We start from the raw sequence: 57,671 nt of genomic DNA on the forward strand, positions 1-57,671 counted from the left end.
TTTCCTATCAGCTTGCCTTTGAGAATTTCGTAGGGTTTTAGGCCAAGTCCGCGGTCGTTTACGACCTCGAAGATCATAGCCACATTGTCTTGTCTTTCGATACGGATCTCGACGATCGAAACGCGATCAAGTACGTAGGTGATGTAGTAGGTCAGCTTGGCGAGATCGTAGCCGCTTGAGTCGGACTCTAAGCGGAAGAACGAATCGAAATAAGAACTGATGGTCACGAAGTTTTCTTTCAACCGCTTCTGGGTCTCGTCCACTGGAATGAACGCGGTGCCCTCCACCAGAGATCGCAGCTGTGCTTCGCGATTCAAGTTATATATTTTAAAGCGCTTCGCTTCACCAAAGTCCCCTTCCTCAAAGATGAGCGTCTTGAGAGCACCCGGCATGAAGGTCTTGCCCGCAGTTCCCGTGATGGCATCCACCTGATTGAGTATTTGATAGAGCTTGATCAAGACCAGCAAGAGCGTGGTGAGCCGTTGCTGGCCATCGACAATGGTTGTAGAGGTGGGCGAGGTGTGAGTCAGGTAGGTATTCAAGAAATACGGATCGAAGTTCTCCAGTACGTCTTGCTGGATCTTCTGCGGTGATGTCTGCTTTCGTTTACCCAGCTCGAAACGCACTTCGAGGTCATTGAGCAGAGTCTTCACCTGCTCGTGCGTCCACTTATATTCGCGCTGATAGATGTCGATGTAGTACGAGCGCTGCGCATTGAACACCGCGCGAATAAACTGGTCGTGAGGCGTTATCAGCTTTTGGATCGTTGCCTGCGAAGTGATGCTCTCTGGCATGAAGTCTCTTTCTATGAGAATAGTGTTGGAGCAACTTGAGTATTGCCCTTCGTAGATTTCCGAGTATTCTTTACTTTCAACATTGATGAGGCTTCGAGGACCGCTGCGGTTGCGGCTTCTTCCTCGGCGTGGCGCTCGTGGTTTAGGGCAAGCAGAAGATCCAGGACCTTGCGGCAGGCGATTTCGCTAATGGTGAAACGTGTGCCGTGCTTTGTTTCGTGGAATCCGTGGCCTAAGTCCAGGCCGCTCCAGCCGTAGGCAGCGATAACGGCCTCATCCAATAAAACATGGATCTTGCGCAGATTGGCAATGTCTAGGCTTGTATCCTCAGAATCGTGGAACCGGTTGTATAACGCAGTAAGACCTAGCTCTTGTTTCGACATTATGCTAGGACGAAGCCTCAATAACTCGTCGGCGATCTCGTTGATCCTTTCAAACTCTTTGGGAAATGGGTAAGTCTCAAAGCAATCTGTGACCGTATATCTGACACGAGTCTCAAGAGAAGAACCGTATTTCCTAACCCATGTCTCATAGATAAAACTATGGAGTGCTCCAACCGCGGAGCGGTCAATGATCGGGAAAACGTTCAAAGCCACATCAAAAACCTGATTTGCAGGCACAGGCGAATGACAGACATACTTAGTGTGTCGACACGAGGCAAGGACGGTTTTATGATCCGCAACTGTTGCATATAGTTCCGTAGATCTTCTCGCGAACTGCCACCAAAGGCGTGCATAACCTTTCGCAGAACTATCACTTTTCTTCGCCAACAGTGTGCGCTCGGGCCGCACCCGATCTTCGATGATCTTCAAGCAAACTGGATATTCTCTCACTCGATCGAGCGGCCAGTCAAAGAAGTTGATTACTTGACGGCTAGGTGACTGGTCGAATCGAGAATTGAGATCTTCACCATTTAAGTAGGGGTAGATTACTTCCCGACTTCGACTGTCCGCTTCTAATAAGGAAGTCGCTTCGTCATTGGATAGAACAAAGCCTTTTCCTAAAATCACGGTCCCCTGAAAGCCCCTGCCTTTGTTCTGGTAGAGTCGATAAGGCAGGCCGACGACTCCACCGTCCTCGGCAAGAAATGAAGTTATGCCAATCGCAGGTAATCCACCTAGAATAAATTTGCCGTTCCACTGACCCCTATAACCCCAAAGATGCGCGACCTCAAGATTGGCGATGCCGGGCCACTTCGAGCTCTTTACCGCCCTAACTAACGTTATCCCCATACTGTGAAGTCGGTCGAGCGCAACTTCCCGAGTGTCACCTTCGGCAATGGAATTTGTGGCAAGAAGTCCAAATAGGCCTTGGGTTTTCAACAACGAAACTATCCTCAGGAGGAAGTATGCGCATAGGTCCGCATGTCCCTTCGCATTGCCGGCTAATATCAAGACCAAGTACTCCCGAAAGTCCTTGCCGTATATTCCGGAGATTAACTTGCCTCCTCGAAAAGGTGGATTCCCGATGAATGCATCGAACCCACCGCGTTCAATTATTTCCGGGAACTCCAGAGGCCAATGAAAGGTCTTGCGGCAACTCAATTGACTACTTGCAAAACTCACAAGCTCATTTGTCCCTCTCGCCCAACGAATCATCATTCGGTCTGCGGATTCTTCGAGTGCTTTCTCGTATATTTTTCCTCTGAGTCCTTTCAGCTCCGTGGCTACTAGAACATCTCCGGCAGCTAAGAGTTTGACTACAGATTCCTCGGCCTCAGCATGCAGAGCAGATTTTGAAGCGATCTGTTCGGGAGTATCGGACGGCAGCGCCTCCAGCAATTCGCGCTTTCGCTTGGCCTCCTCGACGTGGCGCCAAAGGTTGACTGTACTGAAAGCTACCTGCTTGACTCCCCCGGGCCGTAGACTGAAATCTTCCAATTGTTTGAGACTGCTCAATCCGAGTAGGGAATCCCCACATTTGAAAGCGTGATCGAGAAATGTGAACGGCCGTTTGGAGTCGAGCGTAGTGAGCCACAGCGAGAGTTTCGCCATCTCTACAGCCATGGGATTAATGTCGATGCCGTAGAGGCAGCGATCAGCGACAATGCGCCGTGCAATGGCGAGGCGCTCAGCGGCGTCCTGAGGTACTAGCCGCTCACTTGGCGCTCCTCGAGAAAAGTCTCCTTCTGGAGTAATCAATACTTCGCCCGGATGCTTCTTCTCTTCGTTCTCCCAAGCTTCTGTCAGGCGTTCGGCCAAATAACGACAGGTTTGTACCAGGAACGCCCCTGATCCCATCGCCATGTCACAAACCTTGAGATCAAGAATCTGCTTCGGCAGTTTTAGCAGCCATCGGTCACGCGGCCAGCCCTCCGCGGGTCCTTGATACACGAGCGGTTCCAACGTGTACTGAACGATCGGTTGCGTGAGAGATGGGGGAGTGTAGTGCGTACCGGTACTGCGCCGCGTAGTACCGGCGGTGACATAGACACATCCTGGGAGCACTACCAACGGACGCTCGAAGGAGTCTTCTCGGATCACGCCAGCAAAGGGACGAATTCGCTGAAGTAATTCCTCGTCGTGAGCACAAGCCATGACCAGCTTGTGCTCATCGACCGGATTATCGAGGTCTAGTGCCCGTTTGATGGCAGAGCCGGAACGGCCAGTTTCGTCCTTCAGTAATTCAATCAGCTCGTCTTGACCTTGCGCCAGCTTTGCTTCCAGCGTGGTCAAGGGGATCTCCGCTTCTTTCTTTCGCGTACCCTCAATACCTAGCACAGTTTCGTGAGCGCGCTCCGCAACATGGTCCAGCAAACCCTCGTATACGTGGCCAATTTGTTCAACGCCAAGTGCAAGGAATGAAATCCGCCGGGTTTCAGATGGTCCACCTCCCGGCATCTTGATACGCAATCTCTGAAGCGAAGTAAGGAGGTGCAACGCCACCCGATTGTTGACTGCGAGAGGTTCCGCCTGCGTAGAGACCCAGTTTGTGCCTAGGCTCCGACCTTCGAGGAATGGAAAGCGATCAGGATCGAATAGAGAGCCGCCATAAGCTGGTATCAGCAAATCCTGGTGATGCACGCCAGAATGCACTGCACGAAACGTCGCCAGGAGACGTGCCCAGGCATCACAGCGCCGTTCGAGCACCTGCGGTCCATGAAGGTCGGCAACTTCTTGCAACTGTTCGAGCAGAGTTGAAACGGCGTAGTTGTCGTCGTAAAGCGGTTTGCCAAGAAGCAGCAGACCGCGCTCTTCGGCGGAGAACAGGAAGACTAGCCGCATCATCACGGTCAGTGCGGACTCGTAAATTGCAGTATCCGAAACGCCTTTGAGGAGCGTTCGATTGGCATCCTGGTCCAAAGTGTCGAATGCTTGCACCAACACTTCGACCGCCTCACGCACCTGATAGCCGAGCTGGTCGGTTACTTCCTCCTGATCTTGGGAGCTCTCCTTCAGCATCCCCAGCAACGTGTCGTCAGAGGCAACCCCGAAGAAGCGGCGCACACCGAGCAGAGAGTGGAAGGCACGTAGGGTGATCGGCTCGTCAAGCCACAATGCTCCATACCAGGAGGCGTAACCAGTAGTCTCGCCCCGCGGAGCGAAGACCAGCATCCAATGTTCGCCGTTGGTGACGAGACCGAGTGCCACTCCGCTGGTGTGCAGCAGTTCCATCATTCGCGTTCCAGGGTTAGCCTTCCAGTGCTTACCGATCACGGGGCGGTCGAGAGCCTGTTCAGCGGGGTAGCTGCTTATCAGCAACTGGGCTTGACCAGCCGCTTCACTCCCGGCGGGAGAGACAAGCGCGAAGTCTGGCCGCAGGTTTTCCCCCATCTCCGCCATGTTCGCCTCCAGCCCGGCTGGGAGCGCCTGGTTTTCGACGATCAGTGCCGAGGGGTAGCCGAGTAGAGCGGTGAGCACGTGCAGAACCCAGGCGCGCTGGCGACCAGGGGCAGTGGGCTTTTCCTGCCAGTCCTCGTAGGCAGCCCGCAGGGCCTTCGCTTGCGCCGGATCACGGGGATCGAGACCTTGGGGGAATACCCTAAGAAGCACCGGCAACGAGACGAACGGGCCGGAGACTTCGATGAGGGAGAGCCAGTCGGCGTGGTGTCGCGAGGTGCTGATGCCGCTCATGCTCGACCTCCGATGATTTCGAGTACTGCCCTCCGCGGGATAAGCCAAGTTACCGCCACTGGGAACAGCCTGGCACTCGGGTCGCGGAATCGGGAACGAATGTGCGCGGATTCGCGTTCGATCTCATCCGGAATCTCCATGAACCGACGCCTCAACGCAGACAGATCGCGTTCGCGCTGCTGCTTACCAAGTTCATCGCCACCCAGATCAAGCATGAGCTGAGGATTGTCCTTACTTTCCAGCTCCCCCTGAATGGCGCGTTGTAATTCGGTCATTACGATCTTGAGCTTGTTCCCTTCTTTCTCGGCTAGTTCTTCGAGATTCTTCTCCAAATTCTTAGTGCGTTCGGCGCGGCGAGCTTCGAGAGATGCCAGGAGAGCATCGTGTTGCTTGGGCCACAGTGCCTGAAAACGGGCTTCGATGGCGGCAGGTACGGGTGTATCAGTGGCAGCAGCTAGCGCAGCCTTGGTCTCACTGACATTAAGCCGGCTGAAACGGCCTTCGATCAGCGCTCCTCCGGCGGCAATGATCTCTTCATGCAATCGATGGTTGTCACCGCCAAGAACGACGATGCGGCCGTGTGCGATCACGACTGGGTGACTGAGTGCGGAGTCGTCAACCACGCAGGCGGAGACGCGGGACAGGTGTTTGGCTTGCGTACCAAGGGACCATATCTCCGCCCGTAGCAACCGTAGGCACATCTGCACTAGACGGTGATTAAGATGGGCAAGAACAACATCATCGCGGCCCGCGGCCAGCGCGGGGTCGAAGACGATCGGGCGGATGGACTTTGTGTGCGGATGTGCCAAGCCTTCGGCACACTGAGCCCAGGTGCCGGAGAGTGCAGGCAGACGGAAAACCGGGCAGGATTTGCGCACACCGGTGGGGTCGGGCCAGATACTCTTCATTTCGACGGGGATCAATGCGGCTTGCTCGGCCAATTCCATGCCGACACGCACGACGTTCTCGATGTGTTCGGGGGTAAGGTTCAACTCATGTTGGGTCTCGTGCAGCTGCGAAGCCAGCCTTTCCAGTTGCTCGCGCAACTGGCGATCAAACTTGAGCATGCGACGAACTGGTTCGGCTTCCAGCTCGGCACGGGTCGTATCTAGTCGGTTGCGTCGGCCCAACATTGCTTCTTCGACCTGGATGGCGATGACCGGACCGACTTTACCCAAATCTTCTCGTATTGTTTCTAGCTTGAGCGCAGCGCGCATGAGGAATTCCAGATCGCCTTCCAGATCGCCGACCTTGCCCGTTGTGCTGGCCGAACCGAAGCCGCAGCCTACGAAATGGTGGATGTGCACTTCATTCGACTTCTGGCCGTGGCGGTCCACGCGTCCGTTGCGCTGTTCCATACGATTGGGGTTCCAGGGAATCTCGATGTGGATGAGCCTCGAGCAGTAGTTTTGGAGGTTCACTCCCTCAGATGCTGCATCGGTAGCTAGCAGGATGCGCACTGTCGACTGTTTGGGGTGTGTCTGGAAGGCAGCCTTAATGCGCTCACGCTGATCCTTAACCATCCCGCCGTAGATCATTTCCAGCCGACCTTCTTTCGCGAATCCCTCACGAGCCAGCAGGTCGTAGAGCCATTTCTGGGTAGCACGGTATTCGGTAAACAGGATCACTCGCTCTTCGTTCCACCTACCGCCGGGCTTGAGGGTCTGCTTCAGCCAATCAATCAGCGTTCGCGCCTTGCAATCAGCTCTTAGACTGGTCTTGGCAGCGTAATCACTGAGCTGCTTGAGTAGACCTCGTTCTTCGGCAGAGACCGGCGAAAGTGCTTGGCTCGCCGATCCCATCACTTCACCCATCTGGGCTTCATATTCCTCGTCGTCGTCGTAATCGTCGCCGTAATCAGCAATGTCCCGTGCATAACTAGCGGCGACGGTCCTGGCGCCAACCGTATTGATGTGTTTTTCCAGCGTGATGCCAAAGGCGGCCGGAGACGAGAAGAGGCGCTTCTTGAGTAACTTGAGGACAAACTCCGCAGCAAGCCGCTCACCTTCGGAAGCGGCGCTCTTAAGGCGCAATTCAGAATACCGTTGCAGGTTGGAATGGGCTAGGCGTTCCTCGTCTGTGTACGGCACCTCCAAGTGCTTCACGACTCGCTCAGCAAATCGCCGACTGCCGTCCCAACGCAGCTTGAGTTCAGACTTCATGCGGCGGACCATCACCGCATCAAGCTGGGAGCGGTCGGGCGTTACGGCACGGGCAAAACGCTGCCTGTCGAGCAGCTCAAGCAAGGCGGCAAAGCTCTCCCTATAACCGTTGTGCGGGGTGGCGGAGAGGAACAGTTTGTGCTCGAAATGGGGTGCCAGCGACCGAATGGCGTCGGTACGCATGGAGTCCGTCGCATATTTGCCTCGTCCAGACGGTGCTACGTTGTGGGCTTCATCGACGATCATCATGTCGTAAGCCCGTGGATATGCGGGCTGATCGCCGGCCGGCAAGGTCTCCCGGAAAGTGCGCAGTTGCCTTTCGCGCTTGAGGAAGTCAATGGAGGTGACGAGCCGCGGAAAGTGGGACCAGGGATTTACATGGATGCCGCGTTTGCGTCGCAATTGGCTGATACTTTCGCTGTCAATGATGCGGAACTCAAGGCCGAACTTATCTCGCATCTCTTCTTTCCATTGGAGTTGCAAGGAAGATGGGCAGATGATCAACACAGAGCGCACCCGGTGTCGCAGGATCATCTCCTGCACCACTAGGCCAGCTTCGATGGTCTTACCCAGACCAACATCGTCGGCGATCAGCAGATTGACTCGTGGCATTGAGAGCGCGCGCACGACCGGGTCAAGTTGATACTCGTCAACTTCAATACCACTGCGGAACGGGGATTGAAGGGCGCGATCATCAGCCTGAGAAACGGCCCCCCAACGCACCGCATCAAGAAATGCCTGCAACCGCAAGGGAGAGTCGAATGACACCGGCTCGGGCAATGCGGACTTCTCACGTACCGCAGTCCCCGGTTCGATCTCCCACAGGACCTGAAGTTCCTCACCCAGACCATCGTCCTCGACCGATGAAAGCTTGATTAAATGTGAGGGACCCTTAGAGCCTGGGGTGAGGCCCATGGCCGAAGGGATGATTTCGGTGACGACAAAGGGACGTTTTCGAACTACAACTAACTGGCCAATTTCCGGACGAAACTTCATTATTAGAGATCCCACTCGTAGCTCTTTATTGCCGGAGGCAGCTACCCAGAGTCTCAAGCATCTTTAGGGTCGGCAGCGCTCGGCAAGGGATTCAGCTGATCTGTCGATACCTTCTGTGTTCTGTTCGACACCGACATCGCGTAGTGTAACAGTCGTTCCTTTGATGTTTCGAAACATGGGTGTTTAAAGCTGGGTCCATAAACCATTCCCGAGACCAAGGTAGCGCCGTTGCCGGCAACCAGGGCCCAAAACCGTCCAGTCAGCGCCTACGAGGCCCTGGGGCCCGAGATCGCTTTTACGCACTTCTGAGCGTCGGGCACTTGGACTACGAAGATCTATGCACTCAGAACGAGCTGGCCTTTTCATGACCTGAGCCGCGGCCCGGAACTCCAACGGCTACTGAACTCGGTCCGCAGAGAACTAACAGCTTCCGCCAGCGCCACCCCTGCGGGCACATACACCATAAGAATCCACGCCACCGAAATCAACCGCGTCCTGTAACAAAAGCCACTACGCCAAAGCCCAATAAGCTGGCTGAAGTCCACTAGCTCAACATGCGTCAAGCAGTCTCACGAGTTCCCCCTGTCTTTTGGTTCCCGTTTTGTGAAAGAGACTCTTCACCTGGGTTCGCACCGTCTCCCACCCAATCTCAAGCAAATCCGCGGCTTCGCGGAGGGACTTACCTTCCAGCAATAGAATGGCAAGTCGCGTCTCGGCGTGAGATAAGCGGTACATCTCCCTGAGAACGGAAGGAGCCGCGCCGTCGTGGCAGTCCGGATCCGAAATGAAGATGGTAGCAACAGCCTCTTGCGGTACGTCTGCGTCGCGAGATATAAGCGGTACTACCGAGATCTGCAAAGGTCGCCCCCTATTGCGGGAGATGACAAGGCCCGCAACGGAGGGGTGTGTTTTCTCTGTGACCGCCCGGATGGCTAGTAAAATGGCTGCTCGCAAGCGTGAGTTTTCTGAGGGCTTTTGGGCCGCAACTTCAGAATGGCTTAGAACCAGCCCGTCCCGTTTGTCACAGATAGCACGCGCAGCTGCATTCACGAGAACCGGCCTGCCCTTCAAATTTACGAGCACCAGCGCTGTCGGCAATCGATCGAATGCCGACTCAAGGTCACAAGCTCTGCGTTGCAGCGCCTGCAACTTATGTTTGGTTGCGAGAGCGGTTCGGAGGTGAGGGGCAACGATTCGCAACATGGCCAACTGTTCGCGATCAATCGGACCTTCATTTGGTCCGCGATAGATACTCAGTACTTCGAATGCTTTTGTAGAGGCAATCGCCGAAACACATGCCACCTCGCAAATACCCTGTTTAGACAAAAACTCGTTGTAGAAGACGCTCGTCCGCATCTCCTCTTCTGCCCAAAGCTCTTGACCTTGGATGACGATTCGCCCAGACGAGGCCAATCTGGGAAATCGTTTCGTCCATTCATCGACTGGTAGTAATGTGTCTCGTAGGACTCCGCACCTTCAACCATGCACTCGCCAACATTGGCCAGAATACGGTGACCTTCATTATCACGTAAGTGAGATATCAAAGCGGCTTTACTGATTCCGCTCATGTTCGTCAATTGGGATACGAATTTGCTCCAGCACTCTGGATAGAGAGGCGCAGAGTAAAGTGCGTTTAGGGCAGTGCTAAGGTTGCTGTCGGAGGTCACGAATTTTCCACCTCGCTAAAGATATCAATAGAGGCTGCCGGAGAAAGCCTAGCACTCAATTCGCGCACAAATCACTATCTTTCACCCGAACGGGTGAAGATCAGTGTTCTCGGTTAGCGTAGCTTCAATGATCATATTCGGTGCTTCATATCGCCTCGAATCCAATGACATCAGCGATGGAGGTGCCAGATCTCTTCGTGATCTTCGAACTACTTGTGAATCTGTTGTTCTATATTCCAACTGCTTATGAGGTAATTCTTATGCGAACTCGCGGAATCTACGTTGCGATTATGTGCCTGTTTTTCAGCGTCGGAGCTTATCCTCAAGCCCAAGTTTTGTACTGCAACACGGCACAAAACACAAGTTGCGAACAAGCGAATGCTGGCGGTCAGTGGACACTCTACAATCCCTACACATACAGGATCGTCGTGCACTTGACTCGTTTCGTCAATAACGGTTTGAAACAGATACATATTCTGAAGACGAAACCCTCAATGGAAAGGAGACTAAATTTCTACTTTGTCAAAACGGCCAACCGCCAGTCAACTATCAGGTGAACAGCGTGAGCAAAGGATAAAAGGCAGATACCTGAAGCGAATCCTTCGCCTGATGCTGTGGTCATTGTGTCGGTCGCACTGACCAAAGTCGCACTCTCCTCTACTGTCTACGATCTCATATGTCGGGCTGTAATCTGAATGGCACGGAGGGCGACACTGTTGCCTAGTAATGGGAGTGGTCCAGGATTGGATGTCACTAAGACGCTCTATGGGTTTCTCGAAGCCGTTACTACCTAAGAGGGACTGCGCAGTCGGAGTCTACCTGTCCACGGTGGAATGACGGACGGACCCTGCCTCGCGGGCGCGTAGATGGAATTTGCTTTCATCGCACCGGTACACGTAGTGCTAATTTGCGGCTACCTCCACGTGACGTCGGAGAAGCTCGCGTCCTTGATGACGCAAACGACCCCTGTCAACGGTCCTTAGGCATATCAGCATGAATCTTCTAGGGTGGTCGAACTGCAACCAACTACCACTGGATGGGGTAGAAGAAATATGTGCGGAGAGAGACCGAAATCGTGTTTTGACGACTTTAGTGGCAACTTAGGCGACATTTGATCCGGAATTTCATCAAAAAACGATCCCCGAGTATAGTGACTCTAATTGAATTCGTACAAAATATGTGAATTAGGTAAGGTCAATGGCTGTTGGCGTTGACTCACCTGCCAATTGCGCAGCTCTCGTCCGGTACGACTAATTACTCTTGCTAGCTCCTATTCTTCATCGTCAAATGCGACCAAATCCGACCTGATCGGATCCAAGTCGCACCTTACCCGTGCATTCTTCGCGATGGTTGTAGCGGGGCGACGCTTGATCTTAAGGCCGACTACTTCGACGGATTTGATGACTATTGGTTCCTAAACGGTCTGACCTTCAGAGGATACGATCATCTGCGGATCGCCATCGCGCGTAGCTCAAGCAATAAGCAGCCAGCGACGCAGAAGTCGACACCACGGAGCATATCGAGTGAGGCCACGTCAGCGACGACGCACTTCCATTCGATTTTAGCAGTGACCGTCAGCACGTCGGACAACAGGTGCTTCAGCGAACTAGGATCGCGGTTGTGAGTGTTCGCTTAGACGGGTTGCCGTTAAGGACCCGGAGTACTGTCGGTTGTGGGGCTGGGCCAGGCATTTATGACCTATTTCGTCGTGCAGTAAACTTAGTAGACATGCTTCTTCAAGAGCTTATTGATCTAGCCAGCGACCACACGAAGCCCATCGCTACCTTGCTCCGCAAGTGCGTTATTCTTGCCCATCGAATTGGAAACGCCAGGCTTAAGGAATGGGCGAACAACGAGCTCAACGGCTACCCAAATAGGGATGACGTTCCTGAATATCGGATTACAGCCGGCCCAGCTAAAGGTAACTTTTCTGGTGCCATGAATGCGTCGTGGTCAGGCTTTCCAATTCCCTCACATTTGTTGGAGGAGGACCACAAACGTTTCGCGCGCACAGTAGAGCTCACCCAGGCAATAAGTGCCTACGAAGATCTCCTACACCATCGAAGCACGGACGATGGCACAATGACGATACCTTGGCCTCAAAACCTTGCGCTTTACTATCAAACGAAGTTAAAGAACAGCAGACACATGGTGCTGATATCCGCTTACCAAGAGATTCCGAGGTCCGCTATTGTTGAACTCATCGACACCATCCGAACGAGGGTCTTAAATCTAGCTTTAGAAATCCAGACCGAAGTTGGCGAAGAGGATGGAGATCTCAAGTCCCTGAGCCATGCAGCTGAACAGAAGGTTGATCAGACAATCGTCAATAACATCTACGGGGGCCAAGTCTACGTTTCATCGGGACGTTCGACAATAAATGTGAGTCAACAAGGCCTCACACCAGGCGATTGGAATCAGCTGCAAGAACTGCTGCTGAGTTCAGGTGTCAGCAAAGCCGAGGTTCATGAACTGTCAACTGTAATAAAACAGGATGACGCACCTATGGGAGCTGGAGCTTCTGGATGGATCAAGCGAACCGGCCCTAAGGTGTTGAGCGGCGGGATTAAGATGGGAGCTACCATCGGGCAGACGCTACTTACTGCCTACTTAAAGCAATACTGGGGCCTCGACTCGTAAATTCCTATTTAGCGGGAATATGCGCGTGACGAGCGTGTGGTTCTCCAACCCGTTGTGGTGAAACAAGCATCCCCCTACCCCTCGGGTTTCTACTGATACACCATGTCTAATGGCGCATCGTCATCGACCGTGGTCTTGACGATCTTCCCGTTGGAGCTAATGCGTCTTTGCGAACGGTGTCTTCGTTGAGCACCTTGCTGTACAAGACAGGATGCGTGCAGTCGACTATGACTGCGCGGGCGTGATGATCGTGAACGAGATAAAACTCGGCAACGAAGTGAAGCCCGCTTGTGTGGCCGCGCTCCACCGCTCTGATACGACCATGAAGGTCGTATACGGGGTGACCCGTTACAGGACACATAGATGATGCTGGTACGGTGCAGACTGCATTCGTTGGGATCGGCTTGTGACCAACCACAGTCGTTGGAACCTGTAGCAGTAACTCATCACCGTTAATGACCTAAGACACTTTTCTCATGCTGATTCCTTCTCTAGTTCCACATGACATCCAGTGCGTACGCTGAATACTTTCTCAAGCACTAGTCTGAGATGCGTGTGTGTGGTGATCTTGAGGAGATGATGTACAGCTGTCGCCGCCGTCACTCTTGATTTGGTCTTCAAGCAGTGTTGGCAGGGGTGGCAGTCACGACTGAGCGCCTGTGCCTTATACGACACCAATCACTTGAATATCCTCTGGAGCTGCTTGAGCCAAGCCGGCGTTCGCGGTGGACGGTCTCGATACGAGCTCTGCATCGGAGATCAACTGGGATAGCTCAACCCTGAGTGAAGGTGTCAGCTGATTGGCTGTCGTCAACAGTTTGAAGACGTCGGTTCCAACTTGAGATAGATCTTCTACGCCGGTGATGATTTTATTACCTACGTATTCAGCAGTGGACTTCTGGCTCATAGTGTCTTCTTCCGCCGGCGTCGGCTGTGACGGAGCGTTGCTCACGGTAGTTTTTCGACATCACCCCTGTTGGGAATTGGAGGTAAGGTGCGGTTATAACTATATACAGGAGAACGAAATGAGCTTCGACGCCAAGGTCCTAAGAGTGATGATTGCATCACCGGGGGACGTGCAAGACGAAAGACGAATTGCCACTGAAGTTATTAACGAATGGAATGGGATACACGCGGGGAATCGCGGCATTGTACTGCTACCAGTGAAATGGGAGACTCACACGACTCCCCAGATGGGAGCCCCTCCACAAGTATTGGTCAACAAGCAGATATTGGACGATGCCGATATCCTAATCGGCATCTTTGGTATCCGGCTTGGAACTCCTACTACCTCGTACACGAGCGGGACAGTAGAGGAGATTACACTTCACGCCGATAGACAAAAGACGGTTAAGTTGTATTTCTCGAACGCTCCGCTACCTCGGGGCTACGATCAGGCCCAATACGCGGCCCTCGAAATCTTCCGTAAGGAATGCCAGCAGAAAGGCCTGTACCATCCTTACGATAGCATCGTTGAATTTGAGAAGGACTTTAGACGTCACTTAGAGCTGGAGCTTAATGATCCGCTATACCGCACTGCGACGGTCGCGCAAGTTCCAACGAATGTCAGGCCAGTAGCTGGCCTACCTGATCTGACCGAAGAGGCGGCGGAGATGCTTAAGGACGCTGTTGCATCGGGTGGCGACATCTTGGTAAGCGATAGGATTGGCAGGAACTACATCTCGGCCGGCGGGAAGCTCTACGGCGACAAAGAACTTTCTCCGAAGAGCCTGGCCATTTGGAAAACGGCATTGAGTCAGTTGGAGAAGCTTGGGTATGTTGAGTCTGTTTCGCAGTCAATTCGAAGAGTAACCGGATCAGGATATAGGGTCGACGAACTCCTGAGCGGAGATGTCATTCCGACGGAAGAGCGTGCCATTCCTCGACTATCGAACGACGCACAAACACTGTTGGTCGCTGCTTCCTTGGATGAGCACGGAAGCGTCCTAGAGACGGAGATGAACGGTTTGTATGACCTTATCAGTAATGGGCAGGGATACGTCACTAACCGCAGTGCTAGAGAACGAGCTCGCTGGAAGGCCGCTTTAGACGAATTACAGAAAGAGAATCTATTTAGTGAAAAAGAAGGAGACATCTACAGGATTTCTTCAAGGGGCTTTGATGTAGTCGCTAGGATTGCTCAGCAAGACGTAAAAGGGTTGCAGGAAATTCTTTGATCCTCGATGCGCTCTATTTGAGAGCTTTAACCTGCACGCCAATCATGCCGACGGCTGGTCGCGGAGCGCTTCAAGGTATCGACGTGTTTGGCGACCTTTATTCAGTGGCCGCCGGGCCCGTCATGCCGGATCTTTTGCTGCTCACTTTTACTGATGCGTTTCAAGCTGCGTTTCGTAACGCGGCCCTCCGGAATTTTGCAAGTTTGTTCTTGAGAGCTGCACTGGTGACTCAAAGCTGTCCAGCGATCTCAGCCATGTTGAATCCGGCCAGGAGCTTATGAGCCACCTGCTGGATGCCGTCTGGGAGTTGAGAAGTATCGACGTAGGTTGATTCCTGACTCACAGGTTGGGAGTTCTCGTCGAACTCCTATGTGTGATCTGAGCTGGATCGGTAATGCTCGAGTCGTGTTCTCTTGATGATGGCTCGCACCCATCGGCTGAATGCCGTCTCATCAGCTCGTGAAAGTGAATTTGGGGTGAGGTTGTTAGCACGTCTGTCTTCTCGCCAGACGATCGTCTAAAATCTGTGATCATGCAAACCCTCCCCAAGACCGCGACTCCTGAAGCGATACACGCGCCTGAAACACCTGAGGACCACCACCCTGGTGAATACCGCCAGCTTGAGATAGGACATACTCTAATGAATTCTTTAGGACGTTGACTCTCACGCAGGGCAGGGTTGGTACTACGAGGACGAGAAGCGAACGATTCATCCACAAGTTCAGCTTGAAGAACACTTCGAAACTATCGAGAAAGCGGAGGCGTTTTATAAGATCCAGCTCCAATACTTGAAATCAATGGGTTATCTTCATTCGTTTATGCCGTACTACTATGCACCCGACAGGGGCTCCGAGTATGAACTTCTTACTCCTTGAAGCCGGTGGTGATGCAGAAAGACACGCATTTAGCGGGTCTCTACTTTCGTGGGATTGACGGCGGTGTTGGGTTCAGATCTAACTCTGGGTTATGACACCCCTCACAACCACCAATCGCTAAACCCGTGTTGAGAATCACGGAAGCCAAGCAGACTGACACGCCGGTAGCGAATGCTGCTCAGTCCGGTCCGCCGCTGCGCCGCTTGATATTGGTTAAACGGTGATCCTTTTTCGCACGCCGGACATGGCTCCATTGTCCCGGGTTGTCCTGTGACAGATACTTGACGCTATGGCAAGACAACGACCTGTTGCTGTTTGCACCGCTTGCGGCCAGTTCTCCTACAACATGAACCTCATCGGTGTACAGTGCGGTCAAAAACTCGGTGGGAAGCGTGGCACAGGCAGCAACAGCGGTGCTCTCAACCTGACGGACTGGAAGCCATGCAGCGAATGCGCTGGAGAGGGCTGTGTGGCTTGCAGAGACTCAGGCTGGACGTTCGTCCGGTGATAGGCGTCTAACGACGCCTGCTTCTATCACGCCACGAAGGTATCCGGAGAGAAGCAGCAGCAGCCACCTTACGGCGCGGAGGATTAGCCCGGCGTGGGTGCTCTGAGACTGAAAACGTCTTCTTTCCGGCTTCGGTGGTCGTGGTCTTCATTGGTAAAAAGCTGATGCCACATACCCTGCACTGAACAGTGCCGTCCGGCTCGTCCTTCCCGTACACTTTCTGCCCACTGCCGGGGCAACGCTCCATATTCGGTTTTGTCATGAACCACCGCCTTCCTTGATTCATCGAATCACGAAAGGCTCCTTGGCACCTAGCTAATCCTGCATTCATCGCTCCTTTCCTGCGATTGAAACGCTTCGTGATGCACCTGGTGACGTTATTTTTATGCCTTCTGTACGGTGGTACTCTGACCGGATGTTGAGCGACCTGTCCCTGAAAAATATGATGCGTGCTGAAGAGATGCATCAGTGCATTGCGGATGAGTTGGGAGGAGTTCATGGAGCCGACGATCGCCTGTTCCTGTTTACGGCCTTTGTCTCCGTGGTCATGTCCCACCATGAGGCGATATTGACCCTGCTGAAAAACGAAAGACTGGCAAGGTCTGCTCTGGCACTGTTTCGTCCTCTCTTAGAAGCTGCTTACAGAGGGCTGTTTGCAGGCTTTTTGGCCAGTTCTCGGGAACTGGAAGTGATCAACGATGGGTACACCTTATGGAACCTGGAAAGACTTAGCGGCATCTCTGGATGACACGTTCCAAAACGACGGGTCTTCACTCAATACAGCGGGACCACATGGAAAACACTCTGTGGTTACACTCACACGGGTATAGAACAACTGGGCAAACGAATCAAACCCGATGGCAGAGTCGAATCGTCCTACGAAGAGGACGAGATCAATGACCTTATAAACAGTTCAACCGTAGCTGTCATGATGACTGCTATGCCGTTTTTGGAAGTTATCAGAGGTCCTGGGGGTTCGGACGTGGCTCGCTCGGCGTTCAAGCGTCTCTACCCGGTACCAGGACCTGATCCTGGTACGTCACCAGTCTGAGGACTACCAGGTCTTAGTCGCCAATGTCCTCACATAGCTTCTTCAGTACTGAAGGTGGTAGAGACATGAGCAACTTTGCGAGCCCAACACCATTGATCTTGTCGGGGTGGAAGTAGGTTCCGCGTGCTGCCTTCTCAGGTGTGACCTTCGACGGCTTCATAATGATCAGCTTACGTGGCATGTGAATCCTTCTATGCAGCGAGAGCGTATATTGAGATCCCGGCGACTATGTCCTGGCTACCCATGGGTGGGAAGAAGTACTTGCCGCTCATCTTGGCTGCTGGTGATCTCTTTCGCTTGACCAAGGGGGTGTCAATCGAAGAGATCTTGTTCTTGTAGCGCCTGCGACGTCCAGCTCGACCGCTCTCCGTCTGTTTGATGACTTCGATGAACTGTATGACTGAGGATCCGAAGATTGATGCGGCGAACTCTTCAGGTAGTGCGCGTACGACATCAACCGCCCATCCGAAATAACTGTACTCGCCGCAGGTAGAGTACTCAGCTATGGTCAGCTCGCCCCAGTAGCGGCCTTCCTCGTACCAGTCCCAAGGCTGAGCCTCGAGACCGCCTGTGGCCTGTTCCACTACATCGCGGATCATTGATCTACCTTCTTTGATGATGGTCTTGATCGCCGACTTACGCGACTCAGGCATCGCAACCCAAGCTGCAATCGCCTCCGCCTTCTCGGCGGCTTTACGCTTGCGGGCGATTCCGCAGATGGTCATCGTTTCCGCATGATTGAGTTCAAACTTTGCCATCGCAGCCTTGACACCGCGGACGTTTGCCAGCAGATAGATTTCATTCTGGATATTTATTTGCTTTCGTGTCAGACGTGAGTACTTGTCCTTGCAGGCGTGGTCGAGAGTGGATTTTGTAATCCCCCACTTCGAAAGAGTAGCTGTTATTCCAATGGAGGTTCGGTCGTCGTAGATCTTGCGCAGATCTCTGGCGGATATCTTGTTCACCTGACGAGCCTGGTAGTCTCTTTTCTCTTTATCCTCCAGGCACCAGCATGACTTCACATCACCATCGCGTAGTTCGGTAAATCGGCAGAGCCCGAATCCGGTTTTGCAGACGGCACATGCGAAACAAACCATCGAATCTCTTTTTATCTTTGGACTTACCACGAATGCATCGACACGAGGTCTGACCCAGCTCGGCACCTGAAATAGGGCAACGCCACCCGCATACTGGGTCGCCTGAGCGATAGCGTTCTCTATCTCCCGATTTCTCTTGAAGGGCTTGCTCGATTTGCCGACGTTTGCCATTGGGTAGATAGTCTCTCGGAACGTCCACTGAGCCAAAATGTCCCGGTCCTTCTGTTTATGTAGTTGATCAAGAACTCGAAGCGCCATTAACCTGGCTGGCTCGTAATCTGAGAACCAAGATCCCTGATCCTCAACCCCCTGAGTGGGAATCCGGCCTCCAGCCGTTCCCAGCTCGCAAACCATCAGGAAGCCGATCTCCTGGGTTTGGCATGGTGGGAAAATTGGGGGAGGATGCGGCAGAATAGTGAAGCGTTATTCGCACCCGCACCAAATTAGATGCTTTTTGCGATTCACAGAAGCAACCTATTTTCGAAATACTCTCCACAACGTCTTGAATAATTCCGCAATCAGGACAGAGACCAGTCCAACCCTTGGCTCGTATCTCATCACTCAACTTAAGCAGATCACAGTCTCAAGTATGGGAGTCCGCTTACGGCGGATCCCACCTCATGAGTTCTCTCGGGTAGGGGCTACCCCTACTTGCGGTCAAGCGCTGGCTGTCAGGGATAACTTGGCGTAAACATACGTGGCTCATCAGACTATTTATGGTTCGAAGAACCCGAATCCGCCGCTCAATCTTCACGCAGATGTCGGTTGCCATCCCTAAACCATGTCTGTATGCTGCGGCTTACACGTAAGCTGTGGCTTACATCGAGAAGAAGGAATGCGCCTCATCAAAAGCCTGTACTTCTGGCTGGTACTAGGAACGGTCGCGTTCGTAGCATTTGCGGCTTGGTCGTCATCAGTCCAGGTGTCCCAGCACGACCGGGAGTCAAGAGAAGAAGAGGGCGAGTCCAGCGATCGGGTGCCACCGTTTGCGGCTGGATTTGCGACAGCCGCAATCGTTGGCGGTTTTTGGTTCGCGGTGTACCACCAAATGCATCCCAAGTCACGAGACGTAAGGGACACATATAAAGAAGAGGACTGACGTACGAGTCTTGTGGCACGAGTTCTGAGTAGCCCTAGCGTTTGATGAATCAGGTATGTTTATGCCTAAGTTCCTGTATACGTTTCTATATCGACAGGTGACAGTTGGAGGGATTCCGCTAGTAGGGGATCCCCAAGTAGACCAACTCAACTACCAGATATGCTCATGGGTTCCACTGTCACGTACCGTCACGCTCACGCCCGGGAATCGAATCACCTTCCCGCTGCCCGTCGGCTGCTGAACGGCCGTCATGCGGTGGATCAGATCTACTCGCCTAGCCTCGAGTTCATCGATTGTCTGGTCTATCACTTCGAGTTCATCATCAAGAGTAATCATGACTCGAGATTAACATCGGACCGACCTCAGTGCCGTAGTTTGTTGATTTAGGCGGGGCCTGCCCTGATGGGCAAGCCGACGAGGTGCCTTCGAAGTCTCATGTTAAGTGATATGTGCTAAGTCTGAGCCCTAGTTCGGATTACGCCACGGCCGGCTCGTATCCCCTACCTCAACTAAAACAGATCTCAATCTCGGTGAAGAGGGAGTCCGCTTACCGCGGATCCCGACTATAGCTACCTGGATTTGATGGCTCGATTTCTTTCACCCAAATCACCTCACACTCGTAATCTTCATAGATTGCCCGAGCGGTTTCTTGACTGAAGGCCAAAACTCGAGATGTCTTCACATCCGGGGTCCGCCCGTCCTCACGTTCTTGCCATACTCTCGCGTCAAGGCATACCTCCCATTGACGAAGCGGACACTTCGCTGGCCTATATCGCTGCACAAAATGCCACAGTTCACCATAGTTAAAGGTTTCGTTCAGGAAAAAGATGTTGATAATCCCAGACCAGTCCGGGTCAAGTTCCGCAACCGCGATGCGGTGTAATTCCTCCCAATCGGCATTCCAATACGGACCCGGAGATTCGGTTAGTTGAAGCTTCTCAATGATCCACTTTTCATCGCGTGCGCGTTCCCTCTGCCGAGACTCCATGTTTATTTGTTTCGCGACGGCCTCCCAATCCTCATTCGGCATGCGCCTCTCTAGGAGAGATTTGAATTTCTCCAATTCGCCGGGGCCTGCCGGAAAGCCAAGTGCATGTTCAACGAGCATGATGATCGCGTCTTCGTAGGGAACGGAGTGATTTCCGAGGCTATATCCGTGATCACCGCTACACAGCCAGCGGTCATCCTGAAAACGCATTAGCTTTCTCAGCAATGGACACCTCTTCTGCCTTTCTGAACCGGATGCCGGAATTTCCATAAGCAGCCGAATCTTATCGAGCCAAGATAGGGTTGCTCTCGTGGACAAGCCCTATTTTATGTTCACCGTACAAGATGTTCCTGAACTGGTAGGTGATACGTGCAAGGGTCTGGTTATTTAGTTTGAGTCATCGTGAAGCCCGTGATGTTAGAGGGCTCGGTGAAGACGTTCGAAAGTCGAGCGGCTATTTGCATATCCCGATAGCCTACCACCCGAGTCGTACACCCTTGGACATCTACCGCGGATGGCTGGGAGGACATGCTTTGGTTCACGAGAACCTAGAGACAGAATAGAAACAGGAGACAACAACATGAGCAAGATCACACCCTTCTGCCGGACTTTCCCCGATGCCAGTGACCACCATGCGCCTTGCTCGGTCGCCACGACGATCGAGCGTCACCGTGGGATGCTTACCGCCAAGCAGCTTGCTCCCCTTCTCGGCGAATCAGTGAAGACCCTCTACAACCGTGTGAAGCGCGGTGGCCAGCCTGCGGTCCTGATAGGCGGCGCGGTCAAGTTTGACCCTTACGAGACCGCCGCCTGGTTGCGCTCGCGGTCGGCCTAGCGGTTAGCGCCACTTGATCGAGTCAACCTTGGCTTGCATCACCTCAGTACCGGCAGGACGCAGGTATCGCATTACTGATGCAATATCAGCATGGCCAGACAAAGCCATCACCGTGCGCAAGTCGAGCCCATTCCGGAGCAAGGTCGTGATGTAGTTTGCCCGGAACTTGTGCAGGAACCATACCTCGCACTCCTTGCTGGAGACGCAGCCGTCGCAGTTGCCACAATTCAGCCCGGCCTTCTTTGCTAGAGCCTTCAGGCGACGAAGCAGGTGACCATCTGGTTCGTCCACTTCCCCACCACGCTTGCCGAACACGAGACGGTGACTAAGGTTCTTCTCCTGGTACTCGCGCAGCTCCTTTACGAGCTCCGCGGTGAGTGGCATCTCGCGCTCCTCTGAATCTTTAATCTTGTGGTTGTAGCGGGGCTTTGACCTTACTTGCAATGTCCTTCGCTCGAAGCTAAGGTCGATCCACTCAAGGTGCATCGCTTCCCTCTCCCGGAGGCCAGTCTTGAGCAGAAGATCGAAGAACAGGCGGTCATAGTCGGTAGCCAACGCTTTGAAGAAAGCTTTCAACTCCTTAGTCTCGTAGATCTCCGGCATCGTCTTCTCAAACTTAGGAGACTTCCCTGCCACCGCCTTCACGTCGAGCCCCAGATAGATGATGAACGCGCGGAGGTTCATGTGTCGGTTATAGACCGTCCGGTCGGACAGACCTCGCTTCCGCATCTCTCCGTGAAACTTGATGACGTCTTCATGGGTGAGTTCATCTGCGTAGGTCTTCTTCCAGGTAGACAGGAATTCTTCGAGAGTCCGCTGGTAGATCTCAGCAGCCTCCGTCGACTTACGATCGAGCGCAGCCTGGACGAACACACGATAGGAATCCCGCAAAGGGATCCGCATCGGATCTTTGACGACCTTTACCCCAGCATCCCCTGCGATGGCGACGGCGGTCGCTATCTTTTGCGCGTTCTTGAAAGCATCCAAAGCGTGGGTGGCGTTGCCTTCAACCCTGGTCCACTTCGTCTTCGAACCTTCGAACGATCGGAGTTCGTAATGGCCGGTAGGATAGGCAACTTCGACGCCGCCGACTAGCACCACGTCAGGCTTCACTTTGCCGTTCGCTGACATACATGCCGGGTAGCGCTTCCATCCTTCAGGTGTCTTGCACTTGCGATAGAGCGTCAGCTTTTTATTCGCCATCGATCGTTGTATGTCCTCTACGGTTATGGTACCATAACCGTACCATAGGTAAATCAAATGTGATTTAATTGGATATTTCAGTATTTTAGGAGAATCCCTGTCTCTCCGCCACTTCATCGGTTAAGCCTCCTAGAATTAACTAAATCCAGCAAAATCAGCGAATTGGATGAGCCACCCTCAGTCCGCAGTCTACAAGCTGGCAAAAGACCTTCCCATCAGATACACCGGGTAGCCTTTCTCAGACACTACGTTTCTTTCGAGTGTGTATAGATCAGGTGACGCGTGACTATATCTTTGGCGAGATAACTCAGCATACGGCGCTCCAATTCAGTGTCCGCTCGGGTGAGCCGCTCATGTTGGCGCAGATGTTCCGCCCACGAATTCACCAGCATTACCTCCAGATAGCGGTCCGCAACTTCGATATCGTGAAAGACTCCCCAGCTATACGCACCGTCCCGACGTCGTATCCGACCATACTGATGGATCGCGTCCACGAATTCCGCATTTCGTTCTGGAATAACAGCGTATTCGACCGTAACCAGCACGGGTCCCTGCTCAAAGTCATTGTCTCCAACTACCAGAGGCATACGCCAGTGGTTCCAGGGACTCAGGTCCGCAGGCGCGTCAGGAAACCGTGCGAAAAGCGCGAGCACAGTAGTCGCGATTGTTCCAATCCCGGCTGAGACGAGAGCAATCCCGACGCCCGCTCTCTGCGCGACAGCGCCCCAAACCACGCTCCCAAGAGCGAAGCTTCCCTGAAAAACTAGAATGAAGACTGCAAGCACTCGTGCCCGTACCCACTCTGGCGCCAGGTTCTGTACCAGAGTGTTGATCAGAGAAATAAAAAGGATCCATGCCGCGCCGCCAATCAGCATGACGGGAGCGAGTGTGCTCAACCGGTGAAAACCACTGGTCATTGCAATCGCAGCCCCGAGGATCACTACTCCCGACGAGAGAATAACCTCCGTGGACCATCTGGCACGGGCCGGCTGCATGGCCAAAGCACCTAAAACTGCGCCAAGCCCAAAGCATCCGAGCAAGAGTCCATAGCCTATCGCGCTCTTATTGACGCTGTGAGCAACAGTTGGCAACAACGCAAAGAGCGCGCTTGCGAAAAATGTGACCACTCCAGTCCGAACCACGACGGTGAGAATTGCGGGCGAGTAACGGACATAGCGAATGGCGGCAACCGTGGCTCCTGTGAACGTCTCCGGTGGCGTGGTCAGCTTGCGAACAGGCCTCTTCCACTTCGCTACAACCAGAATGACCCCGAAAAATGCTACGAAGTTTGTCACAAATGCCGCGGCGACACCGGTGACGGCTATGACGACACCGGCGAGCGCGGGTCCAACAGCTCGGGCAAGATTGAATTCGATCCCATTCAGTGCGGACGCTGCCGCGAGGTCCTCCTTAGGCACCAATTCAGGCAGGATTGCGCGCCACGATGGGGTTTCGAATGCCTCCCCCGCCGACAGCGCAAACGTCAATACCAACAACAACCAAGGAGACATAAATCCGCCAATGGTTAGCACGCAGAGGATGAGTGCCACGCTCGCCATCCACACTTCGGCGGCGAGAATCAGCTTGCGGCGGTCCACGATATCTCCAGCGGAACCGGCGGGGAGTGATAGCAGAAAATAAGGCAGAGACGAAGCGGTTTGCGTGAGCGCGACGTAAATCGGCCCAGCATGGAGTGACACCATCAGCCACCCAGCTCCAACAGTCTGCATGAACGCGCCGATATCGGAGACGACATTCGCAGCCAACAGATTGCGGAAGGTTGGCACGCGCAACGGTCGCCACAAGCTCGACGCCCCCGTTGGGACCGACCTCTTTTCAGCGATATCTGTCACTTGGCTGTGCCCCGGTTCTTACTAACCATCGGTCCGAGCCAGGCTGGCGACTCCAGCATTAAGATACAACTGACTGCACATAAGCACATCAGACCAGGTATATCTGAGCCCTTTTGCCACTTCCCTGTTTCTAAGTTGTTGATAGTTTGGTAGCGCCACCGGGGCTCGAACCCGGACTCTCAGCCTTGAAAGGGCCGCGTGTTAACCAGTTACACCATGGCGCCAAAACACTAAGTTGCAGAAGGAAAGGACTGGTAGCGTCAACGGGGATCGAACCCGTACTCTCCGCCTTGAGAGGGCGGCGTGTTAACCAGTTACACCATGACGCCAGAAACCAAACAGGAGAGGCATTTCTCCACTGCGATAAACAAATTATATCAGCTAATAACGCCGCTGACTGCCTTGCGCCGCTCTGAAAAAGAAGCTCTTACAACCCGAGCTTCTTCACCTCATCGTTGTAGTACTTGCGGTACAGGATGTCCCACTCCTGCGACCCTTCCACGATGATCTTCCGCTGCGAAGCGATCTTCTGCCGAGCCGCCGCATCGATCTTCGTCTCATCCGTCAGCAGCTTCTCGAGCGCCTTCCGAGCCTCCTGCCGGATCGTGTTCCGATCCTCCAGAAAATCAACCTCAGGAATCTCTGCCAGAGTATCGGCGACCGTATGAGCCAGCTTATTCAGTTTGTCGCGAGAGATTCTCACAGCACCGCCTTATACTTGCGGGCGAGCTCGTTCTTCACCTTTTTGAACATCTCCGGATAGCTCGCGCCCGTCTTCCGCATATCGTCTTGGAAGGCTTCGAGAATCACCCGAACTTCATCATTGATCCGGTCTTCCAGCGCCAGTTCATCCACCATCCCGGTAGTGACGCGTTCGTTGACCAAGGCCGGCTTGTCGGTGTGGATCATCTTCTCCGCGACCAAATGTTTCACAGTCTGGCGCGCCAGGTATCCAACGTAATCTTTTGAAAAAATCATTTGACTTTCCTTCGAATATACCACGCAACTCGACGCATCCACCTTCTATTCATCACTTACGTCGGCGCTTTGTCACTTACGTTTTTCCATCGGTTTATGCGGGCAACGCTCCGTATTCAGGCACGTATCCGCCAGCCGCAACCGCTCCAGCGGTCGTCCATGCACAAGATGTTCGTTCACAATCTCGTCCACGTCTTTCACGTGAACAAACCCATACCAGACAGCGTCCGGGTACACCACCACAACAGGCCCATGCTCGCACTGGTCCAGGCAACCCAGTTCGTTAGCGCGGACCTGTCCCTTCAACCCGGCCTCCTTCACGGCATCCTTGAAAGCCGATTTCAGCTTCCCGCTGTTCTCCCGGCTGCAGCTTGGTCGAGCGGCGTTCTCGTCCCGCTCGTTGGTACAAATAAAAACGTGATGCCTGAACTTTGCCAATCCTGAATTCCCTTTCTCTCACACATCCCTTTGCCAGGCGCGCAACCCCGTCTTTCCTGTGCGATACACCGGCGTTTCTGAGACAATACTTATCGAATGCAACCTGACAATCTTATCTCGCTTAAAGACGACATGGTGGCCTTCATCGCCGGCCACGGCATGCGTCGCCTCAACGCTTACGTCACGGAAGACGTCCCCACCGTTATCTTCGAAGAAGAAAACCCCGATGGATGGAAGGACTTCGTCGAGCACGCCAAGGCAGCGGGCTCCCCGTTTGTCACGATGAGCGAAGTTATCCTCGAAAAGGCCGATGTTGCCATCCTGCTCGATCAGCTTCGCGACCAGACTTTTCCTGACGACAACTCCGAAGAGATCGACGACGCCGAATACCTCGTCAACCACGTCGGCAAAGTCGGCTACCTTCAGCTCGGATTCGCCCATCAGGGCGTCATGTTCATCTTCGAAGTCGCCACCGACTGGTACGACAGCTTCCAGAACCTGATGGAAACCGTCACCGACCTCGGCGGCATCGTAGTCGACGACAGCGACGAGTAGATCAAGACAATGTCCACCGCCCAGATTGGGCCGCCGCCATGGATTACACGCTCAGCAGACGATACCGCCGCCCGGCATCTCGCTGAGAATCTACGCTGCCCGAAAGCCATCGCCAAGCTCCTCGTCTCCCGTGGTCTCTCCGATCCCGCAGCCGCCCGAACCTTCTTCACTCCCTCTCTCGATGACCTCATCGATCCCATGCTCATGCTCGGCATGGATATCGCCGTCGCTCGTATCCAGCAAGCAGTTCGCACCAGCGAACCCATCCTCATCTATGGCGACTATGACGTTGACGGCACCACCGCTACCGTTCTCCTCAAGACTGCCATCGAGCGCATCGCCTCAAAAGAGACCCCCGCCAAAGTCACCTATCACGTTCCGCATCGAATCCGCGAGGGCTACGGCATGCAGACCGGCGTCCTCGGTGAAGCCGCTGCCTCAGGCATCCGTCTCGTCATCAGCGTCGACACCGGCATCCGCGCCTTCGCAGCAGCAGAAGAAGCCAAAGCCCTCGGCATGGACCTCATCGTCACCGACCATCACCTCCCCGACGGTGTTATCGGTATCCCCCACGCCGTCGCAGTCTTGAATCCAGCCCAGGAAAACTGCCCCTACCCGTTCAAGTCTCTTTGCGGTGCAGCAGTCGCCTTCAAACTGGCACACGCGCTTCTGCTCGCCGCTACCGAGACTGAAGAGCAACGAGCAAAGTTGAAGCGTGGCCTGATCCCCTCATTTTTAAAGCTTGTTGCCATCGCCACAATCGCCGACTCGGTGCCTCTCGAAGGCGAAAATCGCGTCATCGCCGCACTTGGCCTCAAAGAACTCCGAAACCCGGTCCAGCCTGGCCTCCGCGCCCTCATGCAAATAGCGCAGATCCCCATCAACCGCCCTCCGACCGCAACTGAAGTAGGCTTTCGACTCGCACCTCGCATCAACGCTGCGGGCCGCATGGACATCGCCAGCGACGTTGTAGAGCTTTTCCTCACCAAAGACCCCGCCCGCGCCACCGACCTCGCAGAAAAGCTCAACCGCCTCAACGACGACCGCCGCGCCACCGAAGCAAAAGCCCTCGAAGCCATCGAACTCCAACTGGCAGCTCTACGAGAAAACCTCGGAGACTTCCCCGCTGGATGCATCATCCTCGACGACCCCGAGTGGCATCGAGGCGTCCTCGGCATCCTCGCCTCCCGCGTAGTCGACCGCACCGGCAGGCCCGCAATCGTGATGACGCACGAAGACGGCCACGCCCACGGGTCCGGCCGATCTATCGCAGGATTCCATCTGCTGGAAGCTCTGAGCGCCGTCCATGAACCGGTCACCCCGTCAGACGCTCCCCTCTTCTCACGCTTCGGCGGCCACGCTCATGCTGTCGGCTTCTCCATGCCCTCCAACCAGACCCAGCTTCTGCGGGAACGAATGCAGCTGTACGGCTCCTCAAAACTTACCGAAGAGATCATGACGCCTCCCCTTGAGTGCGATGCTGAACTTCTCTTCAGCGATCTCACCCAGGATTTCTACGATTGGCTCACCCGTTGCGAACCCTTCGGCATCAGCAACCGCGAACCTGTCTTCCTCACCCGCAGCCTCAACCTCACCGCTCCCGTACGCTTCATCAAAGAAAAACACATCTGCCTGCAGCTTCAACCTCCCGGCGAAACCATTCGCTTCAGTGCACTTGGATGGAGTCGCATCACCGATTGGCCTGCCCGATGCGCTGAAATGGCCCTCAGCAACGGCGCCCTGGTCGATGTCGCCTACAGATTGAAGGCCAAAACCAACCCCCAATTCCCCGGTCTGGAGCTGGAGCTAGTCGATCTCCGGCTCTCGTGACCAGGTCCATCGCGGGCGTTAACTACCTTATACTCAAAAGTTTCTGGTCCAATCTGACCTTGTGCAGCGTCTTATATACTGAACCTTCGACCTGATGCCTACTACTGAGACAAGACGGCTAAATCCCGCAATGCTGTGGGGCATCTTCTTTGGAATTATCGCTATCGGTTTCATCATCGTACGCTCGACCACACGTGATCTGGTCACTGTTCGCGTTGCTGTCGTTGACCATCAGAACATCCTCACCTCGGTATCGACCAGCGGCAAGGTTGAGCCCATCGACGAGTTTCCTGCCTACGCACCCGCTCCCGGTGTCGTAGCAAAGGTGTACGTCGAAGTAGGCCAGAAGGTAAAAGCAGGCGAGCTTCTTCTCAAATTGGACGACGCCGACGCAGTCGCCAAAATCGCTACAGCAAACGCCGCCGTACACACTGCCGAAGCCACCATCCACGACATCGATCAGGGTGGATCGCAAGATGAGCGCATCGGCTTCTCCGGCGATCTCAGCCGCGCACAGCAGCAGCAGCAACAAGCCGCAAAAGACCTCGCAGCCCTCCAAGCGCTCCAGCAAAAAGGAGCCGCCTCCGCCAGCGAGGTCGCCTCCGCCGAACAGCGGCTGCTAACCGCCGAAAGCTCCGCCAAAGGCCTTCAGACACGCAGCACTCAGCGTTATAGCACCACGGACCGCGCCCGTGCCGAAGCCCAGCTCGCCGATGCACGCGCCGCCCTCGCCGCCGCACAAGCGGCCTACGCCAACGACAATATCCGCGCACCCTTCCCTGGTACCGTCTACTCCATTCCCGTATCCAACTATGACTTCGTCCCCGCCGGCGAAAATCTGCTCGACATGGCCGACCTCAACCGAATTCAGATTCGCGCCTACTTTGACGAGCCCGAGATCGGTAAACTCGCAGTCGGCCAGGCGGTCAAAATCGCCTGGGATGCAAAGCCCACCCAGACCTGGCACGGCCACATCACCCGCGCACCGACCACCGTCATCACCTACGGCACACGCAACGTAGGCGAGTGCATCATCGCCGTCGACGACGCCAAAGGCGACCTCCTGCCCAACACCAACGTCGTCGTTACCGTCACCATCTCGCAGCGCTTCAACGTCCTCAGCGTTCCCCGCGAGGCCCTTCACACCGAAGGCGGAGACTTCGTCTTCCGCGTCGTCAATAACAGACTCGTCCGCACTCCCGTACAGGTGGGCGTGGGAGTCAATCTCACTCGCGTCGAAATCCTCAGCGGCCTCACCGAGAAAGACACGGTCGCCCTCAACGCCGTCAACAACCGTGAACTCACTAATGGGCTCCCCGTCAAAATAGTCGAGTAGCCATGTTCCTTTTTACCCACCCGTTTCGTCTTCACCTCGCGTTATTATTCGCTCTCCTCTTCACCACTCATCTTCTCGCCGCCGACGAAACCCAGGCCAATGCCCTGCTCCAACAGGGACGCGTTGACGAGGCTGCCGCCATGCTTCAGGAGCTCCTCAGTAACGAACCCGGCAACGCTCAGGCCCATCAGCTCTACTGCCGTGTCTACTACGCGCAGAGCAAGACCGACGCTGCCATCCATGAGTGTGAACTCGCCGTCGCCAACGCACCCAACGAGAGCGACAATCACATGTGGCTCGCCCGTGCCTACGGACACAAAGCAGCTCACGCCAGCCCCTTCTCTGCACTTAGCCTCGCCGTTAAAGTCCATAACGAATTCGAGCGCGCCGTCCAACTCGATCCGGAAAATTTTCGAGCCATGAGCGACCTCGGCGAATACTACGTCGCAGCCCCTTCCATAATTGGCGGCGGACTGGATCGAGCGCAAAGCCTCGCCGCCAGAATGCAGCCCAAATTCCCCGCTCAATCACACCGTCTTTTAGCCCTGGTCGCCGAAAAGAAAAAAGACCCCGCCGCCGCTGAAGCCGAGTATCTCGCTGCCGTCGATACAGGTAAAACACCCGAAGCCTACATCAACCTCGGCGACTTCTACCGGCGTGAAAATCAGCCGGACAAGATGCTCGACGCCCTCCGATCCGCTGTTGCCGCCGACCGGAGCAAGGGACCTCCCCTCGTCGATGCAGCAAGCACCCTCACAGAGGCCCACAACTCTCCTCAGCTCGCAATCAGCCTTCTTCGCACGTATCTGGCGTCCTCTGCAAAGACCGACGGCGCCCCCGCCTTCAAAGTTCATCTCCAGTTAGGTTGTCTCCTCGCACAGGACGGAGACGCCGCCGGAGCGCATCGCGAATACCTCGCAGCAACAGCCCTCGCATCGAACTATGTACCGGCCCTCAAAGCATTGCAGGGATCGCAGACAAAAGGCGATACCATGAGTTCTAACCAGCACTAAGGAATCTCTCAGCAAGTATGATCCGTCTTCGTCGCCAATTGATCGCGTGCTCTGCCCTGGCCTGTGCGGTAACACCCGCCATCGCGCAGATTTCGTTTACCAGCGCGGTCACTTTGGCTCTAAAGAACAGCCCCAAGGTGAAGACAGCCCAGGCGGACGTGGACAAAGCGAGAGCGACGATGGAGGAGTTGAGAGACGCCTACATCCCAAACGTTGTCGGCGCCTCTTCCATCGGCCCTCCTTCCTATGGATTCCCCCTCGGTCAACCCTCCATCTACAATCTCAACTCGCAGTCCCTTGTCTACAGTTCCCCACAACGCGACTACATCCGCGCCGCGAAGGCATCGCTCGAAGCATCCGCTCTATCCCTGAAGGACGTTCGTGAGTCCGTCGCCGAAGACACCGCCATCACCTATCTGGCTCTCAACCGCGACCTCCAACGTCAGGCCGTCCTCCACGAGCAACAGGGCTTTGCCGACCATCTAGTCGCCATCGTCCAGGACCGTCTCGCCGCCGGCCAGGACACATCCATCGATCTGACATCCGCCCGCCTCACCGCCGCGCAGATTCACCTCGCCCGCCTGCGTATGGACGATGACGCCATCGCAGATCAGGCGCACCTTGCTCGTCTTCTCGGTCTGCCCGCACAAGGCCTCGGCACCTCTATCAGCAGTGTCCCGCCCATCGTCACCGTGAATCCCGGCGATCTACCTTCGAGCACGGCACCCACCATCAATCCAGCCGTCGCGTCAGCATACGCGCTCGCCGATTCGAAGCGTGAGATCGCATTCGCCGAAAACCGCTACATCATGCGCCCGCAGATCACCCTTGATGCGCAATACAGCCGCTTCGCAAAGTTCAATAACCTCCAGGATTACTACTTCCGCTTCCAGCAAAACAACGCTGCCATCGGCATACAAATCACGCTTCCCTTCTTCGATGCCGCTCGTAAAGCGAAGGCACGCGGGGCCGACGCCGACGCAGCCCACGCCCTACACGACGCCGACTCCATTCGCGACCAGTTTTTAGATATCCGACTTAAAGCTCAACACGCTGCTTCCGAGCTTGCCGTCAGAGCCGAGATCGCAACCCTCGACCAGCAGATCGCTCAGCAAAACCTCGATGCCCTCTTGGTCCAACTGAATACAGGCAATGGAAACTCGGCCACCGCCCAGATGACCCCCAAAGACGAGCAGACCTCGCGCATCGCTGAACGGGAGAGGTTCCTTGCAGTCCTCAACGCCAACTTCGAGCTACAACAGGCTCAGATCAGTCTCATGAGACAATCTGGCGATTTGGAGGACTGGCTCTCCGCTGTCTTTCAGGCACAGCCCGTGCCCCCTGCTAAGCACTAGCAAAAAACACCTATCTTTTTTGTAATGAATCGTCTAGCCAGCTCGCGCATCGTCGAAGGTACCTCTCAGGAAACTCCAGAAAAGCCACTTAACCACTTAACTGAATGGTAAAATCAAGATATTATTATGCCGCTAAAAACGCTCTTTCTGAACCCGCCCTCCTTCGAGAAATTTGACGGTGGCGCCAGCTCCCGCTGGCCCGCAACCCGCGAGATCGAGTCCTACTGGTATCCCGTCTGGCTCACCTATCCCGCCGGCATGCTCGAAGGTTCCCGTCTCGTCGACGCACCGCCCCACCACATCAAGTGGCAGGAAGTCGTCGAAATCCTCAAGGATTACGAGTTCCTCGTGCTCTTCACCAGCACCATGGGCTGGGACGGCGACCAGAAGATGGCCGAAGTCATCAAGCAGACCTACCCCAGCATCAAGATCGCCTTCGTCGGTCCTCCGGTGACCACCTCCCCCGACAAGGCTCTCAACGAGTGCCCCGCCATCGACTTCATCTGCCGCCGCGAGTTCGACTTCTCCGTCGTCGAATACGCCAACGGCAAGCCGCTCAACGAAATCCTCGGCGTCAGCTACAAGGACAAGGCCACCGGCAAGATCCTCCACAACCCCGACCGTGCGCAGGTCACTCCTGAGCAGCTCGACGAGATGCCCTGGGCCACGGAGATCTACCACCGCGATCTCGACGTCACCAAATACAGCGTCCCGTTCCTCCTGCACCCCTACGTCTCCCTCTATTCCACCCGCGGATGCCCCGCTCAGTGCACCTTCTGCCTCTGGCCTCAGACTCTCTCCGGCCATGCCTGGCGCAAGCGGTCCACCGATGATGTAGCAGCCGAGATGAAGCAGGCCAAAGAGCTCTTCCCCCACGTCAAGGAGTTCTTCTTCGACGACGACACCTTCAACATTCAGAAGGCCCGCACCATCGAGCTCTGCGAAAAGCTGAAGCCACTCGGCCTCACCTGGTCCTGCACCTCGCGCGTCACCACCGACTACGACACCCTCAAGGCCATGAAAGAAGCGGGCTGCCGCCTCCTCATCGTGGGCTATGAGTCCGGTGACCCTCAAATCCTCAAGAACATCAAAAAGGGTGCCACCGTTCAGCGTGCGCTCGACTTCACCCGCGACTGCCACAAGCTCGGCCTCGTCATCCACGGAGACTTCATCCTCGGCCTCCCCGGCGAAACCCGCGAGTCGATCCGCAACACCATCGACTTCGCAAAGCAGCTCGACTGCGAGACCATTCAGGTCTCCATCGCTCACGCCTTCCCCGGCACCGAGTTCTTCGACTACGCCAAGGAGAACGGCTTCATCACCAACGAAGCCATGAGCGATGAGGGTGGCCACCAGATGGCTCACATCGAGTACCCCGGTCTCCCCGTCGAGTACGTCATGGAGATGGTGCACAAGTTTTATGACGAATATTACTTCCGCCCCAAGGCTGCCTTCCGCGTAGTCTGGCAGGCTATCGTCAACCGCGACGTGCCACGTCTCTACACCGAAGCAAAGTCTTTCATGAGCCTTCGTTCCAAGCGCAATAAAGCCGTCCGCGCCGTCAAGGAAGCCAACGCCGCCAAGGCGCAGGAATCCGTCAGCATGAACGCGTAACCATCCAGTGCTTAAAGCATCTAAAAGCGGTCAGCATGCAGATGCTGGCCGCTTTCTCTTAGCCTTATCACCTGAACGGATCGACACGTATGCAACACACCCTCACCCCCCGCCGCTGGCTCGTCCTCATCGCCGTCATGCTTGGCGCCTCCATAGGCGACGCTCTCCTCGGCATCGGCATGAAGCAGCTAGGCCCTGTCTCCATCCACCACCTCAGCGCGCTATTCTTCGCCCTCAAAAGCCCCTGGATCATCTCCGGCATCATCGTCCTGCTCGGCTTCATGGCCTGCTACATGACAGCCCTCAGCTGGGCGGACATCACCTTCGTCCTGCCAGCCACCGCCTTCGGCAACGTCATCGTCGCCCTCCTCTCCCGCTTCTGGCTGCACGAATACGTCTCCCGCTCACGCTGGCTCGGTGTCGCACTCATTGTCATCGGTGTAGGCTTTGTAGCCAACGGCCCCTCCCGCACCGAGCACGCCTCCGTAGAAGTCGAGGCCCTCCCATGAACCCCAACACCCTCCACACCTGGGCCACCATCGCTGCCGTCGTCATCACCGCCACCGCCGGCGACATCCTCATCGCAGGCGGCATGCGCAAGCTCGGCGACCTGGACAACATACGCGCGAAATCCGGTCTCCTCGGTGCGATTAAAGCTGTCCTCTCGAGCGGCATGTTCCTTGCCGGCATCACCTGCATGGCGTTGAGCTTCTTCTCGCTCCTATTCGCGCTCTCCGGAGCGGATCTCAGCCTCATCGCCCCCGCAACGGCCTCTCTCACCTTCATCACCACCGCCGCAGCCGCGAAGTTTTTCCTCAAAGAAAACGTAGACACCCGCCGTTGGATCGCCGCGCTCTTCGTCTGCGCCGGCGTGGCCCTACTAGCAAAATAGCTTTTCTAAAAACAAGCAAAGTAGTATGCCGATTCCGACCAACGGGAGGACATCCACCTCTCCCTGACCGAGATCAGGTATACAAGTCACGAAGTGACCGCCCCAAGCGCAGTGGGCCCGTCCGGCAGGACACCTTGCCGGGCATAGAAAATCCAGCTCAGTCCCGGCTAAGCCACCGCATCAACCCACTAGCCGGAGTCTCCGGCGCCATAAATCGCGTCGCATCCCCCACCACCGCCCCCGCTGCCAGCCTTCCACTCCGAACCCCACCCTCCATCGTCGAAGGCCACTCCGTAGCAGTCCAATCGCCCGCAAGAAAAAGCCCAGGCCACTCGGTCACCTGCTTCGGACGAAACTGGTCCAGCCCCGTTGTCACGGAAAAAGTAGCCCGAGCCTCCTTCAACACGCCGCTCTTCACCAGCCTCGCTCGCTTCACCTCAGGAAAAAACATCTCAAGCTCCTTCAGCGCCGAAGCCAGAATCTCCTCCCGAGTCATACCCAACTGCGCCCGCGAGCCAGCGATCACGACCTCGACATAACTTCCCTTCTCCTTTGCATACCGCCTGATGCGCGACTTATGAAAGAACCACTCAATCGTCGTATCCAGCAGCCACGCATGATCAAGATCCGTAATCTCGCGGTCATACCAAAGCAGAATAGAAGTAAACGGAGAATGTATCTGCCGAGCCATCTTCAGCTCAAGGTCGTCCTTGACCTCCTCATACCCTCGCGCATACTCCTCGTTCACACGAACCGTCGGCAGCAGCTTCTGCGCCTGTTCAAACGGAAGCGCCAGAATCATCGCATCTGCCATATAAGCTGCATCGGCAGTATTTGCCCGCCATCGCCCATCCGGCTCCTGCACCAGCCCTTCCACGCTCGAACGAAGCCGCACCGTCCCCCCATAGGCCTCGATCATCCGCGCCTCAGCCGCATAAAACTCACTCAGCGGAACCGTAGGTATCCCCAACCGCCCCCCGGTTGAAGACTTCACGAACAGCTCATGAAACACCTTCCCCGCATACCGCGTGGAGCAGTGCGACAGACGATCATTCAAAGTTGCCATCACAATAGGACCCCAGAAGTGCCGAATCGAAAGTTCCGTCTGCTTCGTCCGCTTCAACCAATGCTCAACACTCTCGCTATCTTCCGCCGGATATCCGCGAAAGAAATCCATCAGCCCACGCGTGAGCCCCAACTTATCCTTCCATCCCAGCATCGACATGCCCAGAAAACTCGGAGCAAAGTGAAGCGGCGCCGGAAGATCGCTCGTCACAATCGTGCTCACGTTCCCATTCGGTTCGAGAAAAGTCTGCTCGTCATACCACCGAATCTTCTTAGCGGTGCCGGCCTGTTCGCACAACTCAATCAGGTTCGTGCAACATCCCAGCAGCACATGCTGCGAGTCCACCGTCTCCTGCAGCGCAGGGTGCTCATACGAATAAGCCCTGCCACCCACATAAGGCTTACGCTCAAGCACTGTGACAGACTTCCCCGCCCTCACCAGCGCACTTGCCGCAGCCAACCCTGCCGTGCCCGCCCCCACAACAATCACATCGCTATGTTCTGCACCACTCACGAAACCATCCGGTTACGCACAGCCATCCCCATCCCCTGCGCCATAATCATCAGTTTTCTCGAAGTCGGCACACTCACGCGCTCAGAAAAAACATCGTAGTTCTTCGCCATAATCCGTTCGAGAAGCCCGCGGTAGATCGTCACCAGAACCCAAAGCGCCGCGCGGCTATCCTTATCGATCAACGGCAGCAACTCCTCCGCCGCCGCGTAGTACACAAGCGCCCGCGCCGCCTCCTGTGCCAGCAGACTCCGCACAACCTTCGTCTCAGCCTCTCGCCGAACCACCTGCAACAACTGCTTCACTTCCACCCTGCCGGAACTCAGATCCTGCAGTGGAAGATAGATCCGACCGCGCCCCGCATCCTCGCTCACGTCTCGCAGAATATTCGTCAACTGAAATGCAACACCGGTCTTCTCCGCCAAATCCTCCGCCCGAGGGTCCGTATACCCAAAGATTTTGATACAGACCAGCCCCACCACCGAAGCGACCAGGTAGCAGTACCGATACAACCCTTCGAAATCCTGATACACCTGCAGCGTCTGCGTCTTATCTGCCACCGTTTCAGTTACATAAACCATCCCCGCCTGGCTCCCTTCGAGATCCAGGTCCATCGTCGTGCCCCTCACCAGGTCCTCCAGCAGAGCATCCGGAATCGCGAATCTCCTCTGCGTATCATTCAACGCCAGAAAAACCGGGTCATCCGACACTCCACTTCGCCGCGCCGCACGCCACGCCTCAAGCCAATCCGCCATCACCACCCGCCGCTCCGCTACTGGCAACGTCTCATCATCGGAGATATCGTCGGCCCGGCGCATAAACGCGTACACCGCGCACATCGCATTCCGCTTGTTCTCCGGCAGAACGCGAAACGAGTAATAAAAATTCTTGGCCTCCCGTTGCGCGATCCCCGCGCACACGGCATAAGCTTCAGCAATCGTCACGAGGACATCCCCGCGCGCGCCTTGCCGGCCAGCGCCTCCATCAGCAATCCCACCTTCCGCGCCTTCGACACCACAGGCCTGCCACGAAGCACATCAAAGTCCTGCCTCGCGATGCCATTCAGAATCGCCTCTCCACCCTTGCGAAACAAGTCCAGCACCACCTTCAGCTCTTTATCCACATGCAGGCTGATCTCACCACCCTCAAGCAGCATTGCCCGTGTCCGCACCACCAGCTCCTGCATCATCCCGCGAAACTCCGGCGTAAACACCCGCCCCTCGATCTGCCCTTCCTCCACCCCAAACCGCAGCATCGACTCCGCAGGAACATACCGCCTTCCCCGCTCCTTATCCTCCACCACATCCTGCCAGAAGTTCGCCAGTTGCAGCGCCGTACAAACCTTGTCCGACATCAACGCCCGTGCTTCATCCGTATACCCGCACACCCAAAGCACCAGTCTTCCCACCGGATTCGCCGAGTAGTGCGAATACTCCAGCAACTCCTCCCAGCTCTCATACTCCGTCTTGTACTGATCCATCCGAAACGCATGCAGCAGATCCAGGAAAAGCTGTCGCGGCGGATCGCACTCTCGAATCGTCTCATGCAGCGCCACAAACACTGGATGCATCGACCGCTCCGGCGCGTCGTAACACTCCTCCAGCATCGCTCCCCACGTATTCAGCAACCGCGTCGCCACCCCGCGATCCTCCACCTCATCTCCCAGATCATCGGCCACACGGCAATAGGCGTAGATACTCTCGAAGTGGGGCCTGACCTTAGCTGGAAGGAAAAACGTCGCTACATGAAAGTTCTCATAGTGAGTCGTCGCAAGCTCTCTGCACCACGCCTGTGCCTCTGCAAGAGTCGGCCGCTCCAACGGCGTCAGGTACTCCGGCGGAGCGCCTACCAGCGCATGTTGCGTCACAGTCGTCTCGCTCATCGTGGCCCGCCCTCTGGAAACACCGCCGTCTTGATATCCTTCGCCCAACCATTATTCCTGTGCATCATGCCTGCAAAGATCGCCGGCACCTCATCCAGCCCGGCGCGTCCCGTAATGTACTCCGCACACTTGAACCGTCCACTCGTCACCAACTCAAACGCGGTCCTGCAAGTCGCCGGCGTATGGTGAAAACTTGCCTTCAACGTAATGTCCCCATAGTGCAGCCGGTTGGTATCGAGCTTCACCTTCGTCCCGCTGGGCGGCCCGCCAAAGAAGTTCACCAGCCCACCCTTCCGCACCATATCGACCGCCCACTCCCACGTCGTGGGGGTCGCGACAGCTTCGATCACGATGTCGGCTCCCCGTCCTTCATTCGTCAAGGCGCGCGTAGCAGCAACAACATCCTTCGCCGCATCCACCAGAACCACCTCGCTCGCACCAAACAGCTTTGCCGCGCCCACCTGGTGCTCGCGTTTCACCACCGCAATCACATCCAAGCCAGCAATCTCCGCCGCGTGCATAAACATCAACCCGATCGGTCCCGCTCCAATCACCACCATGGTGTCCCCGGCCCGAGCTCCACTCTCCTCGAGCCCTCGCACCACACAGGCCAATGGTTCGGTCAGCGCCGCATACTCCAGCGGAATCCCATCCGGCACCAACAACGTATTCTTCTCGACGATCCGCGCCGGTATCCGAATAAATTCTGCGTAAGCCCCATTGTTGAAGAGCAAGTCCTCGCACAAGTTCTGCTGTCCGTGCCTGCAGAAAAAACACGCATCACACGGGGCCGAGTTCAATGCCACCACACGGTCCCCCACCTTGAACGCCGTCACCCCGGCGCCAACTTCCTCCACCACCCCGGCCAGCTCATGCCCAAACGGAATCGGCGGCTTCAGCATCATGGCGTGGTAGCCTCGCCGATAGACCTTCAAATCGGTCCCACAGGTCAGTGCGGCGCCCACACGCACTACTAGTTCTCCGGCCTCGGCCTGCGGCACTGCCATGCGTTCCAGCCGCAAATCTTCCTTGCCGTACAACACCGCCGCCGTCATCTCAGCTTTCACTCTTCTATCTTCTCATCCCCACCCGGTCGATGCACCCTCGATCGCCTCCTAACCCCTAAAGAACCTGCAATCTTCGTCGCGGCGTCTGCATCTGATAAGCTGAGCCACATAAACATGCCCTTTGTCTCTCCAGAGATCTTCGCTAAGCAGACACTTGCCTCCATCCAGGACTACTCCATCCTGTCCTGGCGTGCCGTCTCTAACCTCTTCACCCGCCCGCGTTACATGGCCGACATATACACCCAGATGGACTACATCGGCGTCGGTTCCATGCCCATTGTTGTCCTCACCGGCTTCTTCACCGGCTGCGTCCTGGCCCTCCAGTCCGCCACCTCGCTCGAAGCCTTCGGCTCGGTTAGCCTCACTGGCAACCTCGTCGCTCTCTCGATGGTCAAAGAGCTGGGCCCGGTTCTCACCGGCCTCATGGTCTCCGGCCGCAACGCCTCCGGCATGGCCTCCGAGATCGGCTCCATGAAGGTCACCGAGCAGATTGACGCCATGCGAGCCCTCGGCACCGACCCGGTCCGCAAGCTCGTCACCCCGCGCCTCTACGCCACCATCTTCATGCTCTTCTTCCTCACCATCATGTCCGACGCCTGCGGTATCGCCGGAGGCGCGCTCATCAGCATCGCCCTGCTCGGACTCAACGGCTCATCCTATTTTCACAACTCTTACCGTGCTCTCCAATACGGAGACGTCGTACAGGGTCTCGCCAAGCCCCTCTTTTCCGGCTTCATCATTGCAACCGTCGGCTGCTACTTCGGTATGAACACAAAGGGCGGCACCCAGGGCGTCGGCAAAGCCACCACCCAGGCTGTCGTCATCTCCTCGGTCTTCATCATCATCGTCGACCTCATCGTCACTCGTGCCATGATCGGTATCTTCGGCAGGTAAAAGGCAGAAATTCACGTCATGACGGCAGACCTCGCCCAATCCGGCTCCGCAACGCTCCAGCAGGAACCAGACTCACAGGAGCCCATCGTCGTCGTAGACGATGTCTCCATCATCTTCGACGTTAAACCCGTCCTCCAGAACATCTCCTTCACCGTCCAGCGCGGCGAAACCCGCATCATCCTCGGCCCCGCAGGCGGCGGCAAATCCGTCCTCATGAAGCTCGTAAACGGCCTCCTCAAGCCTGACACCGGATCCATCCACGTCTTCGGCCACGACGTCTCCACGATGCCCGAAGTCGACCTCTTCAAACTCCGCAGCCGCATCGGCATGGTCTTCCAGGAGTCGGCTCTCTTCGACTCCCTCTCCGTCGGTGACAACGTCGCCTACCGCCTCCACGAAGACCGCGTCTCCGAGGAGGAGGTTCACAGCCGCGTCATCGAAGCGCTCCAGTTCGTCGCCCTCGAAAACACCATCGATAAAATCCCCTCCGAACTCTCCGGAGGAATGCGCCGCCGCGTCTCCATCGCCCGCGCCATCATCACCCATCCCGATCTCATCCTCTACGACTCCCCCACCGGCGGCCTCGATCCCATCACCTCCACCACTATCATTGACCTCGTCATCAAGCAGCGCGACGTCACCCAGACCACCTCGCTCGTCATCACCCACCGCATTCAGGACGCCTACCTCCTCGCCCGCAGCCGCTTCAACACGCAAACCGAAAAAGTCGAGCAGATCCCCAACAACGGCATCGACGACAGCACAAAATTCCTGGTCCTCAACGAAGGAAAAGTAGTCTTCGACGGCACCACCGAAGAGCTCGTCCACTCCAACGACCCCTGGCTCAAGGAATACCTCTCCTGATCTTCGTCTCAACCGATCTGCCCACCGCCTCACCTCCCATTCACTGAGTTTGAGTGATAATAGTTTCAGGTCATCTAGTTCACTCTCTCGGAGCGTTTTATGAGCCGGGTCCTCGTCATTGGAAGTCACGCGAAGGTGAGCCAGGAGATCAGCAGCGCACTCAAAGCTGCGGGTTTGCCTTTGGAGCATTCTGCCGGGCATGTCGACACCCTGCAGCGCTTGCGCAAGCGATCCTTTGGGGTCGTCATCACCAGCCCCGACAGCGCTCTTGACGAAGACCTGGCCTTGCTCGAAGAGATGCGCGCCATCAGGCCCGGTGTAAAGTGCATCGTCCTGGCCAGCCACGGCACTCCCGATGGTGTAATCGCCGCCCTGCGTGCCCGTGTCTTCGCCTGCTTCACCCCTCCGTTTGACCCCTACAACATCGCGAACCTGGCCCGCCGCGCCGCCTCCGACAGTCAATGGCGCGACGACATCCATGTTTTATCCGCTCGCCCCGGCTGGGTGTCAGTCCGCGTCAACTGCCGCATCGTCAACGCTGAGCGCCTCTTGAGCTTTGCGAAAGAACTCAGCGCTCAGCTGCCAGAAGACATCCAGATGGACATGATGCTGGCCCTGCGAGAGATCCTGATGAACGCAATGGAGCACGGAGCCGCTTTCAATCCCGAACAGGTCGTTGAAGTCACCAGCATTCGCACCGAAAGATCCATGGTGTTTTACCTGCGCGACCCCGGCGCCGGATTCCGCCGCGAATCACTCAGCCACGCGGCCATTGCCAATCCAACCGATGATCCCACCAACCACATCGTGCAGCGCGAGCAGGAAGGAATGCGTCCCGGCGGGTATGGTCTTCTCGTAGCGGCCGGAACAGTGGACGAATTGATCTACAACGAAATCGGCAACGAAGTAGTCCTGATCAAGTACCTCGACTCCCCGCCGCATTTTAAAACCACCTAGCCAAGCATTTGTCAGAGCACCCTAAGCCATCAAGCTCGGTATAGCCGGTGCACTCCGTGGCAAGGAAGACACATCGAGATCCCGATGCCCCGGGGTTGAGGGAGGAGCCAGCTTATGACCTAAGCGGACAAACGGCTTCTCAATGCAGAAATAGCTCAGAAGGGCCAATGCGAAAAGCACCAGATAGTTTTGTGGTCGCCCACCCGCCCAGACGAGGGGCCTCCACCGCACGACAGTCTCGGGGCTACTGCTGTGAAAAACGATTTGTTGCCACAGATAAAGACTGTAGGAAATTCGTCCAATGAACCGAAGTGGAGATAGTTCCAGGAATCTCGTTGTCCAACTACCAGGGTGCAACATGGTAGCCACCACGCAAAACGCGAACAAGTACGCAATGTTTGATGAGTGTTCGCCAATGAGATTGAAAGGGCCCGGTAGATGAGCGTTGGCCACGTAGCTATGAACTTCGAGGAATAAAAACCCAGCTACGAACACCAGCCACGGGCGAAGCCATCGAACCGCGTGTTGTCGGAACCATTCGAGCTGTAGAAGGATGCTGAGAAAGGCTCCGAAAAACAGGTACTGTATCTGCCAATAGGTACGTCCTCCTGACACATCGTCAGAGAAAAGACCATGCCTGATGGCAATCTGCTGGCCAACGATAAGACCGAACAGAAGTATGAAAAGGACGGCTGCCCTGTTCCGGCGAACGGTCAAGATGAATATGGACAAGAGAATATAAAAATGTTCTTCCAGCGAGAGCGTCCAGAAGTGAGCACTGAACCAGCCTAGTCCCAACTCGGCGACCCGATTCGCCCAATGTGCCTGAAAGTTGCGAAACAGGAAAAGAGCACCAAACCACCGGCTCCACTTTTCCTGTAAAGCCCCACAAAGCATTAAAATGGCCAGGACACCTAAGTATGTCCAGGCTGCGGGCTGGATACGGAAAAACCGTCGTACGTAAAAACTCTTGATGCGGAAAGATCCGCGTGTCTTCTCATCTTCCAGAATGCGCCAGGTGACAAGCACCCCGCTGATTGCGAAGAACAGGTCTACCCCTACAAACCCAATGTCCCGAAACCGTTCCAGAACGTGAAAGGGAAACTTGCCGCCTTGATCGTGCGTTAGCACAACACCGATCACCGCTAATGCCCGCCAGCCGTCCAAGCTGGGCAGATAGCCTGTTTTTTGCCTCAAAACACTTCCTGAATTTCCCATTTTTGTAGATGCCTAGTATCTTAGCCCTCTTTCACCTTATCCCATATGCGCAAACAGGAAAGCATGCGCCCCGGGGATACGGTCTTCTCTCTTTGCGGCCAGCAGACATGCGGCAGCGAGAAACGATTGCCAATCTCTCTCAGGCCTTAGCCTGCGTATCCTCCAGAGGAACGATATGACCCGCGGCGCGAAGATAACGGAAGAGATGATCCAACGGTGGCTTGGGCAAAAAATCGTCCAGCGTCATCAGATCACGATCAGCGGACTCCCGCAAAAGACCTTCGGGAAAGCCGCCAAGCGCATCGACCAACACTTCCTTCTGCATGGGAGCAACGTAGATCGTAACGTCGGTGGAGAGCAATCGGCCGAAGCCTTCCAACACGGCGCCGGGCGAAGCCTGAAACACCGTCTCTTCCATCAGATGAAGAAACATGGAGATCCAGAGAACCACCCGGATGGGCGCAGCTGTATAGCGGCGAAAGTAATTGACCGCCTGGTAGCCCTCCGGATAATTACTGACCACAACGGTGCCCAAAGGCGCAAGCTGCTCGATCAGAGCCAGCAACTCCGCATTATCAGAGGCCGCGGGGCCGTCAAGATTTTGAGCATTGACTTCGAAGACACCTAACGGTTCGCGGTCCGAGGGAATCCCTTCAGCCAGTAACTTCTGTCGCGCTGCCTCAATCACTTCGGGAGCAGATGGACCAGGATGGCCGTGCAAGGTACGCTGCACGATCAGTGGACGCTTGCGAAGAGGAGTAGCTGGTTCGACCACCTTAGCCTCGGAATCGAACACCAAAGCGCGGGACATGCCCGCGCGGAGCAGATTCAGACACCACAGCCGTGAGTCTGCACCAGCGAACACAGGGCCACTCAGTTCAAGAGCGTCGATCTCCAGCCGCTCAATGGATAGATCATCGAACAGCCCAGCCAGAAAGGCCTCCGGCGAAGACCGCTGATGATAAGAGGCATAAATCAGATTCACCCCAAGCGTGCCGATGGCCTGCTGCTGCAGCTGCGCAGTGGAATCCCCCAGATTGATGTGGAGAAGAATCTGATTCGGCTCACCACCAGGTTCGGCCTGGAAGCGGAAACCAAGCCAGCCGTGTTGTTCATTGGTTCCCTGATAGTTTCGCGTCGCGACAGTATCCGCAAAAACGAAAAATCGTGTATGTGCGCCGCGATCTTTGCCAAGCCGGGTGAGCAGAATCTCATACTCGTGATCGAGCATTGCCAGCAGGCGCTCCTTGGAAACGTAACGCGTACCAGCACCGTAGATGTCGTCGCTAACGGTCTTGTCGTATGCCGAGATGGCTTGCGCGACCGTTCCCGAGGCAGCGCCAACGCTCAAAAACCAACGCGCCACCTCCTGACCGGCTCCAATCTCAGCAAACGTCCCATAGAACGAAGCCTCCAGATTGATCGCCAACGCTTTCGCATGAATGTCGGTTGATTGCGGGAGTGTTGAGTTGGGCACAAGTGTCTCCGTTTTGCGAAATTCAGGATGGGCGCGAGTATATCGTATGCGAGCGCACGAGATTGCACTTGCCACGGCGCCCTTTCTTGAGTAGTTGGCACACCAATAGCTCAGTCAATCCACTTGAAGAAAATGTTGCGTAGGTAACGCAAGAGCCCAGTCACAGCAGCTCCCGATGTATAGATACCCTACCGCTTCCCTTTCTTCCACTCGTCATAAGGAATTCTCGGAATGTTCAAAAACGAATCCCGCGTCTTCACGTAAGCCCCCAGCCCATTCATCCGTCCAATCGCATGCAACTCCTCCGACAGCACATAAGGCCCCGCCGGATCGACAAACTTGTCGTCTATATAAATCGACACCACGCGCCCCAGCACAATCCGCGACCGGCCAATCTCCATCGTCGTAAACTCTTTGCACTCGAGCGCGGCATGCGCCTGCGCAATCCGGGGCACCTTCACGACCTGCGACGGCGCCGTCGTAAATCCAGCCATCTCCAACTCGTCGAACTCCGCCGGAAAATCCGTAGCGCAGATATTCATCTGCTGCGCGATATCCTCGGTCACCACATTCACCACAAACTCCCCTGTCCGCCGAATATTCCGCGCCGTATCCTTCGGCACATGATCGCTCTCAGGCCGATTCATCACTCCCATCCCGATGATCGGCGGATCGGTGCAGAGGTAGTTGTAAGAACTGAAAGGCGCAGCATTCATCCTGCCCTCATGATTCATGCTCGTCACCAGCGCAATCGGCCGAGGTGCAACCAACCCGATCAGCAGGTTATAGGTCTCACGCGCCTTTATCTTCTCAATATCAAAAATCATCTCGACTCACCTGTACTCTTCAGCAGCCTAGCACCGACTCTTGCCGTTGCTTTCGCCTGCCCTCCTGGTTGTCATCCACGAAGCGGGCCGGTTTGCTGTTGCCTTTCTCGTTGTCATCCCCGAAGGGGATCTGCTGTTGCCATTGCTGTGCTGTTGCTTTTCTTGTTGTCATCCCCGAAAGGGATCTGCTGTTGCCATTGCTGTTGTCGTTGTTCTTTCCGCTCCCGTCACTCGCCCCAAAACTCATATCATCCCGAGCAAAGTTGCTCACGGCACTTCGTGTGCGGCTCAGTCGAAGGGTCTCTAAGCGCACAGCAGCCATTCAATCAGGTATCTCCACGCCGAATTGCAGCGAAATTACCAGCTATTATGGGTGTCGTAGATTTGGAGGTCGTCTTGAACTTACTTGATCGTTTTCTTGTTCAGTTGGCGCATCCATTACCGTTCCGGAGGCGATTGGTTCGAAAACTCTTGAGCCAGGTAGAAATCGGGTCCTTTGAAACGCGGCTACGGGTGGGTGCGTTTCCTCGGCCTCATTATGCTATGTGCCTCTATTACGCGGCATTGCAAGCTAAACATCTCGGCTATCGTGCCATTTCGGCGGTTGAGCTGGGCGTCGCAGGCGGAAGTGGACTGCTCTGTATGTCCGAGCTTGCCAGAACTATTCACAAGGAGCTTGGAGTTGAAATCTTAGTTACTGGTTTCGATGCCGGCTCGGGTCTTCCCGACAGTGACGATCCGCGTGATGTTAAATATTACTGGAGCGCAGGAGCGTTCCCGATGAACCGCCAAGCACTCCAGTCCCGACTTGCCGGCAGGGCGGAGCTCATCATCGGAGATGTGGCGGATACGTGTCCGAAATGGAGCCCCTCGGCTGATGCACCGCTTGGTGTGATCGCATTCGATTTGGATATGTACACCTCAACAATGGCGACGTTTTCGCTTCTTGAAAAAGAACGCGTGCTGCCAAGAGTATGGTGCTACTTCGACGATATCATCGACGAACCTCAGTCGTGCCTCACAGACTTTCTCGGCGAAGCAGCCGCCATTGAAGACTTCAATCGAATGCCTCAGCGCCAAGTCCTGGGGGACAATCTTTCACGAGCACGTGTATTCGGCGGATACCCAATTGGTGAGTCTTGGCACAGGAAAATCTACCTTTATCATCGTTTCACGCACCCGCAATACAACATCTCTACCTACGATAGAAGCAGCCAGGAGCAACTATCCTTGGTTTGACAACTTTGGATGCCGAAGGCGTCGGTTCAGCCGACGAGTGCCCGGGTGGAGAGCAGGTGAGCATGGCGATAAGTTCGACGTCCTTCCCCTGTCAGTACCGAATAGATGCAAAGCCTTCTCCGCGCGCACAACCACTTCATACAATTCCCTGTCCTGACGTCTCACTGCTAGGGCGCGACAGCCGTTGGAATCAGGCAGACTCGAGGCTGTGGCTATTCGTGGATTCTTGCATTGCTGGAGCCTTCCTCGACAGCAGAGTGATTCGAATTCGCTTCTGAAGCATTCCAATTGCCTGCCGCGCGAGCGGCAGTGACACTCTATTCACGCACGAGGCTTGCTCCCTTGTCGCTGTCGTTCCTTGTTACCGTTCCCCAAACCCTGTCAAGCCCCCAAACATCGAAAACCCGCGTCAAATAAGGAGAATCACGTGGCGTAGCAGTTACCCCAAATCAGATAAACTTAAAGTAACGGTTTAATAAAGACGTCGGCCAGCCAACAAGCACAGAACCATCATTCATGTTCGGCCATAAGTCGTTCAAATACAATATTTTGCAAGTAAGTCCTTTTGTTGGAATATTTTACAGGCACTACCCCTGTCTAACCTATGCCAAACAATAGACTTACGTCCAAAATACCCCCGGGGGAGGGGGAGGGGTCGCCTCAGTCGACTAACCAGAGCTCGCCCACGAGATCGGCCCAACAAAGCCACGCACTTCACCACAACAGCCATACATCGCACCACAAATTGACCGCAAAATGAAAACGCCCGTGCAGCCGAAGCTGCTTCACGGGCGCATCGAAATCTGAGAACGAAAAAAAGGAGAGAGCCAAACAACAGCCCTCTCCCAACGACGACTTAGTATGGCCGGTAGTAGCCCGGACCGTAGTAATAGCCCGGAGGCGGCGGAGGAGGATACCTGCGGCGGAACTGCGGATCCGCTCCCACCGGAACGCCTGCGCCCAACCGGTTCAGCTCAGCCTGCGACACAGTCGTAATATCCGCCGGCTGAACCAGATGGAATACCAGGATCGCCTCAGGCGGCAACGCAGCCTCGCCTTTGCCCGAAGCGGCCGACACACCCAGACCAGCCACGCCGCCGACACCCGCGCCAACGGCAGCACCAACACCGCCTCCAGCCACACCGCCGATCAACGCACCAACTGCACCCAAACCAACGGTGTTCGCAACCGTACTTCCAGTCTTATCGGCCCCCTGGTGCCACCAGAAATCGGTAGCAATCGGATAGACCCTGCCACCCAGAGAAACAGAATTGAGTTGCAACTTCAGCTCGCCTTTGCCCTTCAACTCGCCTGCAGTATGCACCGCAACCACGGTTCCCTGGATAGAAGCACCTCGAGGGATCGCGATCGCGCCACCAGCAACCACGTCATTCAGAACAACACCGTCAAACATCGTTCCGACCGTGGTGCTCTTGCTGTTCATCCCCTGGTTAATCCGAATTCGCAGGTTCGTTCCAACCGGCACAACCACAGCGTCTCCACCCTTCTGCGCCACATAAGGCCGCTGCGGCGGATACTGCGGCGGGTAAGGCTGGCCATACGCCGGATACTGTCCCTGCTGCTGACCCTGATAAGGAGGCGGATATTGGCCACCTTGTTGAGGAGCCCCATAGGCTGGCGGGTACTGGCCAGCCTGCTGCCCCTGATACGGGGGTGGGTATTGGCCGGACGTCCCCTGCGGCGCACCTGCCGCGGGCGAACTATTCGGGGCGGGAGGGCTATTTGGCGCGGGTGGATTCTGAGTTTGAGGAGGAGCAATCGAACCATCAGATTGAAGATTCGGATTCGTCCCTTGCGATGCGTCCTGGGGTTGCGACGGTTCGTTGTTGGTGACAGGCGGCACAGAGCCAACGACCAGTTGATCAACCACCTTCACAACCCCAGCGGTATTCGAAACCAGGTGGTCTGCCAGATCACGCAACGGCTCATCACGAACGGTGCCACTCAGCGTCACTACACCGTACACGGTAGTGGAGGTGATCGCTTGATCGGCCAATTCCGGGGCACCAGCCAAAGCCTTCAGAACACTCGCTTCAATCTGGGCGTCGGGCAGGGTTGCCGCCTTTGACTGCGCAAATCCTACACCGCCTGCCAACACCAGCCACGCCATCAAAAATGCCGCCATCGCCAACTTCGAAAAAGACATGCAATTACACCTTCGGTACATACCACACCCTCCGCTCCACCTCTGGCGCGACGCTCCATCCGCCACGCTAATACTCTATGGATGCAGACTCGGTTTTCTGAAAAAAGTTACGCTCGCCCCTACTCGACATAGGCAAGAAAAGCGATTGTAGGCGCGGAGCTTGAGAGAGCCATCAACGAAGCACTATAAAGCTGAAGAAGAAGAGAATGCAGACGTTGTTGTCGGCTTATCTCGTATCGAAGAAAAGGCTCGGGAGTCGACATCTCCTAAGCCTTTGAATATCAACATGTTCTTTGGTTGCGGGGGTAGGATTTGAACCTACGACCTTTGGGTTATGAGCCCAACGAGCTACCGGGCTGCTCCACCCCGCTCTTTGAATATACCGTTACTTTCGACTAAGGTCAATCAACACCGGAACGGAGGCACTAGCTGCGCGGCCTCAAGATTCCGTCCCCATTCAGGCTGTCCGCCATACACGTCCAAGGTGAAGGAGCCCGTGAGCTCATGTCCTATGCGTTCCTGGATTGTCTTCAGTGGGACGCGGAGAGCGTCGAGCATTACCACGTTGAAATACAGAAGGCATGAGAAGCGGCTTGCGGGATTTCCAAGGGCGAAAGCAACATGTCATCTTGCGACGACGACGTACGTTCATGTCCCAGGGCTTGCCTCTCTTTGACGAAAAGAGGTAATCATGGCCTTTGGCTCTCTGCCGGACGATTTGCTCCCAAAGCAAAGAGACACGTTGAGGGGACAAGGCCAGCGACCGGATAGAGTTGTTCGTCTTCGGTGCCTGTTCCTTGCCGAGTCAAACGGACTGATTGACGGTAAGCCGTTCTCCGTCATGGTCGGTCAGTCTAAGCCCCGCAAGTTCTCCTGCCGTTTGAGGCAGCTTTTGGTAAAGGCATCACCATGAAGATGGCCAGACCAACATGCATAACTCATGAAACCTCTGCTAGAACGGATCGAGAAGGGATTGATCCGACGTACACCATCTCGCATCGCATCACGCTTGAGCAGGCACCTGAGACGTACAAGGTCTGGCGAGACAAGAAAGAAAATGTGACAAAGATCGTGATCGATCCCTGGTCAGACGTTGCGGCCTAGGCAAAATACCGTTGTTGGGCATCACGCCTTTGACGCTCACTGTAATTCTGGAGATACCGAATATGAGTTCCGATAATCCGATTTCCCGCCGCGATCTCGTCACCCATCTGGGAACAGGGATGCAGTAGCTGCGATTGCTGCGGCTGTTCCTAATGCACAGGCTCAGTCGCGGAATCCGCTACCTAAGTAACGAGTGAATTCCTCGTGCGTTCTGGCGCTTCGAGCTCAAAAGCTAACCGGGTCAATGAGTGCATCGGCCTGTTATCACCCGTTGAGGTCGTGGAAGTGCACGGCTATCAGTAAGGGTGTTTGAGGCAACGGGCATCAAGGGTCAAGCGCGTGGCCTGTTCGATAGACTGCTGCTCTTGTTGCTCTGTGGTCACGTTCTAAATCAGTTACACGCGCTGATTCGCCATTGGATGCGCGACGTGCATCCAACACATCGTGTCGCTGCCACTGCCATCGCCGATCCTGCCCATGCTCGCGAAACGGGTTGAGGAGATTCCTCCACACGCAAAGGGGTGGAGTTTCGAGCCGAAGTGGGATGGCTTTCGCACTGTGATATTCCGCAACGGCGAAGAGCTACTGATTCAGAGCCGCGACGGAAAGCCGCTTGACCGCTACTTCCCCGAACTCCGCAAGCCCCTGCTGCAACAACTGCCGCGACGATGCGTTCTGGACGGCGAGATCGTTATCGCGCGTGAAAGCGGTCTCGACTTCGATGCGTTGACGTTACGTATTCACCCCGCGGCATCGCGTGTCAATACGCTCGCCGCACAATCCCCGGCATCGGTTGTCTTCTTCGACCTGCTTCAGCTTGCGGATCGCGATCTGCGTGACGAGCCTTTCACAGTAAGGCGCCGTGAACTCGAACGACTTCTCGTCGACGTGCAGGCCCCGCTGCATATAACGCCTGCAACGCAGGACCGCGCCACTGCGGAGGACTGGTTCACGCGCTTTGAAGGCGCAGGCCTCGATGGTGTCATCGCCAAGGCTGTCGCGGGGCCGTATACGCCCGACAAGCGCACCATGCTTAAGATTAAGCACGAACGAGACTGCGATTGCGTTGTCGCCGGCTTCCGCTGGCACAAAGACAATGAAGGGACTGCAATTGGTTCGCTGTTGCTGGGTCTCTACAACGACGCAGGGAATCTTCAGCACGTTGGGGTCTGTGCCAGTTTCACCGCGGCCAGACGCAGGGAGCTGGTAGATTTTCTTGCACCCTATCGCGAAGGCGCCCTGCTCGACCACCCTTGGGCAGACTGGGCCGACAAGGCGGCACACGCCAGCGGCCGCATGCCCGGCGGCCAATCGCGATGGAACGCAGGCAAGGACCTGAGCTGGCAGCCGCTACGCATTGAGCTCGTGGTCGAGGTGGCCTACGAGCACATGCAGGGCAACCGCTTTCGCCACCTCGCCCACTTCCGGCGCTGGCGTCGTGACAAGCCAACAGGAGACTGTACCTACGAGCAGCTCGAGGTCGTTCCACCGCAGGAGCTGATGAGCATTTTCTCAGAACGAACCTCGTGAAATCGATCAACCCGAGCAGTGGTTCAAGATGGCTGCTCTTGCAAATCGCTCCATGCCCGGGTTGGGTCATCATCCGGATCGGGCACGCCCTGCGTGGGCCTCGATGCCTCTGGTACGTGGCGCAGGTTCACGCGAATGCGATACCAGACATATGCCGAACCGCGCATACGATCTACCAGCACATCATCCGGCGCCAGTAGTGCCGCAGCTTCGGGATGCTTCTCCTTCCAACGTTCCAGCCCGGCTTCCGCCGCAGCCTTATCGGATGACTGCGCAATCACGATGAGCGGCATAGTCGACTGCCGGCGACCCTTCTTCGCAACGGGAGCAGCCGCAGGATCCACGTCTTCTCCCTCCGCCTTTGTGACCTTCTTCTTTGTGGCCTTCTTCACGGCAGAGGTACGGGACCTCGAGGGTTGTACGCGCGCGGGCTCGCCCTCTATTTTGCGGAAGTGCGGTGGCCACGGAGCATCGTCGATGCCCTCTGCCTCATCACGCGCAGCCATCTCCAGCAATGCATCGAGCACGTCTGCGTGCTCATTCATCGCGGCGTGCGGGTCGCCAATGTTCGCAAAGCGATTTGGCATCGTTAATACGGTGAAGTCGGCAGGATCGCATGTCATTACTTCATCCCAGCGTAGCGGTGTACTCACACGCGCATCGGGGAGTGGCCTTACCGAATAGGCTGAACAAGTGGTGCGATCTTTCGCGTTCTGGTTGTAGTCCAGGAAAACGCCATGACGCTCTTCCTTCCACCACTTGCTGGACGCCAGAGAACAGCGCCTCTCCACCGCCCGCGCCAGCGCCAGCGCCGCCCGGCGTACCTCGATGAAGCTCCACCGTGGCTCGATCCGCACGTTGATGTGGATGCCGCGAGACCCGCTGGTCTTCGGCCACGCTACAAGGCCAAGCTCATCAAGAAGAGCCTTTACCTCCATGGCCACCGCGCGTACATCGGTCCATACCACGCCGGGCTGCGGATCAAGGTCTACGCGTAGCTCATCCGGATGATCGAGGTCTCCGGTGCACACCGGATGCGGATGCAGCTCCATACAGCCGAGGTTGACGATCCACGCGAGGCCAGCCGCATCATCGACGACTACTTCCTCCGCGGTACGCCCCGAAGGGAACGACAGGGTGACCGTGCGCATCCACTCCGGCAGGTCGCTAGGTGCGCGCTTCTGGTAGAAGGGCTCTGCCTCCGCACCATTCACAAAGCGTTTCAGAACGACTGGGCGATCCAGGATACCGCGCAGCGCACCCGGCGCCACGGCGAGAAAATAGCGGACGATATCGAGTTTTGTGAGCTGCACGCCGCGGGTGAAGTACGGCTTGGACGGGCTGCTAATGCGCACCATGCGGCCAACCACCTCCAGCAACTCCGCGTCGTCTACTTTCGCCATCACAACCCTCACTGATTAAGTGTGATGCGTCCCGTACGCCGCACGTCTCTAGTAAGTCCGTTTCAAGTGAGCGGATTCCAGCTCAATCCCGGTATTTGTCCCCACTAAGTACCAGGCGTTTATTGAAGACGACTCTTGGATAGCGCGAAATCGCTGATGCTCTCATCGAGCGGCAGATTAGCAACGAAGACAATGGCTTGTAGGAACCAGTCGCTTGATGCTGACCTTTGCTGGGGTTCGGCAGAGGTCTGAAGCGTTCCAGAAAAGTAGGTGCCAGGAACTACGGACATGCGGAGGAGCTCATAGGTTCCTCAATCAGGTTCACTTTCACGACACCCAGAGTATTCCGAAGTGAACAATTCCGCCCGCATGGTTCGATGTGTGCAGTCAGGCCGATATCCAGTTGGCGTGTCATTTGTCCCAATCTGTTCGGGTTCGATGGTCCCGTGGACTCGCTTCTCCTCAAGACATTGCAATAAGTTTATCTCTGAAGGATCCGCTGAGAGATGATTCGTGGACGTGGAGCGTTCGCTCCAATGTTACTGGTCTCCAGCAAAACTTCGAACGACCGTATATTACCGTTCGAATCGAAGATCTTGCCCAACAGCGGGGCCGAAGCATCGCTGAAAAGAAAGTCCGCTGCGGCCTCTGTGCCAGCCATGTTGATTCCCTCGATCAGAAGAACGTGGCCCGTGCCATCCAGATTGCAAGTGACGACAATCAGACCGAACGTGCTGTGTGCGGAGTCGCTCTGGTTCGTCTTGTAATATTCATCCTCCCCCGCCATAGGATGAAGATTGTGAATGACTACGTCGTCGACCTTTGGCTGATGTTCGAACTGAAAATTTAGATCCCTTTGAAACAGATCCACCCAGGGATTGGAATCGAAGGACCCTAGCAAAATGACGTTTGACTGCTTCAAGTCATCCAGAGTCACCTCGCGCGCATATCGCACTTTGAACCGGTTCTTCACTACTGCTGGAAGCTGAGATATAGATGAAACGACATGTAGATCCACGACACTGGTATAGCGCCGTCCGCCCAGTTCGTTCACCATGGCTGAATCTATACCGGAAGTGGCGGACGTGTGCTTTTGATACTCTCCGGCTGCGTACTCTGCCAAGGGGATCCTTCTATTGGTGAGATCCTGATAGATCACCAGCCCGCTGTCGGCCGGTACCAGCAGTGTGTCTCGTGTCGACGAGAAGAAGACGTTCCAGAAACGATCCGAAACACTCTGCTGCGGCGACTTAATATGGATGTCCCGCGCCACCACGAAGACAAGAGCCAAAAACAACGCAGCACATAAGGCTTTCAGCCCCAAGACCTGCCGACCTGGCAGCACCTGGTCCTTCACCGCCCGATCAACTATCTCTTCCGGTTGTTGTTGCGACGAGTCGCCGACGACTTCGATCAATCGCACATGCACAGGATGCTGTCTGCTCTCCCCGACGGCTTTATCGTCTTCAATAAAAATCGGCACATAGCCGCCCCGGGGAACAGCGATCCGGATCGTCTCATCGATGCCTTCGCTGTTGAAGTACTCATCGAGTCTCTGCCGCAACAGACGCGCATAGTTGCGAACAATATTGTCTTCGCCAGGGTTGTATCCCTGCGGACGTCGAAAGACATGTTCGCCGATCAACTGCTCGGTGATCTCGCTGGTCTGATCGAGCAGGTGCTTCTCGCAAATATAGAGGATGAAGCTGATCAAAAATTTGGATTTGGCGAATCCTTTACTCGCAGCGACTCGTCTCGCGACGCTCCAACGCGGATCCTCTTCAAGCGGCATAAGTTGGTCCGCAACGACCGTTCCTAGACGTTCCGCTTCGGCGGACTCTCGCCCCTTGCTTATTGAAGTATCTTCCACTGTCATTAGTAGACATCGACAGGACTAGCTTTTTGTTACTGCTCCATGAATCCGGAAGATATATGAGATATCAAAGATTACGACAGCATAAAATAATTATCGGCGCCTACTTATAAACAATTTGTTTTCTGCCAGATGAGAGTTATCACCTTCGTGTGTACTCCATCCTTTACACCGTGGATCCCCCTAACGAAGAACCTATTAGCAGAGGAAGATCAAATCTCAACAAAGAACAGAATCCTTGGACCGGCGGCCAGGGCCACATGCTATCTCCTATTCCGTATTATCGGCCAACCTGCTCTCCGACCATCTCAGAAGGATGTAAGACAAGATGACGAATTTTCGAGCGACACTTCCACTTATGATCATGCTTCCGCTGAGCGGCCTCGCGCAGCAAAATACCATTGCCGAGCAGGATCGAACGCTGCGCATCAATCAGATTCAAGTCATAGGCAGTCATAACAGCTATCACTCTGGCATCGCCCCAAGCGAACGCAAGCTTATCGAGCAACAGAACCCAAAGGCGATGCGCGCGCTCGACTATGCTCATGCTCCCTTGGCCGATCAGCTGACCGGCGGCGTGCGTCAGCTTGAGATCGACATCTACGCCGACTCGAAGGGCGGCCGCTACTCGCATCCAGCCATCGTCGGCAAAGTTGCAGAAGCGGGACTTCCAGCCGATCCCGACTTCGATCCGCAACACGAGATGGACAAGCCCGGCTTCAAAGTGATGCACGTCATGGATGTCGATCAGCGCAGTTCCTGCCACACCTTCATCGCCTGCCTCACGACAATTCGCGGCTGGTCGCAACAGCATCCGCTGCATCTACCCATCTTCATTCTGGTTGAAACTAAGCAGGGCCGTGAAGGATCAGCGCCGCAAGCCCACACGCCGGAGCCGTTCACCTCTGAGACCTTCGACGCGCTCGACGCGGAAATCCGCTCCGTCTTCTCTTCGAACGAGATAATCACACCAGACCAGGTTCGTGGCAGCTACGACACACTGCTCGAAGCCGTTCAATCCCTCGGCCCAGCTTCATCCGGTTCCAGCAAGAAGAGTGGTGGTTGGCCAACGCTCTCAAACTCTCGCGGCAAGGTCATCTTCCTTATGGACCAACGCAACGTCGGCCCCGTTTACACACAGGGACATCCTTCTCTTCGTGGGCGCCTCATCTTCACCAACGCCGCACCTGGTTCGCCGGACGCAGCCTTCACGGAAGAGAACGATGGAACGAAGGCCGAGATCGACACCCTCGCCCGTCAAGGATATCTCATCCGCACCCGCACCGACGACGGCACTGAAGCCGCGCGTACCAACGACCATACCCGAGCCGACATCGCTCTTTCCAGCGGCGCACAGATGTTAAGCACCGATTACCCATCCTCCGAGCCTTCGCGTTGGACTGGATTCTTCGTTGGCCTCCCGCATGGTCTGGTCGCTCGCTGTAATCCAATAATCGCGCCGACCGGATGTGTCGATTCGTTGCTTGAGCCTTCAATGAAATAGGACAAGAAACTTCAGCAAACTATTGCGGCCCACCCTCCTGCGTCGCCGGGAGGCCGCCACCTAACGCCCCGACTCAACAGATTCTTACGTTCTCACCAGGAGGCACGTGTGTCAAAAACGCAAGCAACATCATCCGCTCCTAATGAATCGATATCCTCAAGGTTGACGAGGTTCGCAGCCAATCTCCACTGTGTTTCTCGTCTGCTGCTTATCGCACTGCTCATCGGCGTTGCGGCCATCAGCCCGGCGATACTACTTGCCCAGTCCGACAACTCCTCGATCGCCGGCGTCGTCACCGATCCCTCTGGAGCTGGCGTCGGTGCAGCAGCCATCACCGTAATAAGCGAGCAGACCGGCGCCGAGCACCAGACCATCAGCAACAAATCCGGCTTCTACACCATCGCTGGCCTTGCACCGGGCAAATACACCGTCAAGGTAGTGGCCCCGGGCTTTGACATGGTTACTAGAACGAACAACAACCTCGACCCAGCGATCCCTGCAACAGTCAACGTCTCTCTCGTCGTCGGCAAAGATAACGAGTCGATTGAAATAACCGCGAACGAAACGACTTTGCAGGCCGACAGCGCCACCCTCGGCCGCGTCATCACCAGCAGCCAGGCCGACAATCTTCCACTCAATGGCCGCAACCCAATCTATCTCGCACTTACCAAGGCCGGCATTACCAGTATCACGAGCACCGTCTCCTCCCCAAACTTCAGCACCGGCCTCGGCGCCATCAACATCAACGGAGCCCGCGAGCGCGACAATCTTCTCACCTACGACGGCGCCGTCGCCGTTCGCATCCGCGCAAGTGGTGACTCCGTCGGCACACCCGACCTCGACGCCGTCGAAGAAGTCCAGGTGCTCTCAACCAACTACCCTGCAGAGTACGGTCGATCCATTGGCGGTCAGATCCGCATTATCACCAAGAGCGGCACCGATCACTTCCACGGCAGCGCCTACGAGTACTTTCAAAACCCCGTCCTTAACGCCAACACCTGGGTCCGCAACGACAACGCCAACAACTCAAACCCGAACTACCCCGCGGCCCTCAAGACAAACAGCGTCGCGCCATTCACATACAACCAGTTCGGCTTTGTCTTCGACGGTCCTCTCTATATCCCGCATGTCCTGCCGAAGGGCAAAGTTTTCTTCCTCTACTCCGAAGCCTTCGTGCGCAATCCTTCGCTCTCTACCGAGACAGACACGGTTCCCAACGCAGCCTTCCGAACCGGCGACTTCAGCTCCGTGGCGCAGCACATCAAAGATCCCATGTCCGGTCTCCCCTGCGATCCGAAGGCCGGCGGCCCTGGCTGCTTTCCCGGCAACATCATCCCCAAAAATCGTCTTAGCTTAAATGGCGTAGGTTTGCTCAATGCCTTCCCTACACCGACGCCAGGCTTTCAAATTGGTGCAGCCAACCTGCTCGAGACTGCGCACTATCCCATCCAGCAGCAGATCGACAGCGGCAATCTCGACATCCTTCCAACCGAGAAGGACTACATCCGCTTCCGCCTCATTCACTTCTACTATCACGAGGTGAACCCCTTCGCGACGTCGAACTACGACATCGTCCCCCGCATCTACAGTCGTCCCAACGAGACCGGTTCGCTCGACTACGTCCACACCTTCGGTCCCAGCACCACCAACGAATTTCTCTTCACCGCCAGCCATGACGCCGCTCGCCTCAGCATCGACACATCGACCGGCACCTACAACCGCACCGCATACGGCATCAACTATCCCTACCTCTTTCCTGCAGGCAAGGATCTCCCAAACAAAATTCCCACCATTGCGTTTGATACAACCGGCATCACCACACTCGATGGCAGCACCTACCCCTCTCACTCTCAGGGCGAGATCTTCGACTTCGCCGACACCGTCACCCGCATCATCGGCAACCACACTCTGCGCGGCGGCGCTCTCTTTGAGCGGGCTGGCGAAAACGATGACGATCAGATCGCCTTCGCCAATTCCACTCCCGGACAGACCAACAACCAGAACGGCAAGTTCGACTTCTCCAGCGCCAACACCAACGGCACCGGCTACGACCTCGCCGA

42 protein-coding genes and 3 tRNA genes (2 of these 45 cut by a window edge) are annotated in these 57,671 nt (G+C 55.7%); 19 read left to right on the plus strand and 26 right to left on the minus strand.

The window, feature by feature from the left end; genetic code table 11:
- The 3 genes from HDF14_RS14450 to drmD form a co-directional block, all read right to left on the minus strand.
- A protein-coding gene (locus HDF14_RS14450; RefSeq protein ID WP_183977883.1) for a DUF262 domain-containing protein crosses the window boundary here: on the minus strand, positions 1 to 794 show its start. Its footprint begins 1,204 nt before the window's first position; the window shows 794 of its 1,998 coding nt (coding positions 1-794); it begins with the start codon at positions 792 to 794; the stop codon falls past the left edge of the window.
- Between the two features lie 11 nt (positions 795 to 805).
- Positions 806 to 4,654: an Eco57I restriction-modification methylase domain-containing protein gene (locus tag HDF14_RS14455; protein ID WP_313899583.1), complete on the minus strand. Its 3,849-nt coding sequence runs from the start codon at positions 4,652 to 4,654 to the stop codon at positions 806 to 808.
- Positions 4,655 to 4,863: 209 nt separating this feature from the next.
- Positions 4,864 to 8,025, minus strand: a complete 3,162-nt coding sequence (gene drmD / locus HDF14_RS14460) for a DISARM system SNF2-like helicase DrmD (RefSeq protein ID WP_183977887.1) — start codon at positions 8,023 to 8,025, stop codon at positions 4,864 to 4,866.
- Between the two features lie 3,395 nt (positions 8,026 to 11,420).
- On the opposite strand from drmD, the gene HDF14_RS14465 reads away from it, so the two are divergent.
- Positions 11,421 to 12,332 carry a hypothetical protein gene (locus HDF14_RS14465; protein WP_183977889.1) on the plus strand — a complete coding sequence of 304 codons (912 nt, stop codon included), beginning with the start codon at positions 11,421 to 11,423 and terminating at the stop codon, positions 12,330 to 12,332.
- 664 nt (positions 12,333 to 12,996) lie between these two features.
- On the opposite strand, the gene HDF14_RS14470 is transcribed toward HDF14_RS14465, so the two are convergent.
- Complete coding sequence (locus HDF14_RS14470) at positions 12,997 to 13,239, minus strand: hypothetical protein (protein ID WP_183977891.1); 243 nt, start codon at positions 13,237 to 13,239, stop codon at positions 12,997 to 12,999.
- Positions 13,240 to 13,357: 118 nt separating this feature from the next.
- Here HDF14_RS14470 and HDF14_RS14475 point away from each other — a divergent pair, with 118 nt between their 5' ends.
- Entirely contained in the window at positions 13,358 to 14,509 is a 1,152-nt protein-coding gene (locus HDF14_RS14475; protein ID WP_183977893.1) for a DUF4062 domain-containing protein, read from the plus strand.
- Positions 14,510 to 16,307: 1,798 nt separating this feature from the next.
- Positions 16,308 to 16,640, plus strand: coding sequence for a hypothetical protein (locus tag HDF14_RS14480; protein WP_183977895.1), 333 nt, complete (start codon positions 16,308 to 16,310; stop codon positions 16,638 to 16,640).
- A gap of 316 nt (positions 16,641 to 16,956) precedes the next feature.
- On the opposite strand, the gene HDF14_RS14485 is transcribed toward HDF14_RS14480, so the two are convergent.
- The 4 genes from HDF14_RS14485 to HDF14_RS14500 all read right to left on the minus strand — a co-directional run bounded on the left by HDF14_RS14485 (position 16,957) and on the right by HDF14_RS14500 (position 20,337).
- Complete coding sequence (locus HDF14_RS14485; RefSeq protein WP_183977897.1) at positions 16,957 to 17,124, minus strand: hypothetical protein; 168 nt, start codon at positions 17,122 to 17,124, stop codon at positions 16,957 to 16,959.
- Between the two features lie 10 nt (positions 17,125 to 17,134).
- Positions 17,135 to 18,040 carry a hypothetical protein gene (locus HDF14_RS14490; RefSeq protein ID WP_183977899.1) on the minus strand — a complete coding sequence of 302 codons (906 nt, stop codon included), beginning with the start codon at positions 18,038 to 18,040 and terminating at the stop codon, positions 17,135 to 17,137.
- 1,249 nt (positions 18,041 to 19,289) lie between these two features.
- The gene (locus tag HDF14_RS14495; protein WP_183977901.1) at positions 19,290 to 19,475 is read right to left on the minus strand and encodes a hypothetical protein; all 186 of its coding nucleotides are present in this window, start codon (positions 19,473 to 19,475) and stop codon (positions 19,290 to 19,292) included.
- A 211-nt stretch (positions 19,476 to 19,686) separates the two neighbouring features.
- Positions 19,687 to 20,337: a hypothetical protein gene (locus HDF14_RS14500; RefSeq protein WP_183977903.1), complete on the minus strand. Its 651-nt coding sequence runs from the start codon at positions 20,335 to 20,337 to the stop codon at positions 19,687 to 19,689.
- Between the two features lie 370 nt (positions 20,338 to 20,707).
- Between HDF14_RS14500 and HDF14_RS14505 the strand changes: the two genes are divergently transcribed.
- Positions 20,708 to 20,962 carry a helix-turn-helix domain-containing protein gene (locus HDF14_RS14505; RefSeq protein ID WP_183977905.1) on the plus strand — a complete coding sequence of 85 codons (255 nt, stop codon included), beginning with the start codon at positions 20,708 to 20,710 and terminating at the stop codon, positions 20,960 to 20,962.
- Between the two features lie 3 nt (positions 20,963 to 20,965).
- Here HDF14_RS14505 and HDF14_RS14510 read toward each other — a convergent pair whose 3' ends face one another.
- The 7 genes from HDF14_RS14510 to HDF14_RS14540 all read right to left on the minus strand — a co-directional run bounded on the left by HDF14_RS14510 (position 20,966) and on the right by HDF14_RS14540 (position 25,434).
- Positions 20,966 to 22,165, minus strand: a complete 1,200-nt coding sequence (locus HDF14_RS14510; RefSeq protein WP_183977907.1) for a tyrosine-type recombinase/integrase — start codon at positions 22,163 to 22,165, stop codon at positions 20,966 to 20,968.
- A gap of 245 nt (positions 22,166 to 22,410) precedes the next feature.
- The gene (locus HDF14_RS14515) at positions 22,411 to 24,018 is read right to left on the minus strand and encodes an MFS transporter (protein ID WP_313899584.1); all 1,608 of its coding nucleotides are present in this window, start codon (positions 24,016 to 24,018) and stop codon (positions 22,411 to 22,413) included.
- A gap of 147 nt (positions 24,019 to 24,165) precedes the next feature.
- Positions 24,166 to 24,242 (minus strand) — tRNA-Glu (locus tag HDF14_RS14520).
- Between the two features lie 28 nt (positions 24,243 to 24,270).
- Positions 24,271 to 24,347, minus strand: a tRNA-Glu gene (locus tag HDF14_RS14525).
- Positions 24,348 to 24,445: 98 nt separating this feature from the next.
- A complete protein-coding gene (locus HDF14_RS14530; RefSeq protein WP_183977911.1) occupies positions 24,446 to 24,721 on the minus strand; it encodes a DUF507 family protein in 276 nt (91 codons plus the stop codon).
- Entirely contained in the window at positions 24,718 to 24,996 is a 279-nt protein-coding gene (locus HDF14_RS14535) for a DUF507 family protein (protein WP_183977913.1), read from the minus strand. The genes HDF14_RS14530 and HDF14_RS14535 overlap by 4 nt, the downstream gene beginning before the upstream one ends.
- A gap of 72 nt (positions 24,997 to 25,068) precedes the next feature.
- Positions 25,069 to 25,434 (minus strand): (2Fe-2S) ferredoxin domain-containing protein, encoded by a 366-nt coding sequence (locus HDF14_RS14540; protein ID WP_183977915.1) that lies wholly within the window; start codon positions 25,432 to 25,434, stop codon positions 25,069 to 25,071.
- A 96-nt stretch (positions 25,435 to 25,530) separates the two neighbouring features.
- Between HDF14_RS14540 and HDF14_RS14545 the strand changes: the two genes are divergently transcribed.
- The 8 genes from HDF14_RS14545 to HDF14_RS14580 all read left to right on the plus strand — a co-directional run bounded on the left by HDF14_RS14545 (position 25,531) and on the right by HDF14_RS14580 (position 34,029).
- Positions 25,531 to 25,989 (plus strand): hypothetical protein, encoded by a 459-nt coding sequence (locus tag HDF14_RS14545; protein WP_179638109.1) that lies wholly within the window; start codon positions 25,531 to 25,533, stop codon positions 25,987 to 25,989.
- Between the two features lie 9 nt (positions 25,990 to 25,998).
- Positions 25,999 to 27,819 (plus strand): single-stranded-DNA-specific exonuclease RecJ, encoded by a 1,821-nt coding sequence (gene recJ / locus HDF14_RS14550; RefSeq protein WP_183977917.1) that lies wholly within the window; start codon positions 25,999 to 26,001, stop codon positions 27,817 to 27,819.
- 94 nt (positions 27,820 to 27,913) lie between these two features.
- On the plus strand, positions 27,914 to 29,155 hold the full coding sequence (locus tag HDF14_RS14555) for an efflux RND transporter periplasmic adaptor subunit (RefSeq protein ID WP_260698284.1): 1,242 nt from the start codon (positions 27,914 to 27,916) through the stop codon (positions 29,153 to 29,155).
- A 2-nt stretch (positions 29,156 to 29,157) separates the two neighbouring features.
- A complete protein-coding gene (locus HDF14_RS14560) occupies positions 29,158 to 30,168 on the plus strand; it encodes a tetratricopeptide repeat protein (protein ID WP_183977919.1) in 1,011 nt (336 codons plus the stop codon).
- A gap of 17 nt (positions 30,169 to 30,185) precedes the next feature.
- Positions 30,186 to 31,523 (plus strand): TolC family protein, encoded by a 1,338-nt coding sequence (locus HDF14_RS14565; RefSeq protein ID WP_183977921.1) that lies wholly within the window; start codon positions 30,186 to 30,188, stop codon positions 31,521 to 31,523.
- A 126-nt stretch (positions 31,524 to 31,649) separates the two neighbouring features.
- Positions 31,650 to 33,137 carry a hopanoid biosynthesis associated radical SAM protein HpnJ gene (gene hpnJ, locus HDF14_RS14570; protein ID WP_183977930.1) on the plus strand — a complete coding sequence of 496 codons (1,488 nt, stop codon included), beginning with the start codon at positions 31,650 to 31,652 and terminating at the stop codon, positions 33,135 to 33,137.
- An 89-nt stretch (positions 33,138 to 33,226) separates the two neighbouring features.
- Positions 33,227 to 33,646 (plus strand): EamA family transporter, encoded by a 420-nt coding sequence (locus HDF14_RS14575; protein ID WP_183977932.1) that lies wholly within the window; start codon positions 33,227 to 33,229, stop codon positions 33,644 to 33,646.
- Entirely contained in the window at positions 33,643 to 34,029 is a 387-nt protein-coding gene (locus HDF14_RS14580) for a hypothetical protein (protein WP_183977934.1), read from the plus strand. The genes HDF14_RS14575 and HDF14_RS14580 overlap by 4 nt, the downstream gene beginning before the upstream one ends.
- A 157-nt stretch (positions 34,030 to 34,186) precedes the next feature.
- On the opposite strand, the gene hpnE is transcribed toward HDF14_RS14580, so the two are convergent.
- The 4 genes from hpnE to HDF14_RS14600 are packed head-to-tail and all read right to left on the minus strand — an operon-like array spanning position 34,187 to position 38,542.
- Complete coding sequence (hpnE, locus tag HDF14_RS14585) at positions 34,187 to 35,608, minus strand: hydroxysqualene dehydroxylase HpnE (RefSeq protein WP_183977936.1); 1,422 nt, start codon at positions 35,606 to 35,608, stop codon at positions 34,187 to 34,189.
- Positions 35,605 to 36,549 (minus strand): phytoene/squalene synthase family protein, encoded by a 945-nt coding sequence (locus HDF14_RS14590; RefSeq protein ID WP_183977938.1) that lies wholly within the window; start codon positions 36,547 to 36,549, stop codon positions 35,605 to 35,607. Before HDF14_RS14590 ends, hpnE begins: the two co-directional genes overlap by 4 nt.
- On the minus strand, positions 36,546 to 37,487 hold the full coding sequence (hpnC, locus tag HDF14_RS14595) for a squalene synthase HpnC (protein ID WP_183977940.1): 942 nt from the start codon (positions 37,485 to 37,487) through the stop codon (positions 36,546 to 36,548). Before hpnC ends, HDF14_RS14590 begins: the two co-directional genes overlap by 4 nt.
- Complete coding sequence (locus HDF14_RS14600) at positions 37,484 to 38,542, minus strand: zinc-dependent alcohol dehydrogenase (protein ID WP_183978073.1); 1,059 nt, start codon at positions 38,540 to 38,542, stop codon at positions 37,484 to 37,486. Before HDF14_RS14600 ends, hpnC begins: the two co-directional genes overlap by 4 nt.
- A 126-nt stretch (positions 38,543 to 38,668) precedes the next feature.
- On the opposite strand from HDF14_RS14600, the gene HDF14_RS14605 reads away from it, so the two are divergent.
- The 3 genes from HDF14_RS14605 (at position 38,669) to HDF14_RS14615 (ending at position 41,269) form a co-directional block, all read left to right on the plus strand.
- Complete coding sequence (locus HDF14_RS14605) at positions 38,669 to 39,448, plus strand: MlaE family ABC transporter permease (RefSeq protein ID WP_183977942.1); 780 nt, start codon at positions 38,669 to 38,671, stop codon at positions 39,446 to 39,448.
- Between the two features lie 18 nt (positions 39,449 to 39,466).
- Entirely contained in the window at positions 39,467 to 40,312 is an 846-nt protein-coding gene (locus tag HDF14_RS14610; RefSeq protein ID WP_183977951.1) for an ABC transporter ATP-binding protein, read from the plus strand.
- A 99-nt stretch (positions 40,313 to 40,411) separates the two neighbouring features.
- A complete protein-coding gene (locus HDF14_RS14615; protein ID WP_183977953.1) occupies positions 40,412 to 41,269 on the plus strand; it encodes an ATP-binding response regulator in 858 nt (285 codons plus the stop codon).
- Between the two features lie 21 nt (positions 41,270 to 41,290).
- Here HDF14_RS14615 and HDF14_RS14620 read toward each other — a convergent pair whose 3' ends face one another.
- The 3 genes from HDF14_RS14620 to HDF14_RS14630 all read right to left on the minus strand — a co-directional run bounded on the left by HDF14_RS14620 (position 41,291) and on the right by HDF14_RS14630 (position 44,791).
- Positions 41,291 to 42,466 carry an acyltransferase family protein gene (locus HDF14_RS14620; protein ID WP_183977955.1) on the minus strand — a complete coding sequence of 392 codons (1,176 nt, stop codon included), beginning with the start codon at positions 42,464 to 42,466 and terminating at the stop codon, positions 41,291 to 41,293.
- A 160-nt stretch (positions 42,467 to 42,626) separates the two neighbouring features.
- A complete protein-coding gene (locus HDF14_RS14625) occupies positions 42,627 to 43,964 on the minus strand; it encodes a hypothetical protein (protein ID WP_183977957.1) in 1,338 nt (445 codons plus the stop codon).
- Between the two features lie 188 nt (positions 43,965 to 44,152).
- Entirely contained in the window at positions 44,153 to 44,791 is a 639-nt protein-coding gene (locus tag HDF14_RS14630; RefSeq protein ID WP_183977959.1) for a flavin reductase family protein, read from the minus strand.
- Between the two features lie 396 nt (positions 44,792 to 45,187).
- Between HDF14_RS14630 and HDF14_RS14635 the strand changes: the two genes are divergently transcribed.
- The gene (locus HDF14_RS14635; RefSeq protein ID WP_183977961.1) at positions 45,188 to 46,030 is read left to right on the plus strand and encodes a hypothetical protein; all 843 of its coding nucleotides are present in this window, start codon (positions 45,188 to 45,190) and stop codon (positions 46,028 to 46,030) included.
- An 856-nt stretch (positions 46,031 to 46,886) separates the two neighbouring features.
- Here the strand turns inward: HDF14_RS14635 and HDF14_RS14640 are convergent.
- Positions 46,887 to 48,197 carry a BON domain-containing protein gene (locus tag HDF14_RS14640; protein ID WP_183977963.1) on the minus strand — a complete coding sequence of 437 codons (1,311 nt, stop codon included), beginning with the start codon at positions 48,195 to 48,197 and terminating at the stop codon, positions 46,887 to 46,889.
- 294 nt (positions 48,198 to 48,491) lie between these two features.
- Positions 48,492 to 48,568 (minus strand) — tRNA-Met (locus HDF14_RS14645).
- A 1,177-nt stretch (positions 48,569 to 49,745) separates the two neighbouring features.
- Between HDF14_RS14645 and HDF14_RS14650 the strand changes: the two genes are divergently transcribed.
- A complete protein-coding gene (locus tag HDF14_RS14650; protein WP_183977965.1) occupies positions 49,746 to 50,831 on the plus strand; it encodes an ATP-dependent DNA ligase in 1,086 nt (361 codons plus the stop codon).
- A gap of 23 nt (positions 50,832 to 50,854) precedes the next feature.
- Here HDF14_RS14650 and HDF14_RS14655 read toward each other — a convergent pair whose 3' ends face one another.
- Together HDF14_RS14655 and HDF14_RS14660 are read right to left on the minus strand one after the other, a co-directional pair.
- On the minus strand, positions 50,855 to 52,234 hold the full coding sequence (locus HDF14_RS14655; protein ID WP_183977967.1) for a DNA polymerase domain-containing protein: 1,380 nt from the start codon (positions 52,232 to 52,234) through the stop codon (positions 50,855 to 50,857).
- A gap of 481 nt (positions 52,235 to 52,715) precedes the next feature.
- Positions 52,716 to 54,110, minus strand: a complete 1,395-nt coding sequence (locus tag HDF14_RS14660) for a hypothetical protein (RefSeq protein ID WP_183977969.1) — start codon at positions 54,108 to 54,110, stop codon at positions 52,716 to 52,718.
- A gap of 325 nt (positions 54,111 to 54,435) precedes the next feature.
- Between HDF14_RS14660 and HDF14_RS14665 the strand changes: the two genes are divergently transcribed.
- Positions 54,436 to 55,611: a phosphatidylinositol-specific phospholipase C1-like protein gene (locus tag HDF14_RS14665; protein ID WP_183977971.1), complete on the plus strand. Its 1,176-nt coding sequence runs from the start codon at positions 54,436 to 54,438 to the stop codon at positions 55,609 to 55,611.
- 162 nt (positions 55,612 to 55,773) lie between these two features.
- Positions 55,774 to 57,671, plus strand: partial view of a TonB-dependent receptor gene (locus tag HDF14_RS14670; RefSeq protein WP_221304698.1) — the 5' portion only. It continues 1,576 nt past the right edge of the window; the window shows 1,898 of its 3,474 coding nt (coding positions 1-1,898); the start codon lies at positions 55,774 to 55,776; the stop codon falls past the right edge of the window.

Source organism: Tunturiibacter gelidiferens, from assembly GCF_014201335.1.
Taxonomy (GTDB): domain Bacteria; phylum Acidobacteriota; class Terriglobia; order Terriglobales; family Acidobacteriaceae; genus Edaphobacter; species Edaphobacter lichenicola_E.

Excerpts from the sequence above, each read along its gene's own strand:
- drmD (WP_183977887.1), bottom strand. The coding sequence starts at position 8,025 with ATGAAGTTTCGTCCGGAAATTGGCCAGTTAGTTGTAGTTCGAAAACGT.
- HDF14_RS14465 (WP_183977889.1), top strand. The coding sequence starts at position 11,421 with ATGCTTCTTCAAGAGCTTATTGATCTAGCCAGCGACCACACGAAGCCC.
- HDF14_RS14470 (WP_183977891.1), bottom strand. The coding sequence starts at position 13,239 with ATGAGCCAGAAGTCCACTGCTGAATACGTAGGTAATAAAATCATCACC.
- HDF14_RS14475 (WP_183977893.1), top strand. The coding sequence starts at position 13,358 with ATGAGCTTCGACGCCAAGGTCCTAAGAGTGATGATTGCATCACCGGGG.
- HDF14_RS14480 (WP_183977895.1), top strand. The coding sequence starts at position 16,308 with ATGTTGAGCGACCTGTCCCTGAAAAATATGATGCGTGCTGAAGAGATG.
- HDF14_RS14485 (WP_183977897.1), bottom strand. The coding sequence starts at position 17,124 with ATGCCACGTAAGCTGATCATTATGAAGCCGTCGAAGGTCACACCTGAG.
- HDF14_RS14490 (WP_183977899.1), bottom strand. The coding sequence starts at position 18,040 with ATGGTTTGTTTCGCATGTGCCGTCTGCAAAACCGGATTCGGGCTCTGC.
- HDF14_RS14495 (WP_183977901.1), bottom strand. The coding sequence starts at position 19,475 with ATGATTACTCTTGATGATGAACTCGAAGTGATAGACCAGACAATCGAT.
- HDF14_RS14500 (WP_183977903.1), bottom strand. The coding sequence starts at position 20,337 with ATGCGTTTTCAGGATGACCGCTGGCTGTGTAGCGGTGATCACGGATAT.
- HDF14_RS14505 (WP_183977905.1), top strand. The coding sequence starts at position 20,708 with ATGAGCAAGATCACACCCTTCTGCCGGACTTTCCCCGATGCCAGTGAC.
- HDF14_RS14510 (WP_183977907.1), bottom strand. The coding sequence starts at position 22,165 with ATGGCGAATAAAAAGCTGACGCTCTATCGCAAGTGCAAGACACCTGAA.
- HDF14_RS14535 (WP_183977913.1), bottom strand. The coding sequence starts at position 24,996 with ATGATTTTTTCAAAAGATTACGTTGGATACCTGGCGCGCCAGACTGTG.
- HDF14_RS14545 (WP_179638109.1), top strand. The coding sequence starts at position 25,531 with ATGCAACCTGACAATCTTATCTCGCTTAAAGACGACATGGTGGCCTTC.
- recJ (WP_183977917.1), top strand. The coding sequence starts at position 25,999 with ATGTCCACCGCCCAGATTGGGCCGCCGCCATGGATTACACGCTCAGCA.
- HDF14_RS14555 (WP_260698284.1), top strand. The coding sequence starts at position 27,914 with ATGCCTACTACTGAGACAAGACGGCTAAATCCCGCAATGCTGTGGGGC.
- HDF14_RS14560 (WP_183977919.1), top strand. The coding sequence starts at position 29,158 with ATGTTCCTTTTTACCCACCCGTTTCGTCTTCACCTCGCGTTATTATTC.
- HDF14_RS14565 (WP_183977921.1), top strand. The coding sequence starts at position 30,186 with ATGATCCGTCTTCGTCGCCAATTGATCGCGTGCTCTGCCCTGGCCTGT.
- hpnJ (WP_183977930.1), top strand. The coding sequence starts at position 31,650 with ATGCCGCTAAAAACGCTCTTTCTGAACCCGCCCTCCTTCGAGAAATTT.
- HDF14_RS14575 (WP_183977932.1), top strand. The coding sequence starts at position 33,227 with ATGCAACACACCCTCACCCCCCGCCGCTGGCTCGTCCTCATCGCCGTC.
- HDF14_RS14580 (WP_183977934.1), top strand. The coding sequence starts at position 33,643 with ATGAACCCCAACACCCTCCACACCTGGGCCACCATCGCTGCCGTCGTC.
- hpnC (WP_183977940.1), bottom strand. The coding sequence starts at position 37,487 with ATGAGCGAGACGACTGTGACGCAACATGCGCTGGTAGGCGCTCCGCCG.
- HDF14_RS14600 (WP_183978073.1), bottom strand. The coding sequence starts at position 38,542 with ATGACGGCGGCGGTGTTGTACGGCAAGGAAGATTTGCGGCTGGAACGC.
- HDF14_RS14605 (WP_183977942.1), top strand. The coding sequence starts at position 38,669 with ATGCCCTTTGTCTCTCCAGAGATCTTCGCTAAGCAGACACTTGCCTCC.
- HDF14_RS14610 (WP_183977951.1), top strand. The coding sequence starts at position 39,467 with ATGACGGCAGACCTCGCCCAATCCGGCTCCGCAACGCTCCAGCAGGAA.
- HDF14_RS14615 (WP_183977953.1), top strand. The coding sequence starts at position 40,412 with ATGAGCCGGGTCCTCGTCATTGGAAGTCACGCGAAGGTGAGCCAGGAG.
- HDF14_RS14630 (WP_183977959.1), bottom strand. The coding sequence starts at position 44,791 with ATGATTTTTGATATTGAGAAGATAAAGGCGCGTGAGACCTATAACCTG.
- HDF14_RS14640 (WP_183977963.1), bottom strand. The coding sequence starts at position 48,197 with ATGTCTTTTTCGAAGTTGGCGATGGCGGCATTTTTGATGGCGTGGCTG.
- HDF14_RS14655 (WP_183977967.1), bottom strand. The coding sequence starts at position 52,234 with ATGGCGAAAGTAGACGACGCGGAGTTGCTGGAGGTGGTTGGCCGCATG.
- HDF14_RS14660 (WP_183977969.1), bottom strand. The coding sequence starts at position 54,110 with ATGACAGTGGAAGATACTTCAATAAGCAAGGGGCGAGAGTCCGCCGAA.
- HDF14_RS14665 (WP_183977971.1), top strand. The coding sequence starts at position 54,436 with ATGACGAATTTTCGAGCGACACTTCCACTTATGATCATGCTTCCGCTG.